Origin of the sequence: Bifidobacterium pullorum subsp. saeculare (assembly GCF_016899725.1) — a bacterium.
In the GTDB taxonomy this organism is placed as follows: domain Bacteria; phylum Actinomycetota; class Actinomycetes; order Actinomycetales; family Bifidobacteriaceae; genus Bifidobacterium; species Bifidobacterium pullorum_C.
Genome location: NZ_JACLYU010000003.1, coordinates 112,999 through 170,356 on the forward strand (window position 1 = coordinate 112,999; position 57,358 = coordinate 170,356).

General features: G+C 66.1%; 49 protein-coding genes (2 of these 49 running past the window's edge). 14 read left to right on the top strand and 35 right to left on the bottom strand.

Annotated elements, in window-relative coordinates:
- The 12 genes from H7U32_RS03090 to H7U32_RS03145 all read right to left on the bottom strand — a co-directional run.
- Positions 1-38, bottom strand: the 5' portion of a protein-coding gene (locus tag H7U32_RS03090) for an aminotransferase class I/II-fold pyridoxal phosphate-dependent enzyme (protein ID WP_239457449.1). 1,573 nt of this gene lie to the left of the window's left edge; only the first 38 of its 1,611 coding nucleotides appear in the window; the start codon lies at positions 36-38; its stop codon lies beyond the left edge, outside the window.
- A gap of 234 nt (positions 39-272) precedes the next feature.
- Entirely contained in the window at positions 273-1,118 is an 846-nt protein-coding gene (locus tag H7U32_RS03095; RefSeq protein WP_204467966.1) for an HAD family hydrolase, read from the bottom strand.
- Between the two features lie 158 nt (positions 1,119-1,276).
- Positions 1,277-1,525: a preprotein translocase subunit SecG gene (secG, locus tag H7U32_RS03100; protein ID WP_204467968.1), complete on the bottom strand. Its 249-nt coding sequence runs from the start codon at positions 1,523-1,525 to the stop codon at positions 1,277-1,279.
- Between the two features lie 56 nt (positions 1,526-1,581).
- Positions 1,582-2,385, bottom strand: a complete 804-nt coding sequence (tpiA, locus tag H7U32_RS03105) for a triose-phosphate isomerase (protein WP_204467970.1) — start codon at positions 2,383-2,385, stop codon at positions 1,582-1,584.
- 129 nt (positions 2,386-2,514) lie between these two features.
- Positions 2,515-3,720: a phosphoglycerate kinase gene (locus H7U32_RS03110; RefSeq protein WP_204467972.1), complete on the bottom strand. Its 1,206-nt coding sequence runs from the start codon at positions 3,718-3,720 to the stop codon at positions 2,515-2,517.
- Between the two features lie 177 nt (positions 3,721-3,897).
- The gene (gene whiA, locus H7U32_RS03115; protein ID WP_204467974.1) at positions 3,898-4,851 is read right to left on the bottom strand and encodes a DNA-binding protein WhiA; all 954 of its coding nucleotides are present in this window, start codon (positions 4,849-4,851) and stop codon (positions 3,898-3,900) included.
- Positions 4,852-5,018: 167 nt separating this feature from the next.
- A complete protein-coding gene (gene rapZ, locus H7U32_RS03120) occupies positions 5,019-5,957 on the bottom strand; it encodes an RNase adapter RapZ (RefSeq protein WP_239457466.1) in 939 nt (312 codons plus the stop codon).
- Positions 5,958-5,992: 35 nt separating this feature from the next.
- The gene (locus H7U32_RS03125; protein ID WP_204467977.1) at positions 5,993-6,943 is read right to left on the bottom strand and encodes a shikimate dehydrogenase family protein; all 951 of its coding nucleotides are present in this window, start codon (positions 6,941-6,943) and stop codon (positions 5,993-5,995) included.
- 27 nt (positions 6,944-6,970) lie between these two features.
- Positions 6,971-9,277 (bottom strand): excinuclease ABC subunit UvrC, encoded by a 2,307-nt coding sequence (gene uvrC, locus H7U32_RS03130; protein ID WP_204467979.1) that lies wholly within the window; start codon positions 9,275-9,277, stop codon positions 6,971-6,973.
- Between the two features lie 10 nt (positions 9,278-9,287).
- Positions 9,288-12,299, bottom strand: coding sequence for an excinuclease ABC subunit UvrA (uvrA, locus tag H7U32_RS03135; RefSeq protein WP_204467981.1), 3,012 nt, complete (start codon positions 12,297-12,299; stop codon positions 9,288-9,290).
- Positions 12,300-12,430: 131 nt separating this feature from the next.
- Complete coding sequence (locus H7U32_RS03140) at positions 12,431-14,071, bottom strand: protein kinase domain-containing protein (RefSeq protein ID WP_204467983.1); 1,641 nt, start codon at positions 14,069-14,071, stop codon at positions 12,431-12,433.
- Between the two features lie 36 nt (positions 14,072-14,107).
- Positions 14,108-14,635 carry a helix-turn-helix domain-containing protein gene (locus H7U32_RS03145; RefSeq protein ID WP_239457450.1) on the bottom strand — a complete coding sequence of 176 codons (528 nt, stop codon included), beginning with the start codon at positions 14,633-14,635 and terminating at the stop codon, positions 14,108-14,110.
- 259 nt (positions 14,636-14,894) lie between these two features.
- Between H7U32_RS03145 and H7U32_RS03150 the strand changes: the two genes are divergently transcribed.
- The 3 genes from H7U32_RS03150 to H7U32_RS03160 are packed head-to-tail and all read left to right on the top strand — an operon-like array spanning position 14,895 to position 17,276.
- Positions 14,895-15,647 carry an FxLYD domain-containing protein gene (locus tag H7U32_RS03150; protein WP_239457451.1) on the top strand — a complete coding sequence of 251 codons (753 nt, stop codon included), beginning with the start codon at positions 14,895-14,897 and terminating at the stop codon, positions 15,645-15,647.
- 58 nt (positions 15,648-15,705) lie between these two features.
- On the top strand, positions 15,706-16,092 hold the full coding sequence (locus H7U32_RS03155) for a hypothetical protein (protein ID WP_204467987.1): 387 nt from the start codon (positions 15,706-15,708) through the stop codon (positions 16,090-16,092).
- Between the two features lie 56 nt (positions 16,093-16,148).
- Complete coding sequence (locus H7U32_RS03160) at positions 16,149-17,276, top strand: DUF4839 domain-containing protein (protein WP_204467989.1); 1,128 nt, start codon at positions 16,149-16,151, stop codon at positions 17,274-17,276.
- A 490-nt stretch (positions 17,277-17,766) separates the two neighbouring features.
- Here H7U32_RS03160 and H7U32_RS03165 read toward each other — a convergent pair whose 3' ends face one another.
- On the bottom strand, positions 17,767-18,048 hold the full coding sequence (locus H7U32_RS03165) for a type II toxin-antitoxin system Phd/YefM family antitoxin (RefSeq protein ID WP_204467991.1): 282 nt from the start codon (positions 18,046-18,048) through the stop codon (positions 17,767-17,769).
- Between the two features lie 380 nt (positions 18,049-18,428).
- Between H7U32_RS03165 and H7U32_RS03170 the strand changes: the two genes are divergently transcribed.
- Positions 18,429-19,820, top strand: coding sequence for an MATE family efflux transporter (locus H7U32_RS03170; protein ID WP_204467993.1), 1,392 nt, complete (start codon positions 18,429-18,431; stop codon positions 19,818-19,820).
- A gap of 150 nt (positions 19,821-19,970) precedes the next feature.
- On the top strand, positions 19,971-20,762 hold the full coding sequence (locus tag H7U32_RS03175) for a hypothetical protein (protein ID WP_204467995.1): 792 nt from the start codon (positions 19,971-19,973) through the stop codon (positions 20,760-20,762).
- 75 nt (positions 20,763-20,837) lie between these two features.
- On the opposite strand, the gene H7U32_RS03180 is transcribed toward H7U32_RS03175, so the two are convergent.
- The 5 genes from H7U32_RS03180 to H7U32_RS03200 all read right to left on the bottom strand — a co-directional run bounded on the left by H7U32_RS03180 (position 20,838) and on the right by H7U32_RS03200 (position 26,494).
- Complete coding sequence (locus H7U32_RS03180) at positions 20,838-21,083, bottom strand: hypothetical protein (RefSeq protein ID WP_204467996.1); 246 nt, start codon at positions 21,081-21,083, stop codon at positions 20,838-20,840.
- 286 nt (positions 21,084-21,369) lie between these two features.
- The gene (locus H7U32_RS03185; protein WP_204467998.1) at positions 21,370-22,662 is read right to left on the bottom strand and encodes a hypothetical protein; all 1,293 of its coding nucleotides are present in this window, start codon (positions 22,660-22,662) and stop codon (positions 21,370-21,372) included.
- Between the two features lie 82 nt (positions 22,663-22,744).
- Positions 22,745-23,656, bottom strand: coding sequence for a cation transporter (locus H7U32_RS03190; protein WP_204468000.1), 912 nt, complete (start codon positions 23,654-23,656; stop codon positions 22,745-22,747).
- A 55-nt stretch (positions 23,657-23,711) separates the two neighbouring features.
- Complete coding sequence (locus H7U32_RS03195; RefSeq protein ID WP_204468001.1) at positions 23,712-25,313, bottom strand: ABC-F family ATP-binding cassette domain-containing protein; 1,602 nt, start codon at positions 25,311-25,313, stop codon at positions 23,712-23,714.
- A 131-nt stretch (positions 25,314-25,444) separates the two neighbouring features.
- Entirely contained in the window at positions 25,445-26,494 is a 1,050-nt protein-coding gene (locus H7U32_RS03200) for a zinc-binding dehydrogenase (protein ID WP_204468003.1), read from the bottom strand.
- Between the two features lie 192 nt (positions 26,495-26,686).
- On the opposite strand from H7U32_RS03200, the gene H7U32_RS03205 reads away from it, so the two are divergent.
- From H7U32_RS03205 to H7U32_RS03215, 3 genes are read left to right on the top strand one after another with little or no spacing between them, the layout of a single operon-like run.
- Positions 26,687-28,552: a bifunctional ADP-dependent NAD(P)H-hydrate dehydratase/NAD(P)H-hydrate epimerase gene (locus H7U32_RS03205; RefSeq protein WP_204468005.1), complete on the top strand. Its 1,866-nt coding sequence runs from the start codon at positions 26,687-26,689 to the stop codon at positions 28,550-28,552.
- Between the two features lie 47 nt (positions 28,553-28,599).
- Positions 28,600-29,280, top strand: a complete 681-nt coding sequence (locus H7U32_RS03210; protein ID WP_239457452.1) for an HAD family hydrolase — start codon at positions 28,600-28,602, stop codon at positions 29,278-29,280.
- Positions 29,281-29,332: 52 nt separating this feature from the next.
- Positions 29,333-30,256 carry a LysR family transcriptional regulator gene (locus H7U32_RS03215; RefSeq protein WP_204468007.1) on the top strand — a complete coding sequence of 308 codons (924 nt, stop codon included), beginning with the start codon at positions 29,333-29,335 and terminating at the stop codon, positions 30,254-30,256.
- Positions 30,257-30,328: 72 nt separating this feature from the next.
- Here H7U32_RS03215 and pyrE read toward each other — a convergent pair whose 3' ends face one another.
- The 7 genes from pyrE to pyrB are packed head-to-tail and all read right to left on the bottom strand — an operon-like array spanning position 30,329 to position 36,798.
- On the bottom strand, positions 30,329-31,030 hold the full coding sequence (gene pyrE, locus H7U32_RS03220) for an orotate phosphoribosyltransferase (RefSeq protein WP_204468008.1): 702 nt from the start codon (positions 31,028-31,030) through the stop codon (positions 30,329-30,331).
- A 45-nt stretch (positions 31,031-31,075) separates the two neighbouring features.
- Positions 31,076-32,038 carry a dihydroorotate dehydrogenase gene (locus H7U32_RS03225; protein ID WP_204468010.1) on the bottom strand — a complete coding sequence of 321 codons (963 nt, stop codon included), beginning with the start codon at positions 32,036-32,038 and terminating at the stop codon, positions 31,076-31,078.
- Position 32,039: 1 nt separating this feature from the next.
- A complete protein-coding gene (locus tag H7U32_RS03230; RefSeq protein ID WP_204468011.1) occupies positions 32,040-32,870 on the bottom strand; it encodes a dihydroorotate dehydrogenase electron transfer subunit in 831 nt (276 codons plus the stop codon).
- A 41-nt stretch (positions 32,871-32,911) separates the two neighbouring features.
- Complete coding sequence (gene pyrF / locus H7U32_RS03235) at positions 32,912-33,877, bottom strand: orotidine-5'-phosphate decarboxylase (RefSeq protein ID WP_204468013.1); 966 nt, start codon at positions 33,875-33,877, stop codon at positions 32,912-32,914.
- Positions 33,878-33,905: 28 nt separating this feature from the next.
- Entirely contained in the window at positions 33,906-35,339 is a 1,434-nt protein-coding gene (locus H7U32_RS03240; protein ID WP_204468015.1) for a dihydroorotase, read from the bottom strand.
- Positions 35,336-35,755 carry an aspartate carbamoyltransferase regulatory subunit gene (locus H7U32_RS03245; protein WP_204468017.1) on the bottom strand — a complete coding sequence of 140 codons (420 nt, stop codon included), beginning with the start codon at positions 35,753-35,755 and terminating at the stop codon, positions 35,336-35,338. Before H7U32_RS03245 ends, H7U32_RS03240 begins: the two co-directional genes overlap by 4 nt.
- Positions 35,755-36,798 carry an aspartate carbamoyltransferase gene (gene pyrB, locus H7U32_RS03250; RefSeq protein ID WP_239457468.1) on the bottom strand — a complete coding sequence of 348 codons (1,044 nt, stop codon included), beginning with the start codon at positions 36,796-36,798 and terminating at the stop codon, positions 35,755-35,757. The genes H7U32_RS03245 and pyrB overlap by 1 nt, the downstream gene beginning before the upstream one ends.
- Before the next feature lie 268 nt (positions 36,799-37,066).
- Here pyrB and H7U32_RS03255 point away from each other — a divergent pair, with 268 nt between their 5' ends.
- Positions 37,067-39,133: a cation:proton antiporter gene (locus H7U32_RS03255; protein WP_204468019.1), complete on the top strand. Its 2,067-nt coding sequence runs from the start codon at positions 37,067-37,069 to the stop codon at positions 39,131-39,133.
- A gap of 33 nt (positions 39,134-39,166) precedes the next feature.
- On the opposite strand, the gene H7U32_RS03260 is transcribed toward H7U32_RS03255, so the two are convergent.
- The 5 genes from H7U32_RS03260 to H7U32_RS03280 form a co-directional block, all read right to left on the bottom strand.
- Positions 39,167-42,277: a bifunctional [glutamine synthetase] adenylyltransferase/[glutamine synthetase]-adenylyl-L-tyrosine phosphorylase gene (locus H7U32_RS03260; RefSeq protein WP_440201429.1), complete on the bottom strand. Its 3,111-nt coding sequence runs from the start codon at positions 42,275-42,277 to the stop codon at positions 39,167-39,169.
- Positions 42,278-42,358: 81 nt separating this feature from the next.
- Positions 42,359-43,201 (bottom strand): methylenetetrahydrofolate reductase [NAD(P)H], encoded by an 843-nt coding sequence (gene metF, locus H7U32_RS03265; RefSeq protein ID WP_204468023.1) that lies wholly within the window; start codon positions 43,199-43,201, stop codon positions 42,359-42,361.
- A gap of 3 nt (positions 43,202-43,204) precedes the next feature.
- The gene (gene metE, locus H7U32_RS03270; RefSeq protein WP_204468025.1) at positions 43,205-45,520 is read right to left on the bottom strand and encodes a 5-methyltetrahydropteroyltriglutamate--homocysteine S-methyltransferase; all 2,316 of its coding nucleotides are present in this window, start codon (positions 45,518-45,520) and stop codon (positions 43,205-43,207) included.
- 144 nt (positions 45,521-45,664) lie between these two features.
- Positions 45,665-46,222, bottom strand: coding sequence for a SixA phosphatase family protein (locus H7U32_RS03275; RefSeq protein WP_204468027.1), 558 nt, complete (start codon positions 46,220-46,222; stop codon positions 45,665-45,667).
- 99 nt (positions 46,223-46,321) lie between these two features.
- On the bottom strand, positions 46,322-47,377 hold the full coding sequence (locus H7U32_RS03280; protein WP_204468029.1) for a tRNA (adenine-N1)-methyltransferase: 1,056 nt from the start codon (positions 47,375-47,377) through the stop codon (positions 46,322-46,324).
- A gap of 167 nt (positions 47,378-47,544) precedes the next feature.
- Here H7U32_RS03280 and H7U32_RS03285 point away from each other — a divergent pair, with 167 nt between their 5' ends.
- Positions 47,545-47,820, top strand: a complete 276-nt coding sequence (locus H7U32_RS03285; protein ID WP_204468031.1) for a type II toxin-antitoxin system TacA family antitoxin — start codon at positions 47,545-47,547, stop codon at positions 47,818-47,820.
- Positions 47,817-48,290, top strand: coding sequence for a GNAT family N-acetyltransferase (locus H7U32_RS03290; protein ID WP_204468033.1), 474 nt, complete (start codon positions 47,817-47,819; stop codon positions 48,288-48,290). Before H7U32_RS03285 ends, H7U32_RS03290 begins: the two co-directional genes overlap by 4 nt.
- Here H7U32_RS03290 and H7U32_RS03295 read toward each other — a convergent pair.
- The gene (locus tag H7U32_RS03295) at positions 48,236-49,084 is read right to left on the bottom strand and encodes a restriction endonuclease subunit S (RefSeq protein ID WP_204468035.1); all 849 of its coding nucleotides are present in this window, start codon (positions 49,082-49,084) and stop codon (positions 48,236-48,238) included. The two genes, H7U32_RS03290 and H7U32_RS03295, sit on opposite strands and share 55 nt — an antisense overlap.
- 72 nt (positions 49,085-49,156) lie before the next feature.
- Here H7U32_RS03295 and xerA point away from each other — a divergent pair, with 72 nt between their 5' ends.
- Both xerA and H7U32_RS03305 read left to right on the top strand, forming a co-directional pair.
- Positions 49,157-50,110 carry a site-specific tyrosine recombinase/integron integrase gene (gene xerA / locus H7U32_RS03300; RefSeq protein WP_204468175.1) on the top strand — a complete coding sequence of 318 codons (954 nt, stop codon included), beginning with the start codon at positions 49,157-49,159 and terminating at the stop codon, positions 50,108-50,110.
- A complete protein-coding gene (locus H7U32_RS03305; RefSeq protein ID WP_204468037.1) occupies positions 50,107-50,652 on the top strand; it encodes a restriction endonuclease subunit S in 546 nt (181 codons plus the stop codon). The genes xerA and H7U32_RS03305 overlap by 4 nt, the downstream gene beginning before the upstream one ends.
- Here the strand turns inward: H7U32_RS03305 and H7U32_RS03310 are convergent.
- The 4 genes from H7U32_RS03310 to H7U32_RS11775 form a co-directional block, all read right to left on the bottom strand.
- Positions 50,618-51,856 carry a restriction endonuclease subunit S gene (locus H7U32_RS03310; RefSeq protein WP_204468039.1) on the bottom strand — a complete coding sequence of 413 codons (1,239 nt, stop codon included), beginning with the start codon at positions 51,854-51,856 and terminating at the stop codon, positions 50,618-50,620. The two genes, H7U32_RS03305 and H7U32_RS03310, sit on opposite strands and share 35 nt — an antisense overlap.
- Positions 51,846-53,360 carry a type I restriction-modification system subunit M gene (locus H7U32_RS03315; RefSeq protein ID WP_204468041.1) on the bottom strand — a complete coding sequence of 505 codons (1,515 nt, stop codon included), beginning with the start codon at positions 53,358-53,360 and terminating at the stop codon, positions 51,846-51,848. Before H7U32_RS03315 ends, H7U32_RS03310 begins: the two co-directional genes overlap by 11 nt.
- 18 nt (positions 53,361-53,378) lie before the next feature.
- A complete protein-coding gene (locus H7U32_RS03320; RefSeq protein ID WP_204468177.1) occupies positions 53,379-56,426 on the bottom strand; it encodes a type I restriction endonuclease subunit R in 3,048 nt (1,015 codons plus the stop codon).
- Between the two features lie 270 nt (positions 56,427-56,696).
- Entirely contained in the window at positions 56,697-57,050 is a 354-nt protein-coding gene (locus tag H7U32_RS11775; protein WP_369122466.1) for a DUF6364 family protein, read from the bottom strand.
- Positions 57,051-57,184: 134 nt separating this feature from the next.
- Between H7U32_RS11775 and H7U32_RS03325 the strand changes: the two genes are divergently transcribed.
- Positions 57,185-57,358: the beginning of an ATP-binding protein gene (locus H7U32_RS03325; protein WP_204468043.1), read on the top strand. Its footprint extends 1,080 nt past the window's final position; the window shows 174 of its 1,254 coding nt (coding positions 1-174); it begins with the start codon at positions 57,185-57,187; its stop codon lies off the right edge, out of view.

Sequence of the window (57,358 nt, forward strand, 5' to 3'; positions counted from 1 at the left end):
GCGTTGCGCAGACGGTCGGCGAATGTGGTGACGGTCATGGTGCCTCCCCTGCCCCGGCTTCCGGGGTGTGGTTCAAGCCGGTTCAACGGACGGACCGGACACTGGTTCAAAGTGTACCACGCGCCACGAGGGGCACATGCATGTGCTTCCCTTGTGCCGCTCCCTTGTGCCGCCCCAAGGGTTCAATACTGGTTCAGTGCAAGTTTCAGAACTGCTTCCGCAGGTTCAAATTCAGTTCAACACCGGTTCAATCAGCAACCCCCGGTGTGCGCTCAATCCGTGGCGTGGAGCAGATGCCGTTCAATCCACTGGGCGACGCCGTCCTCGTTGTTCGCCGGGCACACCTCGTCGGCGGTGGCGAGCACCTTCGGATTGGCGTTGGCCACGGCGACGCCGAGTCCGGAGGTCTCGAGCATCGGGATGTCGATGAGGTCGTCGCCGAAGCTGGCGGTCTGCGCCAGCGGGATCTCCATGCGCGTGCACAGCGTCTCGAGGGAATGACGTTTGTCGGCGAGCGGGTTCATGAGCATCGCCATCGTGCCTTCGGACACGCCCATCGCGAAGTCGGGCGGCACGAGCTCGCGTAGCCTGGCCCACTGGTCGGGCTTGGGGAAGCAGATGATCTTGTCGGCGGTGCCCTCGGGCACGTCCTTGAAGTCGGTGTACCGCCACACCTGGGTCTTCCAATGTTCGGAGACGTCGAAGTTCGTGTAACGCACGTCGTCCATCACGATGCCCACTTCGAGTCCGGGTAGTTCCTCGAGCAGGAACAGACAGACCTCGCAGGCGCGGCGCGAGGAGAAGCCGACGCGCATGAGATGGCCCCACTGCGCCTGGGCGGCTCCTGAGACAAGCAGATCGTAGCTGGATTCGCCGGGGGCGAAGTCGATCAACGCGCCGTTGAGATAGACAACGGCGTCCACAGGCAGCCGCTCGGCGAAGCGGTAGCCGGTGGAGACGGGGCGTGCGGTGGAGACAGCGAAGCGGAAGCCGGCGTCGTGGAGCCGTTCGATGGTGTCGATCGTGCGCTGGGTGATGAAGCGTTCCTCGAAGGTGGGGGCGTCGTGCAGCAGTGTGCCGTCGAGGTCGGCGACGAGCAGACGGGGCGCGCCGTTCATGCGGCGGTCCTTCCGTCCCAGGCGCATGGGGCGCCGGCGATCATCGGGTGTGCTTCGGTCATGGGTGCCGTTCCTCCCGTCGAACGGAACGACCCACGGCGCGGTGGCGCCGTGGGTCGGTGCAGGTCATTGCGGCCGTCTGGTGCGCGCAGACGGGGTCAGATGAGGTCGAACTTCGTGAGCAGGCCAAGGGCGATGATGATGGCCACCCACAGCAGCGCGATGATGACGGTCCAACGGTTGAGGTTCTTCTCGGCGACGCCGGAGGTGCCGGCGTTCTGGGTGAGGCCGCCGCCGAACATATCGGACAGGCCGCCGCCCTTGCCCTTGTGCATGAGGATGAGCAGGGTGAGCAGGGCGCTGAGGATGACGACGATGACGTCCAGCACGATCTTAAGAGCAGTCACTTGGTGTTACCTCCGGTCAATGGCACTATGGGGCACTATAGCCCACGGTGGGGAAATCAGCGGTGGCGACGTCCGTTGGCGGCGACGAGCCGGCAGATGCGGGCCATCTCGTCCACGTCGAGCGAGGCGCCGCCGACGAGGAAGCCGTCCACGTCGGACATCGCGATGAGCTCGCCGGCGTTGCGCGAGGTGACGGAGCCGCCGTACAGGATGCGCACCCCGTCCGAGACCTTCGCGCCGAACTGGGCGGCGAGCCCCTCTCGGATTGCCTGCGCGGCGTCCTGGGCGGCCTCGGCGGTGGCGACCATGCCGGTGCCGATGGCCCACACGGGCTCGTAGGCGACGATGAGGCGCGCGGCCTCGGCCTCGTTGAGGTCGCGGGTGACGTCGCGCACCTGGCCGACGGCGAAGTCGAGTTCGATGCCCTGGCGGCGCTCCTCGAAGCTCTCCCCCACGCACAGGATCGGCGTCATGTCGGCGGCGAGCACGGCGCGCACCTGGTCGACGATGTTGGCGTCGTCCTCGGGATGGTATTTGCGGCGTTCGGAATGGCCGACGATCACGTACGAGCAGCCGAGGCGGGAGAGCATGTCGGCGGAGATGTCGCCGGTGAAGGCGCCCTGGTTGGTGACGGACACGTTCTGCGCACCGTAGCGGATCTTGAGGTCGTCCGCCTCGACGAGCACCTGCACGCTGCGGATGGACGTGAAGGAGGGGAAGAGCGCGACCTCGCAGTCACGGTAGTCGAAGCGGGCGTCGCGCAGCGTCCACGCGAGCTTCTGCACGAAGTACGTGGCCTCCAGATGGTCGAAGTTCATCTTCCAGTTGCCGGCCACCAACGGTTTGCGTCCCGTGGTCATCGCTGTTCCCTCCTCATGTCGTCGCCGTCCGGGGCGTTCCCATGCCCCGGACCGGGCGGAGGCCGCTCCCCCGGACCATCGGCTGGTCGGCGGGAGCGGCCTCCTGGATCATGGCCTTGCGGGCCTGGCTCAGTCGAGCACCTTCAGGCCCGGCAGCTCCTTGCCCTCGAGGAACTCGAGGGAGGCGCCGCCACCGGTGGAGATGTGCGAGAAGCCATCCTCCGGGAAGCCGAGGTTACGCACCGCGGAGGCGGAGTCGCCGCCGCCGACGATGGTGAAGGCGCCGGCCTTGGTCGCGTCGACGAGGCCCTGCGCCACGGCGCGGGTGCCGGCGGCGAACTCGGGGACCTCGAACACGCCCATCGGGCCGTTCCACACGACGGTCTTGGAGTCGACGATCTTGTCGTGGAACAGCTTCTGGGAGTCCGGGCCGATGTCCAGGCCCATCTTGTCGGCCGGGATGGCGTCGGCGGGGACGACCTCCGGGGCGACCGGGGTGTCGCCGGCCGGGAAGCCGGGGTTGACGACGATGTCGGTCGGCAGCACGAGCTCCACGCCGTTCTTCTTGGCGGTGTCGATGTAGCCCTTGACCTTGTCGAGCTGGTCCTCCTCGAGCAGGGAGGTGCCGACCTCGTAGCCCTTGGCCTTGAGGAAGGTGAAGACCATGCCGCCGCCGATGACGAGGCGGTCGGCCTTGCCCAGCAGGTTCTCGATGACGCCGAGCTTGTCGGAGACCTTGGAGCCGCCGAGCACCACGGTGAGCGGACGCTCCGGGTTCACGGTCGCCTTGGACAGGGCCGTGACCTCCTTCTCGACGAGCAGGCCAGCGGCAGCCGGCAGGTCGGCGGCCACGTCGTAGTTGGAGCCCTGGGCGCGGTGGACCACGCCGAAGCCGTCGGACACGAAGACGTCGCCGAGGGCGGCGATCTTCTTGGCGTAGGCGGCGCGCTCCGCCTCGTCCTTGCTGGTCTCCTCCGGGTTGAAGCGCACGTTCTGCAGGAGCACCACGTCACCGTCGCGCATCGCGGCGACCTTGGCCTGGGCGTCCTCGCCGTAGGTGTCGGCGGCCAGCGGCACGTCCACGCCGAGCAGCTCGCCGAGGCGGGCGGCGACCGGGGCCAGGGACAGCTCCGGGACGACCTTGCCCTTCGGGCGGCCGAGGTGGGCCATCAGGATGACCTTGGCGCCCTGCTCGCGCAGGGCCTTGATGGTCGGCAGGGCGGCCTTGATGCGGCCGTCGTCGGTGATGGTGGTGCCGTCCAGCGGGACGTTGAAATCGGCGCGGACCAGGACGCGCTTGCCCTTGAGGTCCCCGAGATCCTTGAGTGTCTTCATGGATGTCCTTTCATAACCGCTTCACGCGGAAAGTGGCGGATTTTTGCCACTCACAGCATACAACACAATCGGCGGCGCCCGCGGCGTTGCGCGCGCGGCGCGCATCCGCGCCCGATATGCGCCGGCGCCCCGGGCGCGGATCGCATCCACACCCGGGGCGCCGGAACCGTCGATCGGTCACTTGACGAGGTTCTTCTCGGTTTTCTCGGCGAGCTGGAGCAGGCGGCGGATGCGGCCGGCGATCGCGTCCTTGGAGATCGGCGGCTCGGCGAGACGGCCGAGCTCCTCGAGGCTGGCGTCGCCATGCTCCAGGCGCAGCTGGCCGGCGGCGCGGAGGTTGTCGGGCACCTGCACGCCCTCGGCCTCGAAGATCTCGAAGGCGTGGCGCACCTTGTCGCAGGCCTCGGCGGCGGCCTTGGCGGAACGGCGCATGTTCGCGTCGTCGAAGTTGGCCAGGCGGTTCGCCTTGCCGCGGGCCTCGCCGTCGGAACGCTTGCCGGTCCATTCGCGCGAGGCGCGCGTGGCGCCCATGAGGTTGAGCATGCGTTCGATGGCGTCCGGATCCTTGAGCGTCACGCGCTGCGAGGAGCGCAGCTGGCGCGGCTTGGCCTGGATGCCGAGGCGGTGGGCGATGCCGGAAAGCGCCATCGCGGCCTCGGGGCACGGGCAGATGACCTCCAGATAGCTGGCCTTGCCCGGGTCGGACAGCGAGCCGTGGGCGAGGAACGCGCCCCTCCAGGCGGCCTTGACCTGGGCGATGTTGCCGTTGACGACGTCGGCGGGCAGGCCGCGCACCATCTTCTTGCGGCGGTCGAGGATGCCGGTCTGCAGCGCCAAGGCGCCGGCCCCGCGCTCGACGAGCACGACGTAGTTCTGCACGGTGCCGTTAGGGGTAGCGTGGCTGGCGGTGAGGATGCGGGACTCATGGCCGAACAGCTCGCGGATGTTCGCCTGCATCCACTTGGCGGCATCGGCGTTGTCGAGCTGCACCTGCATGACGATCTGGCCCTGGGGCGACCGGCGCAGGCCGCCGCCGAATCGGATCATGGCCGAGACCTGGGCCTTCCTGGCAAGGGGAAGCTCACCCTCGATGGCGGTGAGTTCGCTTTTGACGTCATCCAGAAGAGCCAAGGCCGACCTCCTACTGTCCCGTTCTTCTCAATGGTTCGGACGTTGCTCCGAGCCCTGCCAGGCGTTCGCGCCGATGTTCCGTGATACCGAACATCATGGACAAATCCGGTGGCTCCGGCACCGCGCCCCATCATACATGCTGCCCGCTCCGTGCGAACGGGCGCCCGCTAGCGCCGGTGGGGCAGCTCGCGGGCGGAGACGGTGACCTCCAGGCCGTCGGCGCGCAGGCGCCGCGCGAGCTCCTCGCTCATGGCGACCGAACGGTGCTGCCCGCCGGTGCAGCCGATGGCGATGGTCACGAAATGCTTGTCCTCCTTGGCATAGCCGCGGATGGCCGTCAGCAGCGCCTTCTCGTAGGCGTCGAGGAACTCGGTGGCACCCTCGGAGGCGAGCACGTAGTCGCTCACCGGCTTGTCCTGGCCGGTCAGCTCGCGCAGGGCGGGCACCCAGAACGGGTTGGGCAGGAACCGCACGTCGGCCACGAAGTCGGCGTCGTTGGGGGCGCCGTATTTGAAGCCGAAGCTGAAGATGTGCACGGCGACGGTGGTCGGCCCCTCGCCGAGCATCGCCTCGTACAGCTTGGTGGACAGCTGGTGGATGTTCAGATGCGAGGTGTCGATGACCATGTCCGCCCGGTCCTTGAGGTTGCGCAGCAGGGCGCGTTCCTCGCGGATGCCGTCGATGAGGCTGTTGCCGTGCTGCAGCGGGTGGGGACGGCGGACGGATTCGTAGCGTTTGATGAGCACATCGTCGGAGGCGTCGAGGAACAGGATGCGGGTCCGGACGCCGAGGTCGTCCAGGTGGGTGAGCACGGCCGCCAGGTCGTCGAAGTAGGCGCGGGAGCGCACGTCTATGACGGCGGCGAGCCGGTGCACGCCGTCGTCGCCGCCGTGGCCCGCGGTCATCATGTCGACGAGGGGGACGAGCAGGCGGGGCGGCATGTTGTCCACGACGTACCAGCCCATGTCCTCCACCGCGTCGGCGGCGTGGGAACGGCCCGCTCCGGACATGCCGGTGATGAGCAGGACCTCGAAGCCGTCGGCGGGCTCCGGAGTGCCGAGGTCCGCGGCGGAGACGGCTTGCGTGGCGACGTCGGACGGTGTCATGTCGGACTCCTTGGTCTCTGGGTTCGTCGCGGCCATCACAGCGCCTCCTCGAGGGCGGCGCGCATGGCCTGCGCCATCGGGCCGGTTCCGGCGTCGGGGACGCCGCCGGCCGTTTCGCCGTCCCAGGCTCCGGTCATGAGCAGGACCTGTGGGATGGCCTGGCCGAGCAGCATCGTCTCCCCGCCGATGGCCTGGCCTCCGGCCGCGCGCCAGGCCTCCATGAGGCGGGTGGGGCGGGGGTCGTAGACGACGTCGAGCAGCAGTCCCCGGGGCCGGATGCGGGCAGTGTGCCCGTCCGCGCCGGCGAGGCGGTCGGCGACGGCGTCGCCGGCGTGGCCGGGGATGGTGGAGACGACGAAGGCGGCGTCGCCGAGGGCGGCGAGCAGCGCGTCGGTGTCGTCGAGACCGATCTCGGCGTAGGCGTCGGCGTGGCCGAAGCCACGCGCGGCGAGGCCGGCGAGGGCGGTGTTGCGGCCGGGGTGGCGCGCGGCGACGGTGATCCGGTCGATGCCGGGGATCGTGGTGCAGGCGGCGACGGCGCTGGTGGCGGTGTTGCCGTTGCCGATGACGACGGCTCCACGGCCGGCGCGCGTGGGGTCGTCGTGGCGCGTCGCCTCGCCGTAGGCCATGGCGATGCCGGCGACATCGGTGTTGTACAGCCTGATGCGGGGCAGGCCCTCGGCGGCGTCGGACGCGTCCCAGTCGAGGACGGCGGTGTTGGAGATGCCCAGCTCGCGCGACCAGCGGTCGCAGCGCTCGCCGTAGGGTTGGATTGTCCGCTTCAGCGGCATCGTCAGGCTCAGGCCGGCCCAGGTGGGGTCGAGGGAGCGCAGGAAGGGGGCGAGGTCCTCCTCCCCCACTTCGTGACGGCCGTAGGACCATCCTTCGAGACCGAGCGCGCGGTAGGCGGCGTTGTGCAGCACCGGGGAGAGCGAATGCGCGATGGGCTTGCCCAGCACCGCGCACCGGTGGTCGATCGTCGGCATGGCTTCTCCTTCGCTCGGGAACGCTCCCTACTGTACCGCCTGCCGCCGTCCCTCCGCGTCCTGGGAGCCGGCGTCCGTGCGGCGCAGCGCGTCGACGAGGGCCTGGGCGTGCGCGTGCCCGATGCCCTTGACCTGTTCGAAGTCCTCGACGCTGGCGGAACGCATCGCCTTGACTGAGCCGAAGTGCTTGAGCAGCTCCTTCTGACGGGCCGGGCCGATGCCGGGGATGCCGTCGAGGGCGGAACGCAGGGCGCCTTTGCGGCGCGTCTGGCGGTGGTATGCGATGGCGAAGCGGTGGGATTCGTCGCGCACGCGCTGCAGCAGGTACAGTCCCTCGGACTGGCGCGAGAGGATGATCGGATAGTCATCGTCGGGCAGCCACACTTCCTCGAGGCGCTTGGCCAGGCCACACACGGCCACGTCGGTCACACCGCAGTCCGCCAGGGCGCGGGCGGCGGCCTTAGCCTGGGGGCGGCCGCCGTCGACGACGACGAGGTTCGGCTTGTACGCGAAGTGGCGGCGGTTGGTGTTCTGCTGTACGAGCCCCTCGGCGTCGGCCGGGGCGTCCGGCGCCTTGGCGGCCTCGCGCTCCGCCTCGAGGCTGTCGCCGGAGTCGCCGGCGATGTTGCCGTGGCGGAAGCGGCGGGTCAGCGTCTCGTACAGGGCGGTCAGGTCGTCGGTCTCGCCGTGGCCGTCCTTGCCGCGGATCGCGAAGCGGCGGTATTCCGACTTCTTGGCCATGCCGTCCTCGAACACGACCATCGAGGCGACCTGGTAGGCGCCGCCGATGGTGTTCGAGATGTCGTAGCATTCGATGCGCAGCGGCGCCTCGTCCAGGCCGATCGCCTCGGCCACCTCGTTCATCGCGCGGGTGCGGGCGCCGATGTCGGCGATGCGGCTCATCTTGGCGCGTTGCAACGCCTGGTCGGCGTTCTCGGTGGCGCGGTCCATGAGCTGGCGTTTGTCGCCGCGGGCGGCGACGCGGATGCTCACGGCCCCGCCCCGCAGGCCGGCGAGCCACTGTTCGAGCTCCTCGCGGCGGGAGGGTTCGGTGGGCACGATGACCTCGCGCGGCACGGGCGCCACGGGCGCGAGCAGGTCGGCGCGTCCGGTCTGCTCGAGGCGGTTGTTGCGTTCGCGCGTGGCCTGGGCGCGGGCGGTGGCGTCCACGGCGGTCAGCGACTGGGTGGCGCCGATGGCGTCGCGGGTAGTCTCGATGCGCACCGGCTCGGCTGGCTCGCCGTCGGCGCTGGCCCCGGCCTCGCCGTACACCTGGACGATGAGGTCGGCCATGAGGTCGGCGTCGGAGACGTCCTCGACGCGTTCGACGCTCCAGTTGCGCTCGCCGCGGATCACGCCGGCGCGCACGGTGAAGGCGTGCACGGAGGCCTCGAGCTCGTCGGAGGCGAAGCCGAACACGTCGGCGTCGACCGATTCGTCGAGGACGACGGCGTTCTGCTGGACGACGGTGGAGAGCATGGCGATCTCGTCGCGCAGGCGCGCGGCCTTCTCGAACTCGAGGTCGGCGCTGGCTTCCTTCATCTCGCGCGTGAGCTGCGCGATGTACGACTTGCCGAGGCGGCCGGTCATCACGCCGACGAGCCGCTCGACCATGCGCCGGTGCTCGGCGGGGTCGATGCGTCCCACGCAGGGCGCGGAGCATTTGCCGATCGAGGCGAACAGGCAGGGGCGGCCCGTCATCCGCGCCTTGCGGTAGGTGCCGGCGGAGCAGGTGCGCACCGGGAAGGTCCTCAGCAGCTTGTCGAGCCCCTGGCGCAGGCCCCACACCTTGGCGTAGGGGCCGAAGTAGCGGGTGCCGCGGCGGCCGCGGTGCCGGGTCACCCACACGCGGGGCACCTCCTCGCCCACGGAGACGGCCAGGTAGGGGTAGGTCTTGTCGTCGCGGAACTGCACGTTGAACCGCGGGTCGAACTCCTTGATCCACGTGTATTCGAGCGTCAACGACTCGAGTTCGGTGGCGACGACGGTCCATTCGAGGCTGCGGGCCGTGAGCACCATCGCCTGCGTGCGCGGGTGGAGCAGGTACAGCGGCTGGAAATAGTTCGTCAGGCGGTTGCGCAGGTTCTTCGCCTTGCCCACGTAGATGACGCGTCCCTCGCCGTCGCGCCATTTGTACACGCCGGGGCTGGCGGGGATGTCGCCGGTCTTGGGGCGGAACAGGTCGCGGGTGTCACCGAGCAGCGGCGCCCCGTTGCGGTTGACGCGGGGGCCTTCCCCGTCCGCGCCCCCGTCCGCCGCGCCGTCGCGCAGCGCGTCGGCGGTTTTCCTCCAGACCTGCGGACTGTGGCGTTCGATCATGCCCGGTTGCGTCATCGTCCCTCGCTTATCCCAACATGGGCTTGAGGAAGCGCCCGGTCCAGCTCGCCTCGCAGGCGGCGACCTGCTCGGGCGTGCCCTGCGCCACGATGGTGCCGCCGCCGTCGCCGCCCTCGGGACCGAGGTCGATGATCCAGTCGGCCGTCTTGACGACGTCGAGGTTGTGCTCGATGACGATGACGGTGTTGCCCTTGTCCACGAGCCCCTGGAGCACGTTGAGTAGCTTGCGCACATCCTCGAAGTGCAGGCCGGTGGTCGGCTCGTCGAGGATGTACACGGTGCGGCCGTCGGAGCGCCGCTGCAGCTCAGCGGCGAGCTTGACGCGCTGCGATTCGCCGCCGGAAAGCGTGGGGGCGGGCTGCCCGAGGCGGATGTAGCCCAGGCCCACGTCCACAAGCGTGTCCAGGTAGCGGGAGATCGAGGGGTACGCCTTGAAGAAGCGGGCGGCCTCCTCGATGGGCATGTCGAGCACGTCGGAGACGGTTTTGCCGTTGTACCGGACCTCGAGCGTCTCGCGGTTGTAGCGCTTGCCGTGGCAGGTCTCGCATTCCACGTACACGTCGGGCAGGAAGTTCATCTCAATCTTGAGCGTGCCGTCGCCATGGCAGGCCTCGCAGCGGCCGCCCTTGACGTTGAACGAAAAGCGGCCGGGCCCGTAGCCGCGCACCTGCGCCTCGGGTGTTTTGGCGAAGAGCGCGCGGATCTTGTCCCACACGCCGGTGTAGGTGGCGGGGTTGGAGCGCGGGGTGCGTCCGATTGGGTTCTGGTCGACGTGGATGACCTTGCGCAGCTGGTCCACGCCTTCGACGCGCCGGTGCTTGCCGGGCACGATGCGCGCGCCGTTGAGTCTGTCCGCCAGCACTGGGTAGAGGATCGAGTTGACGAGCGTGGACTTGCCGGAGCCGGAGACGCCGGTAACGACGGTCATCACGCCCAGCGGGAAGCTCACGTCGAGGTCCTTGAGGTTGTGCTCGCGCGCGCCCACCACCTTGAGGCGGGGCGTGCGCGTGGTGACGCGGCGGCGATGCTCCGGCACCTCGATGGCGCGGCGGCCGGCGAGGTAGTCGCCGGTGACGGAGCGCTTCGCGTCCACCAGATGCTTCGCGGGGCCGGAGTAGATGACCTCGCCGCCGTGTTCGCCGGCGCCGGGGCCGATGTCCACCACCCAGTCGGCGCGGCGAATCGTGTCCTCGTCATGTTCGACGACGATCAGCGTGTTGCCCAGGTCGCGCAGGTGGTGGAGCGTTTCGATGAGGCGTTCGTTGTCGCGCTGGTGCAGGCCGATGCTCGGCTCGTCGAGCACGTACATGACGCCGACCAGGCCGGAGCCGATCTGCGTGGCCAGGCGGATGCGCTGCGCCTCGCCGCCGGAGAGGGTGGCGGCCGCGCGCGAAAGCGTGAGGTAGTCGAGGCCGACGTCATTGAGGAAGCCGAGCCGGGCGCGGATCTCCTTGAGGACCTCGCCGGCGATTTGCGCGGCCGCACCCTCCAGGCGCAGGCCGTTGACCCAGTCGAGTTCACGGCTCACGGGCATGTCGCACACGTCGAAGATGGACTTGCCATCCACCGTGACGGCGAGCACCTCGGGCTTGAGGCGCCGGCCCCGGCAGGCCTGGCAGGGCACCTCGCGCATATACGACTCGTAGTACTGCTTCATCGCCTCGGAGTCGGTCTCCTCGTGCCGGCGCATGAGGGTGCGGATCACCCCCTCGAAGCCGGTGGAGTACTCGCGCATGCGGCCCCAGCGGTTGCGGTACGAGACCTTCACCTCGAAGTCACGGCCGTAGAGGATCGCATGGCGCACCTCCTCGGGCAGATCCTTCCACGGGGTGCGCATGGAGAAGCCCATCTCCTCGGCGAGGCCCTCAAGCACATGCCCGTAGTACTGGCTGGTCATCTTCGTGTTCGACCACGGCTCGATCACGCCCTCGGCCAGCGACTTGTCCGGGTCGGCGATGACGAGCTCGGGGTCGATCTCCAGCTTGAAGCCGAGTCCGGTGCACACCGGGCAGGCGCCGTAGGGCGCGTTGAAGGAGAAGGTGCGCGGTTCGATCTCGTCGAGTTCCAGAGTGTGGCCGTTCGGGCAGCTGCGATGCTCGGAGAAGGGACGGCGGCGATCCGGGGCACCCTCGGGTTCGTCGACGAAGTCGACGACGATGGTGCCGTTCGCGAGCCGCAGCGCGGTCTCCACGGAGTCGGTGAGCCTTTGGCGCATGCCGTCCTTGACCACGAGACGGTCCACCACCACCTCGATGGTGTGCTTCTTCTGCTTGGCAAGCGTGATGTCCTCGGACAGCTGGCGCATCTGCCCATCGATGAGCGCGCGGGCGTAGCCGTCGGAGCGCAGCGTCTCGAGCAGCTCCACGAACTCCCCCTTGCGCCCCTTGGCCACCGGCGCGAGGATCTGGAAGCGGGTGCGCTCCGGGTAGGCCATGAGCGCGTCGACGATCTGCTGCGGGGTCTGCGAGGCGACCGGCTCGCCGCATTCGGGGCAGTGCGGCACGCCGGTGCGGGCGAACAGCAGGCGCAGGTAGTCGTACACCTCGGTGATGGTGCCGACCGTGGAGCGGGGGTTGCGGTTCGTGGTCTTCTGGTCGATGGACACGGCCGGGCTCAGGCCTTCGATGAAGTCGACGTCCGGCTTGTCCATCTGCCCGAGGAACTGGCGTGCGTAGGCGGACAGCGACTCCACGTAGCGGCGCTGGCCCTCGGCGAACAGCGTGTCGAAGGCAAGCGAAGACTTGCCTGAGCCGGACAGGCCGGTGAACACGACCATGCGGTTGCGCGGGATGGCCAGGTCCACGTTCCTGAGGTTGTGCTCGCGAGCGCCCTGCACCGTGACCTTGAGGTCGGCGGGGATGCGGGAGATGTCGGCGACCAGGCCGCCGGCCGGGGTCGTGCGCAGCGGCGCCTTGGCGATCTCGCGCGACAGGAATGTGTCGGCTCCCATGACGCGTTCGACCGTCACGGGTCCGTTCTGCCTGGCGCCGCCGGCCTTGCCGCCCGAACGCTGTACCATCCATTGCCTCCGTTCGTCCGCCTGTGCAGGGTTCTCCCGCCTAGGATAACGCACGGTGCCCCATGGGTCGAACAGTTGTTCGACCGCATGTCGGTCCCGGGGGGCCGGGAAGTGGCGGAAGGCGGGAGGTGTCACCACGGCTGGGCGTGGATCTCGTAGGTGGCGTAGTCGGGTGGGTCGTCCGCGGGGATCGAGAAAGCGACCATGCCGCCGTCGGACGGTCTGGTGACGAAGGTCGACTCGGCGTAGCGCAGTCTGCCGCCGGCGTCGCGCAGCAGGACGAACACGCGGAGCGCTTCTCCTCCTCCCATCACGTCGTCCGCGCCGGTCGCGCCGATCTCCCCGGTGAAGGTGACGCCGTAGTCGCCGGGCACCGCCGACAAGTTCCGTGTCGTGACGCGGAACGGCTCGCCGGCGTCGTCGACAGCGTACGGCTGCGGAGGCACCGCCTCGAAGTCCACCGTCGCGGGTCGCTTCCCGTCCCCCGCCTGGCCGCCGCAGTACATGACCGTGCCGGGGTCCACCAGGGAGTAGACGTCCTCCGTGGTGAAGAGCACGGTGCCGTCCTTGGCACGTCCGGTGACGCGCACGGCGGGCAGCTCCACGCGCTTCGTGCCCGTGTTCCTCACGCCGACCGCGTAGTGGACGTATCCCTGGTCGTCCACGGACCAGCCGGACTCCACGATTTTCAGCGGCGAGGCGGAGGCTTCGTCCGAACCTCCGGCGCTGCCGTCCCCGTCTCCGGCGCCGGCGTCCGCGCCGAAGGACGGCGTCTTGTCCGCGGGGGTCGGAGCGGCCGTTCCCGTCGTGGCGGAGCCAGCCGCGACGGGCTCCGCGCGCCGCGCCAGCACGCCCGCCGCCGTGACGCCCGCCGCCGTCAGGATGACGATGAGGGCCGCCGCGACGGCGGCGATGACGATGGTGCGGCGGGGAACGTTCCGCCACCGCCGGCGGACGCGCCGCAGCGCGGCGGGACCGGACGCCCCCTGCTGTGGTGTCTGCGGCCCGTCGCCGTCCCTCTCCAGGTCGGCGAGGAAGGCGTCGACGTCCTGCTGTCGGCTGCTGGGTTCGAAGGCGCAGGCCCGGCCGATGGCGGCGGACAGCCTCGCCGGCACGACGGACGGGTCGGCGAGCAGGCGGTCGTAGGCGGAGTCGTCGGGATATGCGCCGGTGAGCATGGTGCCGAGCAGGCGGCCGAGGGAATAGATGTCGGAGCGGAAGTCGGTGCGGGCGAAGCCATACTGCTCCGGCGAGGCGAAGCCGAAGGTGCCGAGCGCGACGGTGTCCCGGCCTTTGTCCGGGCGGCTTTTCATCGTGCCGGCGATGCCGAGGTCGATGAGGTGGGCCCCGTCGTCCGCCAGGATGACGTTGGCCGGCGTAATGTCGCGGTGCACGATGCCGAGGCGGTGCAGCTCGCGCACGGCTTGGCCCACCTGCCGGATGACGGCGAGCGCCTCGCCTTCCGGCAGGCGCCCGCGGTCGGCCAGGACCTGCGCCAGCGTCCTGCCCGGCACATAGTCGGTCACGACGACGAACAGGTCCGGAAGCTCGTAGGTGGCCTGGACGTGGGGCAGGCGCGGGCAGGCGCTGTCGTTGAGCTTCGCCCACACGTCGCGGCGTGCGAGCTGCAGGGGGATCCTTTTGCGGACGAAAGGGCCGGCGTCGCCGAGCGTGACGAGTTCGGTGACGCCCCGGGCGCCGCGGGCCAGGGTGGTTTCGACGTGGTAGGCGTCGTCAAGCGTCATCGCATGCAGGACCTGCGTATCGTCCATGCCGCCCCTCCCTTCCGTGCGAGGGGCGGGCGCCCGTCATCCCCGGGGCAGCAGCGCCCGCTCGCCGAAGCGGGCGAGTTCCTGATCCACATACGTCCGATCGTACCCCCGGTCGACGCACCAGATGATGATGGCGTCGCGCCGCTGTTTGCACCACAGTTCGGAGACGCCGGCGAGGCGCAGCAGCCGCTGGGTCTCGCGCAGGTCGCAGTCGAGGCCGAGGGACAGGGCGATGGCGTGGTCGCGGCCGGGGCGGCTTTTGCCGGAGAAGATGTCATAGACGACGGTGGGGTTGAGTCCGGAGGAGCGCACCACCTCGGCGCGGGTGAGGCCATGGCTTTCGAGCAGGCTGTGCAGGTAGTCGGCCAGGCGAGCGTCCGCGACGTGCTCCGTGTCGAGGAAGGAGCTGACGTCGTCGCTGGACAGCAGGCGGTCGAGCAGTTCCTCGGTGAGTCTGGTGTCGAGCGCGAATTCGGCCGAGGACGTGATGGGATCCGGATTGCGTCGCATGCGCCGATGCTTCGTGCCCTTCTTCTCGGAGTCCATCCCTTCGGTCACTGTCATGCCGTCGCTTTCCTTCGTTATGCGTTTCGGCGGGCTTTCCGCGCAGCATACAGCACTCCAACATACCGAAGGCGTAAGGGAAAGCATTCAGTCGGCTACTGAATCGCAGGCCAGTTCCGTCCCCGACAATGGAAATCCAGCGCAGCCGGAGAAGGCTGGGAAGGACTCACGCAAGGCCCTGGACGAGCCGGGGCGGGAAGGATGCACGACCATGCGCAAGGGAATGACAAGGATTTGTTCGCTGGCAGCATGCGTCGCCATGGCCCTGTCCCTGTCGGCATGCGGCGACAAGGCCACAGATGAGCCTGAGTATGCGGACGAGACGGCGATGTCCGTCATCGCCGAAGGCTTCGAGAAACGTTCGGACAAGATCGACGAACTTGTCGCAAAGAACGAGGACACCTCGACGACCAAGAATCGCAGATTGTATGTCCAGACCGAGCTGGACAACGACAAGCCGCTCAAGGACGCCCGATTCAAGGACTCCCAGATGCAGGAGGACGTCATCTCCTACATCAACAAGCTCGAGGACACGATGACTCTGTTGAAGACCAGTTCTCCGAACAGCGACGATTTCGCTAGCCAGTGGAGTTCCATCTACGACGAGCGCTCCAAGCTGCTTAAGAAGTTCGTGGATGACTACGGTCTGACGGTGGGCGAGCAATACCAGGATTCCTTGGACGAATTGCTCGTCAACGGCGCCGACGTCGCCGAGAACGACGCGATCGACGAGGCCATCAGGGGTCTTGTGTCAGGGGTCACGTTCGAGAAGACGGACGATGGCTACGGCAGCTTCACTTATTCGGCGGTCATCCAAAACACCACGAACTATGACTTCTCGGACGTCGGCATCCTGCTGGCTCTGTACGACGCCCAGGGAGTCAAGGTCGAAGAAACCTATGCCAATACCAGCAGCTGGCGTAGAGGGGAAAGCGTGCGTTTCGAGGCCTTCTCCTCCACGGATGCCGCGACCATGAAGCCCTCCGTCGACTACTACGACGTCGCCGACTGACTGCATTGATTCTTCCGAGTAAAGAAATAGCCATATCACAGAATTGGAAGGCGCAACGATGAAGGGCTACGAGCGGCCGGCGGAACCAGCGTCAGATGATGACTGCAATGAGATAGAAAGTAACGAAACGCAGGATTCCTCGGATGCGGAAGAAGCGGCCTTCGCAACAACAGGAACGGCACGAAAAGAACTAAGCGTGTCTGGAACGAGAGGACGAAGCATCCTCATGACGCATGGTCCAACAGTGGTTGTTGGGGGTGCAATCATCATGCTGGCGATGCTGAGCCTAAGCCAGAAACGGCAACTGGAGACTCAGGGGAAATTACTTACCGACTGGGAAGACGTCATCGATAGCCAGAATTCACTAATCAAGCAACTGGCATCCGACGGATTGCGGCATGGAAGTTCTCTCGCGGGGAGATGCATGGCAGGCCTGCGTGAATAATCAGCAGTGCCGATGAGGCACGCCCCGTCAACCAGTAAGGAAGAAGGTCTCGCATCATGGGCGATTTCCTCAAAGGGTTGGATGAGCTTCGCAAGCAGGCGCAGCAATCGGCCCAGGAGTTTGTCAAGTCTGACGCTGTCCAGAACATGACGGCCCAGGCAAAGGAGAGCGCATCCCATCTCGCGCATCAGGCGACGGACACGTCCAGGAAAGCCATGGGCATCGCAGCATCGACAATGCAGCAGGCCGTGGATTCCGCCAGGGAAAAGACCGAGCAGAAGAACGCCGCTCCTATTCCACTGAAACAGCCTCAGAAGGCAATGTCCCGCACTGAACGGAAAGGCGATCGGCGGAACGCCATCATTGCCGTTGCTGTGAGTTTCGGAGCTCTTGTTGCAATCATCGTCTTCTGCCTCATCATGTCCATGGTGAGTGGAGAGGATGAGAGCGTGTCCAACGATGCCCGGCAGACAACGCAATCGCAGACCGACGTGAATCATCGCGAAGACAACGACAAGTCTTCCGACATGGGCGACGCCAAGAATGACGGGAGCAAAACAGGGAAACAACCGGCTGAGAACAACGAGCAGCAAAGTAAGACCGCGGAGGTGGATGTCAACGCGCTGACAGGCCGCGACGCAAAGCAAGTCGTCGCCGAGCTAGAGGGCAGTGGAATCAAAACGATAGTTCATATCAGCGGCGGTACAGACGACCAGACCTCCACAGTGTCTGGAGCGGCGCCCGGCTCGTACACCGTGGAATCCGCGACAAAGCAAGACGACATGGTGGAGCTCACCGTGAAACTCAACGTCATCAACGCCCAGAATAACCCGGAATTCGCGGCACTGCTCTCTGGTCCTGAGACCGGAGACGCGGTCGCCTCGTTTGCGAGCGCCTACTCAGGTAGGACCATCGAGTTCGATGGATATACCGCTGCTGTGCAACGCCATGAGAATTACAAGACCCGATTCGATTACCTGATTCTCAGCGGCGACGCAGGTTCCGTCAGCGGTGGCCCTAATTTCCATTTCAGCGACGTCAATTACTACGACCTGCATCTGTCCGCTAACGCGCCTGAGACTTTCGGTACGGGGCTGAATATCCATGTCATAGCGACTGTCGAAGGATACAGTTCTGCCACGGGATTGTTTGAGTTGAAGCCGGTGACTATCTCCATGCGGTGATCGTCTGGAATAAATCGGGGATCTCCACGGGGTTCCCTATTCATGTCGTCCAGCCCGTTCAGGAAGGAAAACAATGGCGAACAAGAAACGCGGATTCTTCGGATTGCTGCTGGACTTCATACTGGTGTTGTTGACCAGCGGCCTCTGGTTGATTTGGATCATCATACGCTATCTGCGTAACAACAGCTGACGTCTCGTTCACTGTTCCAGCATCAAGCAAGGATGTGACTAGCGAATGACTGCTGTGCGAAAGGTCCGGTTCCCGAACTGGAGCCAATATCCGGGGAGCGCAGAGGAACAGGCACATCAGCCATGCCGCCAAAGTCTCGACGTGAATAAGCGCCCGACGAATCACCTGCCAGGGAACGATTCTCAATAGCGGCATGGGAGGGAGTGATGTCCGAACCGCCCCGGCGAACAGGCGTTATCGAAGGATGCTGTCGATGTCCCGACGCGCATAGACGACACGCGCCACGACGACGGTGAGGGCTCACTCATCGACGCCTTCCAGCGCATGCCGCATTTCACGCAGAGCGTCCTGCGGGGAGAACCGTACGTCGGTGGATTCGGCCTCGTGCTCGGCTTCCAGCAGCGCTGCATAGATCTGGCCATCAAGCCGCAGCCGCTCATAGGCCTCCATACTGAGCACCACCATGTCCCCGTAGCCATCCTTGGTGAGGAACACCGGCCGGCCTGTTTCATGCACCGTATTCGAGACGTCGGCGAAATCATCACGCAACGCCGACACCGGCCTGATCATCTCCCTGGCCATGGCGCCCACCTCCGCTGGCAGCCTATCGCACGAAAGCGCCGCGTGTCCTCTGTTCCTCCGGTCGTCTGCGTGCCCCACAAGGATACCGCATCCCGCCCCGCGACTCGAACACTTGTTCGACTCGGTGTCGCGGACGTCTGGTCGCGGAAAGGAGTCCGAACCTCGCTCCTGGCAATGGCCCGTTCTCCATGGCACCATGCCGCTACCGCAGGGTTTGAGCCGCCACCAAGGCCGCCAGCGAATGAACCAGCCACCCATGGGAAGCAAATCCGCATGCCAGCAAGCCATCAGCGTATGAAACCGCCATCTGCCCAGCCGTGGCGATACGATGACCCGTCGGCGGCCGCGGGTCGCGCATGACACGGCAGGAAGGCATCACCATGGTCGGCACAGACAACGACGTCGCCACGACGGCAGGCAACGCCCCCGCACGGCAGGACCCGCTGGGCACGAAGCCGGTCGGCCGTCTCGCCGTGTCGCTGGCGGTGCCGGCCATCATCGCCCAGGCCTGCAACGCGCTGTACACCATCGTCGACCGGCTTTTCCTGGCGCATATCCCCCAGGTCGGGGATCTGGCGATGACCGGCGTGGGCGTCTGCTTCCCGATCCTGCTGGCCGTCTCCTCCTTCGCCTCCTTGGTCGGTATGGGCGGCGCTCCCCTCGCCTCCATCGAACTGGGGCGCGGCGACCGGGCGAAGGCCGAGCGCATCCTCGGCGCGAGCGTCGCCGCGCTGCTGGTCGTCGCGATCGTCCTGCCGACGCTGCTGCAGGTCTTCAAGGCGCCGATCCTGATGGCCTTCGGCGCCAGCGAGGCGACGCTCCCCTACGCCATGGACTTCCTGACCATCTACCTGTCCGGCACGGTGTTCGTGCAGTTCGCGCTCGGACTCAACCCGTTCATCACCGCGCAGGGCAGGGCGCGCGTGGCCATGACCTCCACGCTGATCGGCGCCTTGAGCTCCGTGGCCCTGGACCCGCTGTTCATCTTCACGTTCGGCATGGGCGTGCGCGGCGCGGCGTTGGCGAACGTCATCGCGCAGGCGCTCTCCGCCCTGTGGGTGCTCGCCTTCCTCGGCTCGCCTCGCAGCGCCGTGCGGCTGCGGCCTCGGCGCATCCGCCTGAGCCCGGTGCTGCTGCCCGTGCTGGCGCTCGGCGTCTCGCCGTTCATCATGCAGTTCACCGAATGCGTGATCCAGGTGGTGTTCAACTCCAGTCTGCAGCGTTACGGCGGCGACGACTACGTGGGCGCCATGACGATCATCACCAGCCTCATGCAGCTCATCACCGTGTTCTCCAACGGCATGACCCAGGGCGTGCAGCCGATCATCGGCTACAACTTCGGCGCCAGGCGCTTCGACCGGGTGCGCCGCGCCTACCGGGGCATGTTCGTGGTGCAGATCGCGCTCAACTCGGCGATGACCGCCGCGTTCATCCTCGCCCCCGCCCCGTTCGCCGCCCTGTTCACCTCGGACCCCTCGATCGCCTCGATCGTGGTGGCGATGCTGCCGGTCTTCTGCTGCGGCATGGGCATCTTCGGCATCCAGAACGTGGTGCAATGCGTCTTCGTGGGCATGGGCCAGGCCAAGCCGTCGCTGTTCCTCGCCATCTTCCGCAAGATCATCCTGCTCGTGCCATTGGCGCTCGTCCTGCCGCATGTGGCGGGGCTCGGCACGCTCGGCGTCTTCCTGGCCGAGCCGATCTCCGACATCACTTCGGCACTGGTCGCCGGCCTCCTGTTCCGGGGACTGACGCCGGCATTGCTCTCCGAGTGACGTCCCGGCGGCAACGGGACGACGTCATTCAGCCGCGGACTGAATCCGCACCCGGACCCGTTCCCGATAATGGGTGAAGGCACGGCCAACGGTGGCCGCGTCTTCACACCACGTTGTCTGCCCCGTCCGGGCCGACGAAGGGAGGATCCCATGACCACGCCGAGAAGAAGGGCCGCAGCCGCGATTGTGGCGATTGCAGCATGCGCGATGACAGCGACGCTGGCCGGCTGCGGCCAGGATGGCGGAGCCCCGGGCGGCGCCACGACGCAGTCGTCGCAGAAGACGGAAACGGGAAAGCCTGTCCAGAACCGCAAGCTGCCCACTCTGGACGAGCTCAAGACGCAGGTCGATCAGGAGACGAAGCAGGGCATCGACTCGCTCGACCAGGAATTTCAGGCGCTCAAGCAGAAGGTCTCCACCTATGACCAGTTCGTCGCCGCGACCGGGGACGTGCAGGCCTTCTACGCCAAGGTGACGTCCACGACGGACGAACTCGGCGTGACGATGCGTGAGCGCGCCCTCGACTATGCGAACGTCGTGCTTTCCTCCGGCAAGCCCTGGGCGGACAAGTATGACAACATCGACGAGATGTACGACCGCATCTACGACGACGCCGGCAGCGAGATCTTCGACGGCATCTACGACGGCGTCCTCAAGACCGCCTTCAACGAGCTGTACGACGGCGTGGTCAAGTCCGGGTTCGACATGGCTGGCGACTACCAGCAGTGGTCGGACGTGAGCTCGGAGGAGTACGAGCGCTGGTCCGAGGCAAGCTCGGACGTGTATCAGTCGATCTCCGATTTCCGCTCCGACGTCTACAAGTTCTATTCGGACATCAAGGGACGCATCCTCGCCAAGGACAAGGAGCGAGTCCAGGAGAAGATCGACGATTTCACGGAGAAAGTGGACAAGGTCAGGCAGGACGTGCAATCGCAACAGTGAGAGACGCAGCGAAGAGTCGAGTTCGCCCAGGGGTTCTCCGTCCAGTGCGGATGGAGAACCCCTGGGCGAGTTCGGTCAGGCCTTTCCGGCCTTCACCCGATGCTTGGCGACGATGAGCCAGATCGCTCCGGCGAAGCCGGCCACGACGCCCACGAAGGCGAGATAGTATCCAGCGCCCCAGGCGTAGGTGTCCGAGGGGACCACGCCGCGCAGGGAGAAGTCGTAGTTCTGCAGCAGGAACGCCCCCAGCGCCATGACGGCCGGACCGATCGAGGCCACCAGCCGGGGGACGAGCACCGTCCTGTCATGTGGGTCCTTCATAGGGGATACCTCCTTGCATCTCCGACCGTCCCGCGAAAAGGGACGGCATGGGACATCACCATCCATGATGCCGGGGCGACGGCCGCGCGGATTCAGTCGGCAGCTGAGTGACGGTGACGCATGGCGCCAGACGCGTGACCCTCTTCGGCTCCCGGGCGCGTGGCGACGATCCGCCCGCCAGTGACATCGATCTGACGAACGCAGGAGAAGGGGGCCGAGGGAACGCTACGGGACCATGCTCGAACAGTAGGCACGAGCGGGACGGAGACCACGGAACGGCGGCATGTCAGCCGGCGCTGGGGCCGTCCTTGGGATGTTCCTCGAACAGGCGGTGCAGCTCCGCGTCCCGGTTCCGGGAGATGGCGCGGGTCGCGGAGCCGACGCCGTCGCGCACCCTTGCCGCGCCCTCGGCCGCCGCCTTCGCCGTCATGCTCCCGAACTCACCGAGGGCGTCGCCCGCCTGCTCGGCGGCGTCGGCGATCAGACGGCCCGCGACGTTCCTCCACGGCAGGGCCCTGTCGATCTCGGTCTGCCCGAGGTCGATGTCCAGGGACTGCGCGAAGTCACGCAGATGGCCGGCTATGGCCTCCATGTTCGTCTGGGCGTGGGAGACGGCAAGGGGATGCAGCAGTTTCTGTCCGCTCAGCCGGCGCGACGAGTCCTCCAGGCCGTCGGCGAGCGCCTCCAGCACGCCGCGGATGCGTTCCATCCGGTTTCGCCGTTCGACGACGATGCCTTCCCGATGCCGTTCGACGGTCTGCGGCTCCACCTCCATCACCCTGTCGAGCTCCAGGACATGCAGCTCGTCCCGCAGCCGGACGGCATAGGCGAGGATGGAGGTCCACTGACGCACGTCGTTCCGGGCCCGGTCGGTGAGCTGCTCCATCCGGGAAGCGTCCGGGGTGTCCGCCAGTTTCGTCGACAGCGTCATGAGCTTATTCAGCGCGTATCCCTGGGCCGTGTTGATGCTCTGCGCGCAGGGCGCAACCTGGGACCAGGAGGCCTCTCCGATCGTACCGACCTGGTCGCGCACGGCTATGGCCTCGTCCAGGGTGCCGGCGGCTCCGGCCAGCTCCCCCAGCTTCTGGTCCTGCTGGTCCTGGAGCAGATCGTCGAGCTTGGCGTCCATCCGTTCCAGGTAGTCCTTGACCTCGGCGATGGCCTGTTCGAGCGCGAACTGGGTCATCATGCCGCCGATGCCGGCCAGCGCCGTGGGGTTGGCCAGCGCCCTGGCCCCCTTGAGGTCCTTGAATGTGAGGTGGTAGGCGATCCGGCCGTTCTCCCGCCGCAGCACGCCCGTCCCCCGGAAGCCGAACTCCTGGATCTTGTCCATGGATTCCTCGGTGAGCTTGAGCCATCGCCCGCTGTCCGCGGCCGCCTGGCCCGCGACCTGGAAGAGGCGCCCGGTGACGCCCATGAGCTGGCTTGCGGGGATCGGCGAGCCGCGGAGCCCCAGCGCGGACAGTTCCGCGTCGATGACGTCCGCATCCCCCAGGAACAGGATGCCGGCCCCGTCGCGGATGATGCGGACGCCGTCCCGCTCGGCGACCTCGAGCTCCGTGTCCCCTGTCTGTGCCATGTGTCTCCTTCGTCACGTCCCATGTCCGAGAGCGTCGCGTTCCCGTCCTGGTCTCAGGATACCGCCGTCCGCCACGCCGGCGTCAGTCAAAGACGAGGTTCACGTCGACGATCGGGAGCCGTTCGGCCAGCACACGTTCCATCGCCTGCTTGCTCGAGACGAGATGCGTGACGCTGACCATGTCGTCCCGGCAGGCCAGGTAGACGTCGACGGTGTGGCTCATGCCTTTCTTGAACACGTGGATGTGGTCGAGTGTGGTGCCGCCCGGCAGATGCCGCCGCACGACCATGGCGATGCGGTCGTTCGTCGCCTCGTCGATGACGCGTCCGCCGACGAGTTCGACGAGCGCGTCGCGCAGCACGCCCACTGGCTCGCGCAGGGAGATCGCCACGAGGGCGACGGTGATGAAGAAGTCGCCGGTGTAGTTGAGCCAGCCGACAGGCGAGTCGAGCGGCACGAAGGTCAGGGCGAGTGCGGCGATGCCGATGCCGCCGGAGACCACGCCGTCGACGAGTGTGGTGCGTGCCTCCGCCGCCAGCATGGTGCTCGCCCGGTGGATGCGCGCGTTCTCGTGATGGTAGAACCATACGAGGCCCACGCAGATCGCCACCATCGCCAGCTCGTACCAGACCACCGGGCCGAATTCCAGCGGCTCCCCGGTGCCGTGCCGCCAGTACTCCCAGGCGGAGCGGGTCGCGCCGATCGCGGAGAACAGCAGCAGGGCGAGCGTGAACACGGCCTTGACGAGCGCGTACAGCGGCTCGAGCGCGAAGAAGCCGTTGGGGAACCGGTCGGTGGTGCGGGCGGAGCGCCGTGACACGGCGAGGGCCACGACGCCGGACACCAGGGCGATGACGGTGAACACGCCGTCGAGGAAAATGGCCCGCAGCCCGGTGACGAAGTACACGGCCATGCCGGCCGCGCCCATGACCGCGTTGCATACGATCCCCACCGTCAGGGCCCGCTGTTCCAACCGTTTCTGCAGCACTGCCATTGTTCCACTCTAACGGATGGACGGCGCGCGGCGGGCGTCCGGCGGGGCGTCCGGGCTACTCCTCGGCGACGAGCTCCAGGTAGGAGTCATTCCACAGGTCCTCGTCGCCGTCGGGCATGAGCAGCACGCGCTCCGGGTTCAGGGCCTCGACGGCGCCTTCGTCGTGGGTGACGAGCACGATCGCGCCCTCGTATTTGGCGATGGCCTTGAGGATTTCGTCGCGCGAGGCCGGGTCGAGGTTGTTGGTCGGCTCGTCGAGCAGCAGCACGTTGGCGCGGGAGGTGACGAGCGTGGCCAGGGCCAGGCGCGTCTTCTCGCCGCCGGAGAGCACGCGCGCCGGCTTGAACGCGTCGTCGCCGGAGAACAGGAACGAGCCGAGGATGGACCGCGCCTGCGTGTTGTCGAGCTCGGGGGCCACATGCGTGAGGTTCTCGAGCACCGTGGCGTCCAGGTCAAGCGTGTCATGCTCCTGGGCGAAGTAGCCGATCTTGCAGCCGTGCCCATACTCCACCGAGCCGGTGTCCGGCTCCTCCAGGTGGGCGAGCAGGCGCAGCGTGGTGGTTTTGCCGGCGCCGTTGTAGCCCAGGATCACCACGCGCGAGCCCTTGTCGATGGCCAGGTTCACGCCGGCGAACACGATGTTCGAGCCGTAGGCCTTGGAGATGTCCTTGGCCATGATCGGCGTGCGCCCGCAGGGGGCCGGCTCCGGGAAGCGGATGTCCGCCACCTTCTCCGCCTTCTGCGCCTCGCTGGTCTCCGACAGGAGCCGCTCGGCACGGCGCATCATGTTCTGCGCGGCCACGGCCTTCGTGGCCTTGGCGTGCAGGCGGATGCCCTGCTTCATGAGCCGCTCGGCCTTCTTCTCGGCCACCTCGCGCTCGCGGCGGCGACGCTCCTCGTCCACCACGCGCTGGTGCAGGTACGCCTTCCAGCCGAGCGAGTACATGTCGATCTGCCCGCGCTGGGCGTCCAGGTGCCACACCTTGTTGACGACCTCGTCGAGCAGCTCCGTGGAATGGGAGATGACCAGGAACCCGCCCTCGTAGCGCTTGAGGTAGCCGCGCAGCCATTCGATCGAGTCGGCGTCCAGGTGGTTCGTGGGCTCGTCGAGGATCAGCGTGTCCGCGTCGGAGAACAGGATGCGTGCCAGTTCGATGCGCCGGCGCTGGCCGCCGGAGAGGGTGCCCAGCTGCTGTTGCATCGTCTCCTGGGGCAGGCCCAGGCTCGCGGCCATGGTGATGGCCTCGGACTGGGCCGCGTAGCCGCCGGCTTTGTCGAAGTCCTGCATGGCTTTGTCGTAGCGGTTCATCGCCCGGGTCATCACATCCGGGTCCGGGTCGGTCATCTCCTTCTCCGCCTTGCGCAGGCGGGCGATGATGGAGGCGATGTCGCGCGCGCTCATCATGCGGTCCAGCGCGGTCTGCTCCGGGTCGGCGGCATGCGTGTCCTGCGGCAGGTAGCCGAGCTTGCCGGAGACGCGCACCGTGCCCGCGGTGGGCAGCATGTCGCCGGTGATGACGCGCGTGAGCGTGGTCTTGCCGGCGCCGTTGCGCCCGACCAGGCCGATCTTGTCGCCTTTGGAGACGTGGAAGTCGGTGGGGTTGAGCAGCGTGCGCGCGCCGATCTGGATCTCCAGTCCCTTCGCCTCGATGGCCATGCCTGTCCCGTCTCCTTCTGTCCGTTGCGCTGCCCGTTGCCGGGAAAATCCAATCGGCCAGTGTAGCAACAACGCCGGCCCGCCCCTGTGGGGACGGGCCGGCGTCGCGCGACGCCACCGGGCAGGGCGGCTCAGACCTCGCTCACGCGCAGCAGCGACTTGATGGTCCGCCGCTGGTCCATCGCGTCGTAGGCGGCCTGGATGTCGTCGAGCGTGAACTCGGCGGTGAACACGCGGCCGGGGTGGATCTCGCCGTTCAGCACCAGGTTCAGCAGGTCGGCGGTGGTGTCGTAATGGCGCACCGGGGCCGGGCCGCCGCGCAGGCCCACGTTGCGGTAGAACAGGCCGGGGATGTCCGCCTCGACGCCGTGCGGCAGGCCGACGCGGCCGACGATGGCACCGGCGCGGGCGACCTTCATCGCCGTGTCGTTGGACTGGGCGCTGCCCACGCATTCGAGCACCGCGTCCGCCCCGTAGCCACCGGTCATGTCCAGCACCTTGGCCACCGCCTCGTCGCCGCGCTCGGGGACTATGTCGGTGGCGCCGAACTCGCGGGCCAGGGCGGCGCGGTCCTCATGCCGGCTCATCGCGATGATGCGCCCGGCGCCGCGCAGCTTCGCGGACAGCACCGCGCACAGGCCCACCGCGCCGTCGCCGAACACGACGGCCGTGTCCCCCGGCTTCACCTCGGCGGAGGCCGCGGCATGGTAGCCGGTGGGCATCACGTCGGACAGGGTGAGCAGGTCGGCGAGCAGCGCGTCGGAGAACGTCGTGGCGTCGCCGGGCACCAGCACCAGCGTGCCGTCGGCGTGCGGCACGCGCAGATGCTCGGCCTGGCAGCCCATGCCGTCGCCGTCGCCGAAGTAGCCGCCGTGCGGGCAGCTCGACTCGAAACCGGCCCGGCACACCGGGCACCGCCCGCAGGAGTACGGGAACGGCACGATGACGAAGTCACCGGGCTTGGCGACGGTCACGTCCGCCCCCACCTGCTCGACCACGCCGATCGCCTCGTGGCCGGTCTGCGTGTCCGCCTCGCGTCCGTCGCGGAAGAACCACAGGTCGGACCCGCACACGCAGGCGCGCACCACGCGCACGATCGCGTCGTCCGCCTCCGTGACAGCCGGCGCGGGCCGCTCCTCGCAGGCCATGGTCTTGATCCCCTTGTAGATGGCAGCCTTCATCGGCACATCCTTTCACTCGTCGCGGCCCCATGGCCGGCCCAACCTCCACGGTACGGCGCCGCCAGGCCCCGTGCAAATGCCCGGCCAGCCACGCCCGCCATACCCGCCACGCATGGCGCAGGCCGGCCCGGCGGCGCACCCCGGACGCGAGTAGAGTGGAGGCCGGTACAAGCAAAGCCGAAAGGGGCTGCCATGGACGCCAATGACCGCGGATCGCGCGAGACCCGCACGCGCACGCTGCTGCACGCCGCCTACCGAGCACAGGACGTGCGCGCGATGGAACGTCCCCTGCTCGACCGCGGCGTGCCGCTCATGCGCATGGCCGCGGGCGCCGTGGCCCGCACGGCCGCCCGCATGCTCGACGAGGAGGACATCGACCTGGAAGAGTCCGACGTCGTGCTGCTGGCCGGAGCGGACGACAACGGCGGCGACGGACTGTTCGCGGCGGCGGCGCTCGCCGACCAAGGGGCGGCCGTCACCTGCGTGGCGGTGGGCCAGACCTTGCACGAGGCCGGGTTCGCGGCGTTCGTGCGCGCCGGCGGCACGGTGCTGGCGCTGGATCCCGCCTCGCGCATCCCCGGATGCCCGTCGGGCTTCACGCCCGGCGAGGCCGGGGAACGGCTGCGCACGGCAGTGGAGCTGGCGCAGGGCGCGCATCTGGTCATCGACGCGATGACCGGCATCGGCGCGCGCGGCGCGTTGCACGGTCTGGCGGGCACGATGGCCGCGCTGCTGGGCGTGCGCCCGGACGCGCGGGGGCATGTGGCGCCGCCGGAGCGCCCCGCCCTGCCGAACCGCGAGCCGGCCGGCGGACTGCCGCTGGTGCTCGCGGTGGACACGCCCTCCGGCGTGGGGGTAGACGACGGCACGCTGCCCGGCCCGGTCATCCCAGCCGACGTGACGGTGATGATGGGCGCGATGAAGCCGTGCGCGGTGCTGCCGCCGGCGACGTTCGCCTGCGGCCGCACGGTGCTGGTGGACTTCGACTTCGACCTGGCCGGCTTCGCCCCGGTAGCGGTGGCAGTGGACGGCGACATGGCCGCCGACGCCATCCGGCTGCCCCGGGTGACCGATGCCAAGTATTCGCGCGGCGTGGTGGGCCTGGTCACCGGATCGGCACGCTACCCGGGCGCCGCGGTGCTCACGGCGACGGCGGCGGCGCGCGCGAACGTCGGCATGGTGCGTTACCTAGGCCCGCAGCGGGCGCAGGACATGGTGCTCGCCTCGCTGCCGGAGGCGGTGATGGGCAAGGGGCATGTGCAGGCGTGGGCCGTGGGCTCCGGCGTGCCGGACGCCGACGCCGACCCGCAGGACGCCGACCCGCAGCGCCAGACCATCGCCCGGCTGCTCGCCCATTACGCGCTGACGGAGGCACAGGACGGCGCGGAAGGCGCGGACAGCAGCCAGGAGGCGTATGACATGCCGCCGATCGTCGTGGACGCCGGCGCGTTGGACCTGCTGCCGGCGCTGATGCCGCCGCAGGTGGTGCTCACGCCGCATGCGGGCGAGCTGGCGCGGCTGGTGAACCTGCTGGAGGCCGACGCCGCGGACGCGCACGGCGCCCATGCGGCGGCGGAACGCGTGCCGGTCGACGCGGCCGACGTGGCGGACGAGCCGCTGCGCTACGCGCAGTATGTGGCGGCCGCCACCGGCGCGACGGTGCTGCTCAAGGGCGCGGCCACGCTAGTCGTCTCCCCCGAGGGCGCGGACGGCTACGACGACGCCCAGCCGGCGCTGGTGTGCGGCGCGGCCCCGGCCTGGCTGGGCACGGCCGGCGCCGGCGACGTACTGGCCGGCACAATCGGCGCGCTGCTCGCGCAGAACGCGGACGATATGGAGGAGTTCGACGGCGCGTCCATCGCGCGCCTCGCCGCGGCCGGAGCCTACCTGCATGGCGAGGCCGCCGCCATCGCCGCCGAGTCGGAGCAGCGCGGCTGGCAGGAGCCGGAGTTGTTCGGCGCCAAGCAGGGCCCGGCCTTCTCCGCACTCGGACACCCGATCGTCGCCTCCGACGTGGCCCGGGCCCTGCCCGAGGCCATCGCCGACCTCATCTCCTGACCGGCCCCGCGCCGAATGCCCGACCCACCGAAAAGAAAGGCCAGACCATGACCGACGCCGCCCCGACCACGCCCTCCCCCGCCGCGCAGGCCGCCGTGCCGGACGCTCCGCGCATCACCGACGTCATCCTCGACTTCTGCGGGGTGGTACTCGACTGGCAGGTGCGCGCCTGTCTCGAAGGTCGTTTCCCTGACCAGATGGTGGACCGGATCTGCGCCGACGACGACCCCTGCGGTTTCTTCCGCTACGAGGACCGGATGGACGCCGGCGAGGAACTCAGGGACATCCTTCCGGACGTGCGGCGCGAGCAGGGCGACCAGATCGCCTCGGTGTTCGTCTACTACATCGCGCATTACGGCGATGCGCTGCCCCGCATGATGCCTGGCATGGAGGCGCTGATGCGTGACGTGAAGGAGGCCGGCTACGGCCTGTGGGGGCTGACGAACTGGTCGCATGAGACGATCCACATCGCCTTCGACAAGTTCCCCGCGCTGGGCGAGCTGCTCGACGGCACCGTCGTCTCCGGCGTGGAGAAGCTGCACAAGCCCGACGCGGCCATCTACGAGCTTGCGCTCGGGCGATTCGGCCTCGACGCGGCCTCCTGCGTGTTCCTCGACGACACGGCCAGGAACGTGGCGGGCGCCGAGGCGGTGGGCATCCACGGCATCCGCTTCACCGACGCGAGGGACGCGCGCCGGGGACTGCGGGCCCTCGGCGTCGCCGTGTGAGATGGCTCACGCGTAGCCCCGCGCCGCCTTTGCGGCCGGTATGCTGGGGCGTATGACGCTTCTCCAACTCAAGTACATCGTCAAGATCGTCGAATGCGGGTCGATGAACGAGGCCTCGCACGAGCTGTACATCTCGCAGCCGGCGCTGAGCTCGTCGGTCAAGGAGCTGGAGAAGGAGCTGGGCATCGAGATCTTCACCCGCTCCTCGCAGGGCATCGCGCTGACGGTGGACGGGGCGGAGTTCCTCACCTACGCGCGCCAGGTGCTCGACCAGGTCTCCCTGCTCGAGGAGCGCTACAAGAACGCGAAGCCGCGCAAGCAGCTGTGCACCGTGTCCACGCAGCACTACATGTTCGCGGTGGAGGCCTTCGTGGAGATGATCGGCTCCATCCGCTCCGACGAGTACGAGTTCTCGCTGCGCGAGACCCGCACGCGCGACATCGTGGACTCGGTGGCGAACATGCGCTCCGACCTGGGCATCCTCTACCTGTCGGATTTCAACAAGGATGTGGTGGGCAAGCTGCTGCGCAACCGGCACCTCGAGTTCCATCCGCTGTTCCGCGCCTCGCTGCAGGTGTTCATCTCCCGGAACAATCCGCTCGCCGCGAAGAAGGTCGTCACGATGCACGACCTGGAGCCGTACCCGTTCCTCCAGTACGAGCAGGGCGAGGACGGCAGCTTCTACTTCGCGGAGGAAGCGGTGTGGCCGGACTACTCCCCCAAGCAGATCACGGTGACGGACCGGGCCACGATGCTCAACTTCATCATCGGCCTCAACGGCTACACGGTGTGCACCGGCATCGACAACGGCGACCTCAACAACGAGAAGATCGTGACGGTGCCACTCGATTCGGACGAGACGATGCTCGTCGGCTGGATCGGCAACGAGCGCGCCCGCCTGTCCTCGGCGGCCGAGACGTACCTCGCCAGGCTGCGCGAGGTGGTCGCCGCCCACGGCTACACGCTGATCGACTGACGGCCCGCCCCGGCGGATGCGCGACGGCGCCCGGTCCCCTGGCGTGGGGGCCGGGCGCCGTCGCGCATCCGGTCAGGCGCCGTACCGAGCCAGGTAGGCGTCGGCCGCGGCGGCGATCTCGTCGGTGACGTACGGGGTGCCGTCGGCGGTGGCGATGGCGCGGCCGGCTTCGAAGATCTCGCGCACATTGGCGATGGCGAGCACGGGGAAGCCGAACTCCTCCTCGACGGCCTTGACGGCGGACAGGTCGGAGTCCTTGGTCTTCTCCATGCGGTCGACGGAGAGCACGAGGCCGACGATCTGCACATCCGCCTCGGCCTTGAGCTTGGGGACGACCTCGCGCACGGCGGTGCCGGCGGTCATCACGTCGTCCACGAGCAGCACCTTCATGCCGTCCTTCAGCTGGGTGCCGACCATCATGCCGCCGTCGCCGTGGTCCTTGCGCTCCTTGCGGTCGAAGGTGTAGCCGATCTGCACGCCGTGGCCGCCGGTCAGCGCGATCGCGGTGCTCACGGCCAGCGGGATGCCTTTGTAGGCCGGGCCGAACACGGTGCCGATGTCCGCGGGCAGCGTGCCGGTGGCCGTCTCGGCGGCGATCTTCTCGGCGTAGAAGCGGCCGAGCTCGGCGATCTTGCGGCCGTCGTCGAAGGCGCCGGCGTTGATGAAGTACGGCGAACGGCGCCCGGATTTCAAGGTGAACTCGCCGAACTTGAGCGCCTGCGATTCGAGCAGGAAGCGGGTGAAGCGGATGTCGAGCGGTTCGTTGGCGGTCATGGCGGTCCTCGTCCTTTCTTGGCCTTGTGTTGGGGGGAAAACGGCTCAGCGCCAGGTGCGTCCCGCGGCGAGCCTGGCGGCCAGCTCCGGACGCTCGTCGAGCAGGTCGTCGAGCTCGCGGGCCACGCGCAGCGGGGCCACCGGGTCGAACAGCGCGGCGGCGCCCACCTCGACGGCGTTGGCGCCGGCGTACAGGTATTCGAGCGCCTTCTCGCCGGAGTCGATGCCGCCGATGCCGATGATCGGGATGTCAGGCAGCGCGGTACGCACCTGCCACACGCGGGCCAGGCCGATGGGCAGCACGGCGGGGCCGGAGACGCCGCCGGTCACGTTGGCGATGACCGGCTTGCCGGTGCGCACGTCGATGCGCATGCCGACGATGGTGTTGATCAGGCTGAGCGCGTCGGCGCCGGCCTCGACGGCGGCGCGCGCCGGCACGGTGATGTCGGTGACGTTCGGCGTGAGCTTGACGATCATCGGCTTGTCGGTCATCGGGCGCAGCCGTTCGATGAGCTTGGCGAGGGCGACCGGGTCGGTGCCCACGCTCATGCCGCCGTGCGTGACGTTCGGGCAGCTCACGTTGATCTCGAGCATGTCGGCCGCGCAATCGGCGAGCTTGGCGACGACCTGGGCGTAGTCGTCGTCGCTGTGGCCGGCCACGTTGGCGATGACGGTGGCGCCGATGGCCTTGAGCTTGGGCAGGTCGTCCTCCAGGTAGTGGTCGACGCCGGGGTTCTGCAGGCCGACGGCGTTGATGTTGGAGGCGGGACCCTCCGCGGTGCGCGGGGACGGGTTGCCTTCCCATGGCACGGGCGAGACGCCCTTGGTGCAGACCGCACCCAGCTGAGAGACGTCGTAGAACCAGCGGACGGCGGCGTACTGGAAGGTGCCGGAGGCGGTGCCGACCGGATTCTTCCAGGGGACGCCGGCGACGACGGTGGGATGCTTCCAGACGTGGTCCTCGTACAGGTCGATGTGCGCGCCGGTGGCGTTCTCGGTCATCGTCATCTCACTCCCATCCAAGCTGCTCGCGGGTGAACACGGGGCCGTCGGAGCACACCTTGAGACGGCCTTCGACGGTGTCGATGGTGCACAACACGCAGGTGCCGTAGCCGCAGCCCATGCGCTGCTCCATGCTGAGCTGGCATTCCAGGCCGCGCTCGGCGCTCCAGGAGGCGACGGCCTTCATCATCGGCAGCGGGCCGCATGCCAGGACGACGGGTTCCAGTCCGCCGTTGGCCTGCGCGTCGAGCCGGCCTTCCGCCTCCAGGCGGTCGAGGAGTGTGACGACGTTGCCGTGCGCGTTGTCGATCGAGACGATCGCGTCGGCGTAGCGGGCCACGATGGCGTCCGCGAAGCGTTCGTCGCGATAGCCGAACACGGCGGTCGCGCGGGAGGCGTCCCCGCCGGCCAGCCGCTGCGCGGCGGCGACGAGCGGGGGCACGCCAAGGCCACCGCCGACCAGCAGGTAATGGGCCGGCCGCTTCAGGGCGAAGGGCCGGCCGAGCGGGCCGAGCACCTGGATCTCGTCGCCGGCGGCCAGATGCGAGAACTCCTCGGTGCCCTCGCCCACGACGGCGAAGATGACGGAGACGACGTCGCCCTCCACCTCGCACACGCCGAAGGGCCGCGGCATCGGCATCAGCGGGTCGGCGCTGTACAGGTTGACGAACTGCGCGGGGCGCGCGTGGGCGGCGATGTACGGGTCGCGGAAGGCGAGGCGCACCACGCCGGGGGCGAGCTGCGCGACATCGGTGACCTCGGCCGGGTGGCGGGGCGGGAAGTAGCCCGCGGCCACGGCCTCGTCCACGACGGCGGCGGTGGGTCGGTAGGTCGGCATGAACATCCTTTCCTGGTGGTGGCGGTGGCTGGGCGCCGGGCTCACATGACGGCGCGCAGGTCGTCGCGCATCGCGATGGCGGCGTCCCTGGCGGCGTCGGCGACGAGGCCGAGGGCCTCCTCGCCGCTCATGCGCTCGCTGTAGCGGCCGGTGCGCTTCCACGCGCCGATGATGCCGCGCGAGGAGTTGACGATGGCGCCGGAGCCGTCGCGGTCGAACATGCGACGCACGTCGGCGGCGGTGCCGCCCTGGGCGCCGTAGCCGGGCACGAGGAAGAAGGTGCGGGGCATGCGCTCGCGCAGGGCGGCGCCCTCCTCGGGATGGGTGGCGCCGACGACGGCGCCGACGCGCGAGTAGCCGTGGCGGCCCACGGTGCCCTCGCCCCAGCCTTCGACGAGGTCGGCGACATGCTCGTACACCTTCGCGCCGTCCGCCAGGTCGAGCATCTGCAGCTCGCTCGAGGAGGGGTTGGAGGTGCGCACGAGCACGAAGAGATCCTTGTCCGCCTCGCTGGCGGCGTCCACGAAGGGGGTGATGCCGTCGGTGCCGAGATAGGGGTTGACGGTGACGGCGTCCACATGCCACGGATCGTATGCCGCGCCGCCGGCCGGTGCGGGCGCGCCGGTGAGCATATGCGCGTAGGCGGCGGCGGTGGAGCCGATGTCGCCGCGCTTGACGTCCGCCAGCACGTACATGCCCTGCTGGCGCGCGTATTCGCAGGTCATCGCGTACACGTCCACGCCGGCGGGGCCGAGCGCCTCGTACATCGCGCTCTGCGGCTTGACGGCGGGCACGAGGTCGGCGATCGCGTCGATGATCGCACGGTTGAACTCGAAGTAGGCGACGGCCAGCTGGGCGGCGGGCAGCTCCTCCTCGGATTCGACGGAGTCGCGCACCTCCTCCTCGAAGGAGGCGACCACCTGCGGCGGCACCAGCGCCTCGGTGGGGTCGAGACCGACGACGCTGGGGTTCTGCGTCGCCTCGATGGCTTCGATGAGACGGTCCATGAAAGTCCTTTCCTCGGGACGGCCGGTCCTAGAGCCGGCTGAACGCGACCTTGCCACCGATGACGGTGGCCAGGGGCATGCCGGTGACCTGCCAGCCGCCGAACGGGGTGTTGCGCGCCTTGGAGTGGAAGCGCTCCGGGTCGACGGTCCAGGCGCGGGCGGTGTCGAGCACCACGAGGTCCACGCCGTCCACGTCGCCCGCACGAGTCAGGTCGAGCATGCGGTTGCGGCCGGGCTCGCGGGTCCCGTCGGCGCCGGTGGGCGCGGGCTCGGACCAGGCTTCGACGAGCGCGGCCACGTCAGTGGGCTCGTGGCCCATGAGGCGCGCCGGCTCGACGGCCATGAGCTCGATGAGCCTGCGGTCGGAGATATGGCCGCCGTCGACGAGCACCTTGTGGCACACGCCGTAGGCGCATTCCAGGCCGATGATACCGTTGGGCGCCTCGAGGAAGCCGAGGGCCTTCTCCTCGAGCGTGTGCGGAGCGTGGTCGGTGGCCAACAGGTCGACGGTGCCGTCGGCGATGGCCGCGATCGTGGCCTGGCGGTCCGCCTCGCTGCGCAGCGGCGGGTTCATCTTGGCGAGGGTGCCGTATTCGAGCAGCGCCTCGTCGCTCAGCGCCAGGTAGTGCGGCGCGGTCTCGCAAGTAATCGGCAGGCCCTCGGCCTTGGCCTGGCGGATCGCCTCGAAGGAGATGGCGGTGCTCACGTGCTGGAAATGGATGTGCACGCCGGTCTCGCGGGCCTTGGCGATGTCGCGCGCCACGATCTTGAGCTCGGTGTCCTCGGGGATGCCGGGCACGCCGAGCTTGCGGGAGACGGGGCCCTCGTTGACCGCGCCGGTGTCGTGGTGCTCGCAGTGCTCGATGAGGTACAGCCCGGTGGCCTTGAGGTTGGCGAGCACTTGGTCGAGGATCGCCTCGGGCACGGCGGCGCCGTCGTCGGACATGGCGGTGACGGGATGCGCCCGCATCGCGTCCGTCCAAGTCGACTCGTCGCCGACGCCGGGCACGTAGCGGCCCCAGTCGGCCGGGTCGGAGGCCTCGTGGCCCTCGCGTCCCTTGGAGGCGGCGACGCACAGGTCGTAGCGCACCGGCAGGTCCACGCCGTGCGCCTCGCCGTAATGCTGCAGATAGTCGATGACGTTGTCGTAGCCGGCGTCCAGCACCTCGCTGGCGCCGGGGGCGGACGGGTCGGCCAGGGTGGCGCCGTCCATCGCGGGCACGGTGTTCGGCATCACGAGCACATGCGTGTAGCCGCCGGACGCGGCCGCGGCGCACCCGGAGGCCATGGACTCCTTGTAGGTCTGGCCGGGGTCGCGGAAGTGGACGTGCGGATCCTCCAGGCCGGGGGCCAGGATCAGGCCGGTGGCATCGATCTCGCGGTCGGCCCCGTCGGCGGGCAGGCGCAGGTCGATGACCTCGTCGGTGTCCCACACCTTGATGTTGCGCAATGTGATCATCACAGCTTCGCTTCCTCGTCGCAGTAGTCGCAGCGGTATTCCTGGCGTTCGGAATGCGCCAGGTGGAAGCGCTGGCGGATGCCGCGCTCCACGGTGGTCACGCACCTGGGGTTGCGGCAGGTGATGACGTCCACCACATGCTCGGGCAGGCGCGGCGAGCGCTTCTCCACGATCACGCCGTCGCGCACGATGCCGACGGTGGCCGTGCGGGCCACGAAGCCGAGCACGTCGAGGTCGACGTCGACGGTGCCCTCGATCTTGATGATGTCCTTCGTGCCGTAGGTGCGGCTGTCGGTGTTCATGATCAGGGCGAGCTTGGTGCGCGCCGGGTCGATCTTGAGGTATTCGAGCACCTTGAGCGCGGTGCCGGCGGGCACGTGGTCGATGATGATGCCGTTCTGGACGCTGGTGACCTCCATCAGGCCTGCACCTCCTTGCTGGCGGGGTCGGTGTCGATGAGCGTGTCGACGGCGCCGAGCGGCTCGTAGCCGGGCAGGCGGTCGCCGATCACGGAGCTTTCGAGCGCCATGCGCATGAGCATGCCGCGCTTGACCTGCTCGAAGTAGGCGGCGCGCGGGTCGTCGTCCACTTCGACGGCGATCTCGTTGACGCGCGGCAGCGGGTGGAGCACGGCCATGTCGCGCTTGGCGGCGGCGAGCTTGGACTCGTCGAGGATGTAGGTGTCCCTCAGGCGCAGATAGTCGTCCTCGTTGAAGAAGCGTTCCTTCTGCACGCGGGTCATGTACAACACGTCGAGGTCGCCGATCACGGAGGCCAGGTCGCGGCATTCCACGTAGGAGCAGGAGGGGGTGGCCTCGATGCGGTCGATCACGTACTGCGGACATTTGAGCTCGTCTGGGCTGACGAGCACGAAGCGCACGTCGCCGAAGCGGCACAGCGTTTCGATGAGCGAGTGGACGGTGCGGCCGAAGGTGAGGTCGCCGCACAGGCCGACGGTCAGCCCGGTGACGCGGCCGAAGCGGGCCTGGATCGTGGACAGGTCGGCGAGCGTCTGCGTGGGGTGCATGTGGCCGCCGTCGCCGGCGTTGATGACCGGCACCGAGGAGGCCTCGGCCGCGACGAGCGCGGCGCCTTCCTTCGGATGGCGGATGGCCACCACGTCCACGTAGTTGGAGACGGTCTTGAGGGTGTCGGCGATGGACTCGCCCTTGGTCACGGAGGCCAGCTGGGAGCCGGCGAAGCCGATGACCTGGCCGCCGAGGCGCAGCATGGCGGTTTCGAAGCTCAGGCGGGTGCGGGTGCTCGGCTCGTAGAACAGCGTGGCGATGACGCGCCCGTCGCAGGCGTGCGCCACCTCGCGGCGGTGGGCGTCGATGTACTCGGCCTTGTGGAGCAGTTCGCGGATCTGGCCCGTGGACAGGTCGTCGAGCGTCACGACGCTTCTGCCGACGACGGGAATCTCCTGATGATTGTCTGAAGAGGACAACGGCTCACCTTTCAGCTCGTCGAAGGGTGGCCACGTTTGTGACCTAATCGAATATACGTTATTTTCCAGACAGCTGGCGCCGTGGCGTGGCATCCTGGCCGCCCTGCGGGCGGGGCCGGGCCCGGTCGGGGCGAGGGACGGGGGCAGCGATGGGGACCCGCGAATCGCGGCGAGCATATCGACGGCACGCAACATGCGCTCCGCTATATTGGGCGGTGGAAGGACCCCTCGGGGCCGTGGCTCGCGTCGCCCGTCGGTGGGGCGGGGAAAAGGAAGGCTGCGCATGGGCGGGATGGACATCCTGGTGCTGGCGTTGTTGGTGTTGATCGCCGTGTTGATCTCCTCCGTGCTCAGTCAGTTCCTGCCCAAGATCTCCACCCCCCTGGTGCAGATCGCGCTGGGAGTGGCCTGGTATTTCACGCCGTTCCTGCCGAACATCCAGCTCAACCCCGACCTGTTCATGGCGCTGTTCATCGCGCCGCTGTTCTACATGGAGTCGCGCAACATGAACCGCGCGGTGCTGGCGCGCGACGTCAAGCTCTCGCTGTCCCTGGCGGTGGGCCTGGTCATGGTCTCCATGTTCACGGCCGGCTTCGCTCTGCACGCGCTGTGGCCGGCGGTCACGCTGGTCATCGCCTTCGCTGTGGGCGCCATCCTCTCGCCCACGGACGCGGTGTCGGTGGCGCAGCTGGGCGAGCAGGTGGAGCTCACGGAACGCCAGCGCTCCATCCTGCAGTCGGAGAGCCTGCTCAACGACCCGGTGTCCATCGTCGGCTTCTCCACCGCCATGCTGGCGCTCGGGTCGGGCGAGTTCTCCCCCGTCGACTTCACGGCGGGCGTCATCTTCAACTTCGTGATGGGCACGCTCATCGGCGCCGTCGTCGGCCTGCTGTTCGACTGGCTGGTGATGGCGATGCGCCGGCGTGGGCTGGAGAACACCACCAACCGCATCATGATGGAGATCTTCCTGCCGTTCGGCGCCTACGTGATCGCCGAGCACTGCGGCGTCTCCGGCCTGCTGGCCGTCGTGGCCGCCGGCCTGGTCATCACCTTCCCGAACCGCGGCGTGGGCGGCGACATCGCGCGCACGAACCTCGTGTCGAACTCGGTGTGGGAGTTCCTCGACTTCACGCTCAACGGCTCCGTGTTCGTGCTGCTCGGCGTGGAGCTGCCGATCGCGATGCGCGCCAGCTACGAGCACCATCAGGTGAGCATGTGGCTGCTCGTGGGCGCGGTGGCGATGCTCACCGCGATCATGCTGGCGCTGCGCTTCGTGTGGTGCTACATCATGCTCAAGTTCACGCGCGACGAGAAGACGCATCTGCGCCGGGCGATGACCCGCGCCCGCTGGCATTCGGTGTGGGTGATGACCTTCGGAGGCCCGAAGGGCGCGATCTCGCTGGCCATGGCGCTGACCATCCCCTATTCGGTGGACGACGCCAGCGGCCTGCCCATCCGCAGCTCGCTGCTGTTCATCGTCTCCGGGTTCATCATCGTCTCGCTGCTTATGACGAACATCGCGCTGCCGCTGCTCTCCCCCAAGTCGCAGGCCTCCACCGGCGCCGAGTTCGCCAAGAAGAACACGGAGATGCTCAGGCGCACCATCGCCCGGATCGCGGAGATGGACAGTCCGCAGAACCATTCGGCCGTGAGCATGGTGATGCGCTCGTACAACGACCGCATCGAACGCCAGCGGCGCGCGGTGCCGGACGAGGAGCTCCGGGAGCGCCACCATCTGCGCATCACGACGTTGGAATGGGAGAGCGAATGGCTCCGCGCGCATCTGGGCGAGCTGCACGAGCGGCTGGAGCATGGCGCGGACATCGCCGAGGAGGAGGATGCCACGCATTGGATGCTCGACCATGTGGAGGAGGCGTTGCAGAAGCTCGACGTGGAGGAGAGCGCCGGACGCGGTCTGGGCTTCCGTCTGGCCGGGATGCGCCGCCACTTCATGCCGACGCTGCGGCGCGTGTGGTCGGGCATCGCCCGGCGCGCGCCGCTGCTGGAGGCCACGCGTTCGGAGGCGCTGCAGCAAGTGCAGGTGCCGCTGTACACGGAGATGATCGCCCGGCTGCATCAGGAGATGCAGCGCGGCCGGTACAACGCGGAGACCATCAGCGGGCTCATGGTCGAATACCGCCGCGCGCTGCGCATGATGCGCGCCCGGATGGACACCATCGTCACCTCCAGCGACCATGCGAGCCAGACCGTCGGCGAGGTGCGCATGGAGGCGTTGCGCATCGAGCTGGCGACGATCCGCGAGATGGCCGACGCGAACGAGATCTCGAAGGATGACGCGCGCATCATGCGCTCGAACGTGTATGTGATCCAGGCGGACGCCGTCATGTAGGGCCGGCCCCGCGGCCCGGGGCCGGCCGCGGGCTCACTCACCCCGTCCGTAGAAGAGGCACTCCACCACCTCGCGGCAGCGGCGCATGGCCGACAGCAGCTCGTTCTCGAAGCGCTGGCCGCGGTGCGCCTCGTAGCCGAGGTACACGGCCACGCCGCCGAGCGAGTAGATGTCGTCGGGGATGATGTCGGCCTGGGCCGCGCGCCCGTTCCACAGGTAGTTGCCGTTGCGCGCGGCGGTGCAGATGCGCCACGCGGCCTCGAGCACGTCCGCGTCCGCCGGGGCGATGTGGCCGAGACGCTTGAGCTCGAGCAGGGCGGGGATAGTGGAACCGACGCGCAGGGACGGCTCGGCGCCGGCATGCTCGAGCTGGAGCAGCTGCACGGTCCATTCCACGTCCGACAATCCGCCCTTGCCGAGTTTGAGATGTCGGTCCCGGCGCACGCCGCGCGGCAGACGCTCGGCCTCCATGCGGGCTTTGAGCTTGCGGATTTCGCCGAGCTCGGCGTCGGTGAGCGTGGTGAGCGGGTAGCGCAGCGGGTCGGCGACCTGCCCGAGGAAGTCGCCGGCCAGCTCGGCGTCGCCGGCCGCATGCCGCGCGCGCAGCAGCGCCTGGTGCTCCCAGGTGGAGCACCAGGAGCCGTAGTAGCTCACGCAAGAGTCGTAGGAGCGCACCAGCGGGCCGTTCTTGCCCTCGGGGCGCAGGTCGAGGTCGAGCTCGATCTTCGGTTCCAGGCTCACCGGCCCCTGCAGGATCTGGCGCAGGTCGCCGACGACGGCCTTGGCGAAGCGGGCGGCGGTCCCCTCGTCGGCGCCGTCCGTGGCGCGTTGGATGAGGATGGCGTCGGCGTCGGAGCTGAAGTTCACCTCGCGGCCGCCGTAGCGGCCCATGCCGATGACGGTGATGGCGGCGGGCGCCTCGTCCAGTCCCATCGCCTCCCGCTGGTTGCGCACGGCCCAGGCCAGGGAGGCGTCGATGACCGCGTCGTACACGTCGGTCATCGCGGCGAGGGCCGTGTGGTCGTCCATCACGCCGGAGAGGCGGGCCAGGCCGATGCGTTCGATCTCGTGGCGGCGCAAGGCGCGCACGCCGTTCGCGAAGTCGTGCACATTGCCGTCGGTGCGGGCGAGCGTTGCCTGGCATTGGCGGTCGAGGCTGTCGCGGCCGCGGGCGGCGAGCTGGTCGTCGTCGCCGAGCCACCTGACGGATTCGACGGATTTGGCCAGCGCGTCGGACAGGAACCGGGAGTTGGAGAGCACGTGGCACAGGCGCTGGGCCGCGGAGGGCGAGTCCCTGAGGAAGCCGAGGTAGTTGCTTTCGGCGCCGAACTCCTCCTCCAGGCGCCGCCAGCCGAGCAGGCCCATGTCCGGGTTCTGCCCCTCCCCCAGCCATTGGAGCACGGCGGGCAGGATGATGCGGTTGATCTTCGCGGCGCGGGAGACGCCGTTGGTCAGCGCCTGGACGTGGCGCATCGCGGCGTCGGGATCCTCGAATCCGATGGAGGCGAAGCGGTCGTAGGCGGCCGCGGGGCTCAGCGACACCTCGTCCGCGTCGAGGCCGGCGGAGATCGGCAGCATCGGCCGGTAGTAGATGTCGAGGTGGAGGCGGCGCACCTCGCGGCGGGTGGCGTCGTAGCGCTCCACGAGCTCCTCGGGGTGCAGGCCGAAAGCGCGGGCGAGGCGGCGCAGCTCCTGGTTGCGGCTCAGCTCGTCCACGTCGATGTCACGTTTGCGGTCGAGGCCGCCGCTGTTGGCCTCGGCGCCCAAGTCGGGGAACAGGTGGGTGCGTTTGAGCGCCCACATCTGCTGGCGGTGCTCGAGCACGCGTTCGAAACGGTAGTCGGCGGCAAGCCGGTCCGCCTGGGGGCGGGAGACGTAGCCGCCGTCGCGCAGGCGGGTCAGGGCGTCGAGCGTGCCCGCCACGCGCAGCGACGTGTCGGTGCGCCCGTGGACGAGCTGGAGCATCTGCACGGTGAACTCCACGTCACGCAGGCCGCCGCGGCCGAGTTTGATCTCCCGGTCCTTCAACGCGGCGGGGATGAGGTCCTCGACGCGCCGGCGCATGCGCTGGCAGTCGTAGACGAAGTTGTCGCGGGCGGCGGCGCTCCAGACGAAGGGCCGGGTCATGGCCATGTAGTCGGCGCCCAGGGCGGGGTCGCCGGCCACGGGGCGGGCCTTGAGCAGGGCCTGGAACTCCCAGTTCTCGGCCCACTGCTCGTAGTAGCCGCGGTGCGAGTCGAGGCGGCGCACCAGGGGGCCGTCCTTGCCTTCGGGCCGCAGTCCCCCGTCGATCTGCCAGAGCGCGGGCTCGGCGCAGCCCATGATCACCGACTGGCAGACGCGTTGGAGCGTGACCGCCATCTTGGTGCCCACGCGGGTGAGCGTGTCGGTGCCGGTCGCCTCGTCCGCGGGTTCGACCACGTAGATGAGGTCGACGTCGGAGACGTAGTTGAGCTCGCGGGCGCCGAGCTTGCCCATGCCGATGACGGCGAAGCGCACATGCTCGCTGCCGGCCACCTCGTGCCGGGCGATGGCGAGGGCGCCTTCGAGCGCGGCGTCGGCCAGGTCGGAGAGCGCGAGGCTGATCTGCGGCTGGATCGCGCAGGGGTCGTCGGCCACGGCGTCGACGGCCATGATGGCGGCGAGCTGGCGGCGGTAGGTGCCGCGCAGCGCCGTGGTGGCCTCGGCCAGCGGCTTGGTCGCCACGGGGGCGGCGGCGTCGTCCGGGTCGGCGCCGACGGCGCGCAGCACATGGGCGCGGCGCTCGCCGTGGTCGTAGCGGTGGCTGGCGCAGGCGTCGACGGCGGCGGCCTCCGCCAGGTCGGGGCGGAAACGCATGAGCTTGCCGAGCGTGTCGGAGACGCCGAGCACGGTGACCAGCCGCGCCAACGCCCCGTCGTCGGGCAATGTCTCGGCCAGGCTGCGCCCCTGGGAACGGAAAGTGCGCACGATGTCGACCAGGTTGGCCAGCGCCGCGTCCGGATCGCAGGCCTTGGCCAGGTCGGTCAGCAGCAGCCGCAGGAAGCCCTGGTCCATGCCGTCGTCGGCGAGGGCGGCGAACGCGGTCCCGGCCGCGTCGAGGTCCTGCAGGCCGGCGCGGATCAGGTCCATGGCGGAGGGGGCGAAGCGTGTGGTGGGATCCATCATGCTTATCCAATCTAGCGCACCGCACGCCGCCTGCGCCGCCCCCGCGCCGGATCGCGGATGCCGGCGCGGGCGGGGCGCTCAGTTGAACAACGGGGCCACGTTGCGCCAGATGTCCCGCGCGACGGCGGGGTGGTTCATCGTGTACAGGTGGATCCCGTCGACGCCCTGGGCGACCAGGTCGGCGATCTGCTGGGAGGCGTAGATGACGCCGGCCTCGCGCAGCGACGCCGCGTCGTCGCCCCATCGTTCCAGCATCGCCTGGACGGGCGCCGGGATGCGCGAGCCGCACCGCGCGCTCATGGTGCGCACGGATTTGGCGTTGACCACGGGCATGATGCCGGCCTCGATGGGCACGTCGATGCCGGCGGCGCGCGCCTGGCCGAGGAAGGCCATGAAGTCGGCGTCGTCGTAGAAGAGCTGGGAGATGAGGTGGCTGACGCCGGCGTCCACCTTGCGCCGGAGGTTGCCGATGTCCTCGGCCAGGTCCGCGGCCTCGGGATGCTTCTCCGGGTAGCAGGCGCCGTAGAGCTTGAGGTCGGGGCGGCGGGCGCGGATGTAGGCGGCGAGGTCGCTGGCGTGCTCGAAGTCGCCGGCGGGCTCCTGGCCTTCGATGGCGTCGCCGCGCAGGGCGAGCACACCGGCCACCTTGGCCTGTTCGAACAGGTCGAGGGCCTCGTCCACGGCGGCCCGGTCGAGGTACCGGGCCGTCAGGTGGGCGACGGCGGGAATGCCGTATTCGGCGCGGATGGTGTGCGCGATGCGCGCGGTGGCGGTGCGGTCCTTGGACCTGCCGGTGCCGTAGGTGACGGAGATGAACGCGGGGCGCAGACCCCGCAGCCCGTCCAGCGTGTCGTAGATGGTGCCCACCGGCGCGTTGCGGCGCGGCGGGAACACCTCCAGCGAGAAGATCGGCGTGGCCATGGGTCACTTCCGCAGGCGGGCGCGCACGGCCTTGGCGGCGGCGACCATATGCTCGAGGCTTGGCCAGGTCTCGGCCGGGCCGCGGGTCTTCAGGCCGCAGTCGGGGTTGATCCACACCTTGGCGGGGTCCATCTTGGCGAGGATCTCGTCGATGCGGGCCTCGATCTCGGCCTCGGAGGGGATGCGCGGCGAGTGGATGTCGTACACGCCGGGGCCGGCCTCGGTCTCGAAGTCGGCGTCATGGATCGCGTCGAGCACCACGAGGTCGCCGCGGGAGGCCTCGAAGGAGATCACGTCCGCGTCCATCGCGTCGATGTCGCAGATGATGTCGTTGAACTCCGAGTAACACATGTGCGTGTGGATCTGCGTGGTCGGCTTGACGGCCGAGTGCACGAGGCGGAACGCGGGGATGGCCCAGTCGAGGTACTTGCTGTGCCAGTCGGACTTGCGCAACGGCAGCTTCTCGCGCAGCGCGGCCTCGTCGATTTGGATGACGCGGATGCCGGCCTGCTCCAGGTCGAGCACCTCGTCGCGGATGGCGAGGGCGAGCTGCTGGGTCTGCACCTCGTGGCTGACGTCCTCGCGCGGCCACGACCAGTTGAGGATCGTCACCGGGCCGGTGAGCATACCCTTCATCACATGGTCGGTGCGGCTCTGCGCGTACGAGGACCAGGCGACGGTGATCGGCTTGGCGCGGGAGACGTCGCCCCAGACGATCGGAGGCTTGACGCAGCGCGTGCCGTAGGACTGCACCCAGGCGTTGCGGGTGAACAGGAAGCCGTTGAGGTTCTGGCCGAAGTACTCGACCATGTCGTTGCGCTCGAACTCGCCGTGCACGAGCACGTCCAGGCCGATGCGCTCCTGGTGTTTGATGCACTCGTCGATCTGCGCCTTGATGAAGGCGTCGTACTCGGCCTGGCCGATCTCGCCCTTGCGTAGCTTGGCGCGTTCGGCGCGCACCTCGCGGGTCTGGGGGAAGGAGCCGATCGTGGTGGTGGGCAGCAGCGGCAGGCCGAGCGCCTCGCGCTGCAGCCGCTGGCGTTCGGCGCGGGCGGGCTGGCGGGTGAAATCGGCGTCCGTGAGGGCGGCGAGGCGGGCGGCGACGGCGGGGTCGGCGGCCACGCGGGTGCCGTCGAACAGGGCATGGTTGGCCTTGAGCGCCGCGGAGACCTTCTTCTCGTCCTCGGTGGCGTCGGCGAGGGCGGCGATGTCCGTCAGCTCGCCGAGCTTCTCGACAGCGAAGGCGAAATGCCGCACGACCTCGGGCTCGAGCCCATCCTCGCCCTCGGTGCTGAACGGCACGTGGAGCAGGGAGCAGGCGGTGGAGACGGCCACACTGCCGGCGACCTGGCGCACCGCGTCCACCAGGCCGAGGCTGGCGGCGTAGTCGTTGCGCCAGATGTTGCGGCCGCCGACCACGCCGGCGAACACCGTGGTGCCGGCGGGCACGCCATGCTCGGAGAGGGCGGCGAGGTTGCCCTCACGGCCCTCCACCAGGTCGAGGCCGATGCCGTCGAAGCCGAGGAGGGCCACGGTCTCGTAGACGTCGCCGATATGGCCGAAGTAGGTGTTGAGCAGCACCTTGACCGTGCCGGCCTCGGTGGCGCGGGCGGACAGGATCTTGGAGTACAGGCTCTTGAAGAGCTGCACGTCGCCCGGCTCCTTGTCCAGCACGAGGTACGGCTCGTCGAGCTGCACCCAGGCGGCGCCGAGGGCGGCGAAGCGCCTGAGCACCTCCGCGTACACGGCGGCGACGGCGTTGACCAGGCCCTTGTCGTAGGCGAGCTCCTGGGCCTCGGGGTCGCGGGCGAGCTTGAGGAAGGTGTAGGGGCCGATGAGCACCGGCTTGGTCTCGATGCCCAGCGCCTTGGCCTCCTGGTACTCGTCGAAGGGCTTGGTGCCGTTGAGGCGGATGTCGGCTGCGGCGTCGATCTCCGGCACCAGATAGTGGTAGTTGGTGGTGAACCACTTCTTCATCGGCAGGGCGGTGACGTCGCCCTTGTCCCCCTGGTAGCCGCGGGCCATCGCGAAGAGCGTCTCCTCGGGCTCGGCGAAGGCGAGGCGCTGGTAGCGCACCGGCACGGCGTTGAGCAGGATGGCCGTGTCGAGCATCTGGTCGTAGAGGCTGAAGTCGTTGCTCGGGATGAGGTCGATGCCGGCGGCCTGCTGGAGCTTCCAGTGGCGTTCGCGCAGCGCCTTGGCGGTGGCGCGCACGTCATCGAGCGTGGCGGCGCCCTTCCAATGGGCTTCGATGGTCTTCTTGAGCTCGCGGTCCCGGCCGATGCGCGGGAAACCGGAGACGGACGTGATGGCGGACATGGCCCCTCCCGGTGGATGGTTGCTTGGAATCGTGGCGTTCCCGCGGCCAGCCTATCAAAGGAGCACGTTATAACCCCCATCCATTCGGTCTGGGTGTCGCCATAAACGCGGCTTATACCCTGCCGGGTGGCTGTGGCCGCGGCGTCAGTCGAAGTCCTTGGCCCGCATCACGGCGATGAGGTCGGCGTCGCGCACCTGCCAGGAGGCGAAGGGCTTGTCCGAGCCGAACACGACGACGCCCGCCGTGCCGAGCCCCAGGTTGAGCAGGTCCAGCATCGCCGGATTGGAGTCCGGGGAGGCGAGCCACTGGCTGGCGATCGAGACGGTGGGCTCGTGGCCGAGCACCAGCATCACGCGCGTCTTCTCCTTGGCGTGGGCGAGCTCGTCGAACACGGCCTGCACGCCCGCGTCGTACAGGCTCTGGTGGTAGTCGACGGTGGGTTTGTCGCCGAAGGTCTTAAGCATCTTGGCGCAGGTCTGCTGGGCGCGCGTGGCGGCGGAGCAGACGATGGCGTCCGGCACGAGCTTCATCGCCTTGAGTCCCTTGGCCACGGTCTTCGCCTGCTTGAGGCCCTTGTCCGTCAGCTCGCGGGCGCGGTCGCCGCCGGCGTTCGACGCCTCCGCCTTCGCATGGCGCATGACGAGCAGGATGTGCTTGTACGCCTTCGTCCGCTTGGTGATCTTGCCGGGGTTCACGTCCATGCCGCACGCTCCGTGTCCGCGGGGCACCCGCCGTGGGGCGCCCCGCCGTCCGTTTCCATAGGGTTCCGTATCGCCTCGATTATAGGCCCGCGGCGCGCGTCAGCCGGCGAGCGCGGCCACCTGCCGGTCGAGGTCGCGCAGCACCTTCCTGAGCTTGCGGTCGGAGATGTCGCGTAGTTCGAGGTCCTCGAGCTGGGCTTCGCGTTCCTCGGCGGTCAGCTCGTCGACGTCGGTGACGGTGTCCTTGGTGGCACGGTCGCGTTTCTTGAGGGCGTCGAATCCTTCGGCCATGGCGCGGGAGACGACGAGGAAGCCGGTGTGGCCGATCATCTGGTGGTCGGGGCGCACGGCCAGTCCCTGTGCCTTCCAGCTGCGTTCGAGGGTCTCCTGGATCTGTGGTTCCGTCCAGCGGCCGGCCGCGCGCAGCGCCTCGGCGAGGCGGGAAAGCTGCGTGGTGGTGGTCACGTAGCAGATGAGCACGCCGCCGGGGGCGATCACGCGGTGCGCCTGTTCGAGCCGGTTCCAGGGGTCGAGCATGTCGAGCACGATGCGGTCGTAGGAGTCGGCGGGCAGCGTGGCGGCCACCGAGTCGAAGTCTCCGGTCCTCAGGTCCCACCAGGTGGGGCGTTCGCCGTACCATAGGGTGGCGTTGGCTTCGGCCACGCGGGCGAAGTCGGGGCGCAGCTCGATGGTGGTCAGGGCGCCGTCGGGGCCGACCGCGTCGAGCAGGTTGAGGCTCATGGCGCCGGAGCCGGCGCCGGATTCGAGCACGCGGGCGCCACAGCGGATGTCGCCCAGTTGGATGACCTGGGCGATGTCCTTGGGGTACATGATCTGGGCGCCGCGGGGCATGGAGAGCACGTAGTCGGCCATGCGTGGGCGCATGACGGCGAACTGCCAGCCGCCGATGGCGCGCGCCGCCTTCCAGGGCTTGGCTTGGTCGCGTTCAGGGTGGGTTTGGTTGACCTGGTCCTCGCGTTTGGCGGTGACGGTGGTGACGACGATGCCCTCGGTGCGACCGATCACCTCGTCGTGCAGGATGAGGCCGTGCTCGGTCTGGGTGGTGCCGCCGGCCACGAGCTGGTCGGTGATCTTCTTGCCCTTGCGGTCGGTGAACTGCACCTTCTCGCCGGCTTGCAATGGTCCTCGCCTCATGCGTCTGCTCCTTACCGGCATAACCTGTATCAGCTTGCCGTCCGCCATTGTGACATATCCGCCGCCCGAATACACGCAGATGACAGACAACTCATCGCCAGACGCAGCTCACCCGGTGTGAGTCCACGCCCATACAGACGTCCGTACATTTGCCGTACAATATGGCTATGGCAAACACCACGAAGACCAGCCGGTTTGAGATGAGACTCACCGAACAGCAACGTGCCACCATCGAGCGGGCAGCCGCCACCCGAGGGCTCACACTGTCCCACTGGGCCATCAACAATCTCATGGATGACGCCCACCGCGATATCAGGGAAGGCAACACCATCTACCTGAGCGACGAAGCCTATGACGACTTCGTGAAGGCATTGGATGAGCCCATGTCACCACAGACAGCACAGCTGCTCAATACGCCGGCAGTCTGGGATGAGCGGGCATGAGCGAGTACACGAAGCCGCGGCAGATCACCGAAGCCGACAATCTCAAAGGCTTCACCTGCGGCGTGCCCGTCGTGGACGACTGGCTGACGCACCATTTCCAGACGGCGTTACGCCAGCATACCGCCGTCCCCTACGGCGTATTCCAAAACGGTGCCCTCGCCGGCTTCTACACCCTGAGCGCCTATGCGGTGGACCGTGAATCATCACGGGGATGGCTGGCAAGAAACTCCCCGGACCCGGTGCCAGCCATACTCCTCGGCATGCTGGGCGTGGACATCCGCCACCAGACGCAACATCTGGGCCGCTCACTGCTCAAGGACGCCATCCTGAGGTCGATGGCTGCCGCTGAGATCATCGGTGCACGCGCACTGATCACGGAACCCGCCAACGGCAACGCGGCGGGATTCTATGAACGCTACGGGTTCCGCCACATCCGAAACTCAACGATGATGTTCACGCCGCTGCGATGAAAACGGAACTCCGTACTTCTGAGCTCAAGCATGCCCAAAACTGAGTCGCAGCCACAGCAACGCGTCGACAGCACAACAGCCAGCCAATCAGTCAACATCGCAGCAGTTTTCAGAATGTTCCATGTCATCAAGAGCGATAAATGATTATTTGGCGGCATAAACGACTCGACCTTCGAGACGTCGATCTCGCCCGACATAAGCTTAGGGAGCAGGGCGTTGCGGAGGGAGCTTAGGCGCTGCGACTCAATCTCTTTGGTTTGAATCTGTTGGTAAATTGGATTTGCGAAGTCACAGAAGGCTTCAATCTCTGCTTGGTCAGGGTTCGGCATCGGAAAATCGAGAGTTGCTTTTGGCTGAGTTCTTTGACGACTGCCCGTTGAACCTGTTACGTGTTCTAGAAGGTAAGAAGTGAACTTTTTAGAATTAATAACAGCGCAATAGAAGCTCTTATATTGGGGTTCCAGCGGCTTGTAGACAATGAATTCCGTCGAGCAGACAGCTTTATCGGTCAAGCACGTGGGTACCCACACTCGCTTTATCGAGGGGTTCAGTTTTGACACGAGGATGGAGTTTCGGTCGACAATGTATTTATTACTCTTGATTTCGTTTGCCGACTCAAATACAGGCCAGTGCGACTCATCAAAAGCAGGGATACTGTAATGTTCCCAAATCTCGCTCATATGCTGCTGGGGATTAAGTGACTTGGTGGAAATGGCTAAAACGTTTTTCAGCGGAGTTGTCGTAGTTGAGGAGGCAAAACGCTCGGAAAACTCCAAGTCAACGACTGTCTCCAAATAATCATTTGTATGTTCGCCGGCAGCTCACAGCACAATGGTTTCATCACCCCAGTCAGAAAGGACTTCACGATGGAGCCAGCCATCAACAGCATCCTCGCCAGAATGCAGCCTCTGCTCAGCTATTCCCAGCTCAAAGCGCTCAAGCAGGTCCTTGCAAGCGAACTTGCCCCGAGCGCGCCGGAAGAACCCGACCTATTGTCGCTCTTTCTCACTGCCAAAGAGGTGGAAGGCTGTTCGCCCCGTACCATCACCTACTACGAGAGCACCATCCAGCACATGGCATCATCGCTGGCCAAACCCTTCACCCAGATTGAGAGCGGCGACCTCCGCCGCTACCTCGCCGACTATGAAGAAAGCCATGCAGCCGGCAAAGTCACCATCGACAACATCCGCCGCATTCTGTCGAGTTTCTTCGCGTGGCTTGAGAATGAGGATTACATCGTCAAAAGCCCCGTGCGCCGCATTCGGCGCGTGAAAACCGCTGTCACCACGAAGGAGGTACTCAGCGATGAGGACCTGGAAACCTTGCGCGACAGCTGCTCCACACCCCGAGATCTCGCACTCATCGATCTGCTTGCCTCCACAGGCATGCGTGTTGGCGAGCTCGTTCGCCTCAACCGTGATGACATCAATATGCACGAACGCGAATGCATCGTCACCGGAAAGGGCAACAAGCAACGCCCCGTCTACTTCGACGCCCGCGCCAAGCTTCATCTGCAGACCTACCTTGCAGACCGCGCTGACACCTCGCCTGCACTCTTCGTCTCCTTCGGCAAAGCAGCCACCCGCCTCTCCATCGGAAGCGTGGAGACACGGCTGCGTAACCTCGGACGCTCCTGTGGCGTGCCCAACGTGCACCCGCACAAGTTCCGCCGCACGCTCGCCACGCATGCCATCGACAAAGGTATGCCGGTAGAGCAGGTGCAGAAACTCCTCGGGCATGCAAGAATAGACACGACCATGCACTACGCCATGGTCGATCAGAACAACGTGAAGGCCTCGCATAGGAAGTACTTGGAATGAGCAAAAGAGCCCTGTTGGAGGATATTGCTGACATTCAGACCGGACCTTTCGGCAGTCAATTGCACAGCAGTGATTATGCCGATACTGGCACTCCCATAGTCACCGTTGAGCATCTGGGGACACGGCGCTTTACGAACCAAAATCTTCCTTTACTAAATGGCAAAGATGCAGCGCGTTTGAAGAAATACTCCATGCTTGAAGGTGATACTATCTTCAGCCGTGTAGGCGCCGTTGACAGATGCTCGTATGTCAGCAAGAAAGAGAAGGGCTGGTTGTTTTCTGGTCGATGCCTGAGAGTACGTCCTAAACCTTGTACTAACGGTCTGTTCCTCTATTACTATCTCTCATCGCAATATGTAAAACGCTTTATCCGAGGCATCGCCGTCGGTGCAACGATGCCTTCGATCAACACATCTTTGCTTGGAGAAGTACCTGTAGTCCTTCCATCGCTTGAACAGCAAGCAAAGATTGCCTCATTGCTGGCATCGATAGACGATAAGATCGAGGTCAATCAACGTACAAATGATTATTTGGCAGCGTAGGCAGCTCGACCTTTGAGACGTCAATCTCGCCCGACATAAGTTTGGGGAGCAGAGCGTCACGAAGAGAGGATAGACGTCTGTTCTCAAGAGAGTGATTCAGAATCTCCTCCATTGCAGGCTGCGCAAAGATTGCAAAGCGAACCGCTTGGTCAGAAGAGGGTACTCTCAATCGATATGTCTCTATATCTCCTGCAGAAACACGTTGACGACCGCTCGACCCGTTCATATGATTTGTGGCATAGCTAACGAATGCTCGGCTGCGCGCAAGGAAATAAAAGAATTCTGCCGGAAGCAATCCCTCACTCGCCAATACGATGTACTCTGTAGATCCAAAAGCAACTTCCCCCTCGTCAAGGAAATTGATGTAGGCAGTCTTGCCGTTCTCAAGACATGGAGTAATCCTTGCCAGAATAGTATCGCCATTCATAAACTTCATTCCGCCGTTATATGCTTTTCTGCACCAATCGTTTGGGAATGCTCCCCTGGTCGACAGGTTGGACATCTCCACACAACGAGCTAAAGAGCCTTTAGACAGGCGTCGCTTGGGATTCACCGCTGCCACATCGGATAGCTGTATCACTTCGTTTGTGTGATCATTCTGAATGTCATCAAAGAGAGCTTGGCAGCATCTCTCCAAATAATCATTTGTACGCTGGTTGAGGGCCATTTTGCGCTGTATCGGCTGAAGGGTTTCCAAGACTTGTGCTTGGTAGGAAACTGGCGGCAGCTCAATACTGAGCTTTTTGAACGTTGAGGTAGGACGACTAAGGGCCGGGACTCCCGTTTGCGTCGTGTTGCTGAGCAGCTTCCACTGACCAAGTGGTGTGTGGAAGTAATAGACTAGGTATTCAGGAAGAATCTTATTCTGATTGCACTTAACGCGAAATTGACTTTGCGAGATGATGTAGTTCGCGTACTGAGAATCGTTCGGAATGTAGGCAATCTGACCGAGAGTCCCTCGATGAGTAACAACGACATCCCCACGTGACGCCAGGGCATTCCCCAGACTCTTGGCCTTTTCTGGCGTGACGTAGCGAAGCGCCTTATCGTTGGTGCTAAAACCAGTCAAATTAGAACCGTTGAAAACCGGTATACCCTCAGACACAAAGCAGTTCGTTTTGATGTTTGAGCCAAACGGACCCATCGCAATGTCGGTTATGACATCCTCGACTGCTGTTTCAACGAATCGGACCTCACATCCCATACCCGATTGCCTCCAGATTTTTCTTGATCTGCTCCTGCAGACGGTTGGACTCCTCGAAGCATTTCTCGAGCTCGCCGGTCAGACGCTTCATCTTCTCCGCGAATGGCTCGCCATCGTCCTCGACCTCGGCGAAGCCCACGTAGCGCCCAGGCGTCAGGATGTAGTCTTGCTTGGCAATGTCCTCTGTGGAGACAGCGGCGCTGAAACCTTTCTCCTCCTCGAGGTCGCCCTTGCGGAACGCGTCGAACGCGCCTGCGACCTTGGCGATATCCTCCTCAGTGAACTCACGCAGCTTGCGACTCACCATGGTGCCCATCTCGCGCGCATCGATGAACAACGTGTGCCCCGGCCGTGCCTTCCTGCGGTTCAGAATCCAGAGGCACGCTGGAATCTGCGTGCTGTAGAACAGCTGCCCAGGCATGGCGACAATGCCCTCCACCAAGTCGTCGTCCACGATGGCGCGGCGGATGTCGCCCTCGCCGCTTGGCTGGCTGGAAAGTGATCCGTTGGCGAGCACCAGCCCGATTCGTCCGTTGGCGTTGAGATGCCAGATCATGTGCTGCATCCATGCGAAGTTCGCGTTGCCAGTGGGCGGAATGCCGTACTTCCATCGCACGTCGTCCTTCAGCTTGTCGCCACCCCAGTCCTTGAGGTTGAACGGCGGGTTCGCCAGGATGAAGTCGAACTTCTCGGTCTTGTGCAGATCGTTAAAGAAAGTATCGGCGTTGCTGGCACCCAGATCAGCATCGATGCCGCGAATGGCGAGGTTCATGGTCGCCATCTTCCACGTTGTCGGATTGCTTTCCTGCCCATACACCGACAGATCGGAGATGTTTCCCTGATGACGCTCCACGAACTTCGCCGACTGAACAAACATGCCGCCGGAACCGCAGCATGGGTCGTAGACACGTCCATGGTAAGGTTCGATGATTTCCACCAGCGTCTTCACGACGCATGCCGGCGTGTAGAACTCTCCGGCGTTCCTGCCTTCGGCTTCGGCGAACTTCTGCAGGCAGTATTCGTAAGTCCGGCCCAGGATGTCACGGCTATCGCCTTTGTCGGCCATCTTCACATTCGTGAACAGGTCCACCACTTCACCCAAGCGACGCTTATCAAGCTCCTGCCGTGCAAAGTTCTTGGGCAGGATGTTCTTGAGCTTGTCGTTCTCCGCTTCGATCAGACGCATGGCCTCGTCGATGACTTTGCCGATTTCGGGTGTATGGGCTGCGGCGGCAATGGTGCTCCATCGTGCGCCCTCCGGGACGAAGAAGATATTCTTATAGGCGTACTCGTCACGGTCTTCCTCAAAGCCTTCTCCTTCGTCCACAAGCTCCTGATGGCGCTGCTCGAACTTGTCGGAAAGGTATTTGAGAAAGATCAGGCCGAGTACCACATTCTTGTATTCAGAAGCGTCGATGCTACCGCGAAGCTTGTCCGCGGCTTTCCAGATCTGTTCCTCGAAGCCGATTTCAGCGGTGTTGTCGGCAGCTTTCTTCCTTGCCACTGCACAATCTCCTCTTCATCATCCCTGAATCTTGGTGTCAGCCCACAGCTCGCACTGCTTCATAACAGTATCCATGGCATCCTCGACGCCTTCGGGTGGATACTTGTATTTGCGTAGCAATCGTTTGATAGCCCGCCGCATGCCGGCACGGGCGCTTTCCTTCTTCTGCCAGTCAATTGTCGCGTTCCGCTGCATGGCATCGGTCAGCTCCCTGGCAATGGCCACAAGCTGGTCATTCGTGTAGAAGTCCTTCACTGCCTGCGGTCTGGTGATGGCGTCATAGAAGGCCATCTCCTCATCATTCAGGCCAAGTTCGCGGGCATCGGCACGATCCTTCATGATGTCGTTGGCCATGGCGATGAGTTCTTCGATGACCTGCGCATTGGTCAGCATGCCATTGAGATACGCGTTCAGCGTACTTTGCAGCAGCTCACTGAACTTCTTCGCCTTGACTACGCTCGTACGCTGGTAGGCTCGCACCTGCTCCTTGATAAGCCGCTTGAGCGCCTCGACGGCGATGTTCTTCTCCTTCATGCCGGCGATTTCCTTCAGAAAGGCATCGTTGAAGAGGGAGATCTCCATGCTGTCTTTCTCGAACAGGTTGATGACGCCATCCGCATGCACGGTCTGCTCAAGAATGTCGCTGACGCGCTTGTTGAATTCCGCGTAGGTCATGCTTTTGCCACCACTGGGCTGACGTCCGGTGAGACGAAGCACCTGCACGCGCAGTACGGACAGATAGGCAGCCTCGTGCTGGTCAGACTCCGAAACCAGACTCTTGCACAGGCTCAATGCCTGATTCATCAGCTGGCATTGCTTGAGGAAGTTTTCGGTATCCTCGCGGCGCTCCGGAGCGAGCAGCCAGTCTGTACCGGAGGCAATGGCGTCGGCGAGTGTCTCCCGCTTGCCGGTGAAGATGAGTTTGCGGTAATCGAAACCGTACATGAGATCACGGCAAACGCTGAGCTTTTCCAGGAACTTGGGATAGGCCGTAGCGGCGATATCCATATTCCCGTAGTTGTGCCGGTCGCGGTTCGTGTAATCCTTCATCGCTCGCTTGAGTGCGTTGGCAATGCCGATGTAGTCGACGACCAAGCCGCCTTCCTTGCCTCTGCACACGCGATTAACACGGGCGATGGCCTGCATGAGGTTGTGCCCCTTCATTGGCTTGAACACATACATGGTAGCAAGGCTGGGCACGTCAAACCCGGTAAGCCACATATCCACGACGATGGCAATCTTGAGCGGATTATTGTTGTCCTTGAACTTGCGCTCCATCTCCTTCTTGTGCTTGGTACCGCCGCAGACCTTAAACCAGTCCTCGGGATCCTGATTCGACAGAGTCATCACCACGCCGATCTTCTCCGTCCAGCCGGGTCGGAGTTCGAGGATCCTGTGGTATATCTTTATGGCCATAGAGCGGCTGTACGCCACAACGAGCGCTTTGCCGGCGAGGACATCGGCGCGATTGTTCTCATAATGCTCCACAATGTCACGGCACAGCGCATCGATGGTTTCAGGCGTATCGAAAATGGCGTCAAGACTGCCCAGGTCGTGCTTGGACTTCTCCACACTCGCCTCGTCGGCTTGGTCGGCGAACTCCTTATAGGCCTCGTCGATGCGGCCAAGGGCATTCTCGTCCAGATGAAGAGCGACCACACGACTCTCGTAATAGACCGGCTTGGTCGACTCGTCCTCGACGGATTGCGTCATGTCGTATACATCGATGTAGTCACCGAAGATCTCACGGGTGTTGCGGTCATCCGTGGAGATGGGCGTGCCGGTGAATCCGATATACGAGGCGTGCGGCAAAGCGTCGCGGACCATACGAGCAGCGCCGACAGACACCTTGCCTTGTGCATCAATCGTCTCAGTAAGGCCATACTGGCCACGGTGCGCCTCATCGACCATCACGATGACATTGCTTCGATCGCACAATGGCTCATCGCCTTCGGAGAATTTCTGCATCGTGGTGAAGATGATGCCGTTTGCTTCACGCCCTTCCAGCAACTCACGCAGATGCTGACGGCTCTCTGCCTGGACCGCCTTCTGGCGGAGGAATCCCGCACATCGGCTGAATTGGCCGAACAGCTGGTCATCAAGGTCGTTGCGATCGGTGATGACCACGATGGTGGGGTTGGTCAGCGTCTGCTGCAGCAGATGGGCGAAGAACACCATGGACAGAGACTTCCCGCTGCCCTGCGTATGCCAGAAGACGCCGATCTTGCCATCTCCTGCGACAGCCTCTTCCGTACGGACGATGGCCTTTCGTACGGCAAAGTACTGATGATATGCGGCGACGATCTTCACGATTCTCTCGGACGTGTCATTGAAGCAGACAAAGTTCTCGATGATATCGAGCAGCCGTGCTTTCGGCAGCATGCCATCGAGCATGGTACGCCATGTGGCGTTCTCCGTCTCCGAATAGTCACCGTCCGTCGATTTCCACGCGGTGTATCGATCCTCATCCGCGGTGATGGTGCCCACCCGCGTCTCAGCCATGTCGCTCATCACACAGAACACATTCGGCACAAACATGCTCGGAATCTGCTTCATGTACTGACGCAACTGCTTGTAGGCGTCGGAAGCATCCGTCTCCTCACGCGATGGAGACTTTAGTTCGAAAATCACCAACGGCATGCCATTGACGAAAATGACCAGATCCGGCCGTTTCTCGGAATATTCCACGAAGGTCCACTGATTGACAACATGGAAAACGTTGTTCTCAGGATTCTTGAAGTCAAGCAATCGAACGATATCGTCACGCTCCTGCCTGCCATCAAAGAAACGCACCTCGACACCCGACTGTAGGTACTCATTGAATATCTCATTGCGCTGTGCAAGGCTACCGCCTTCCACGTTTTTAATCCTGAGGATCGCTTCATCGATTGCAGCAGCCGGCAGTACCGGATTGATACGCGCCAATGCTTCAGGCAACACATCTGGAAGAAAGACATCTCGGTATTCGGTAGATGTACGACGAACATCCGGCCCATATAGATGTTCGTATCCCAAAGCGGTTTCCAGATGCTCGATGATGGTCTGTTCGTACCAGTCTTCGTTCATGGACATCAGCGAAGCTGTGAAGGATTCAACCCCAAACTTGGTCATCATGCATTCCTCGCATTCCATTCAATGATTAACAGCGTACCGTATCCGCACTGCTCACCGTTCATATGAGGGACATCCCGGCAGGCATATGACCTATTCCGAATCGACATCCGCAGCAATCGACCAAAGTACGTGTTCAGAACCGCCAACTTCATCGAAGAAGAGACGCTGTCATCCGCACGGCACCGCATTGCCGACGTCCTTTTCTCCGACGAGCGGCGAGCCTCATGCGTACTTGCCCTCCAGATGATGCCTGCAATCGCGTTCGCCATACGGCCCCTTCGCAATGCCCATAAGCGCCTCAACAGCCGAGATGTGCTCGGACGGTTCGGCTGACCTCTCCAATGAGGATAGAAAGGAATCGACCAGTGAGGACAGACTTGTGCCATTGCTTTCGGCATACCGTTTGCCACAAGCGACGGCTCTTTCACTGACACTCAGCGTCAGTTTCCTGAGACCCGGCATGACAACCTTCCCTAACGTATGACTTATCGATAATGATACGTATCTCGCGCGGTCGTCTCGCCTCTGTACGACGCCCGCTCCACGTGAACGTGTCGCGGATGGGAGCGGTAGCATCACCGTGCGCCCCGACTAGATCACTTCCGAAGTTTTCCGATTATAACCCGATAAACTGCTCTCTCTAGCAAAGTTTATCGGGTTATAATCGGAATTGTCGCCTCTCGGGCTGTCGCACGGAAGGAGCCAAAGCCATGTCCTCGCCGACCATCGTCCCCAGACCGGATGTAGTCGACCACATCCTGCCGTATATCGACGCCCCGCTGGTCAAGGTCCTCACCGGCGTGCGACGTTGCGGCAAGTCCACGGTGCTGGCGATGGTCATGGACGAGCTCCGCAGCCGCGGCGTGCCCAATGACCACATCATT

Bases quoted from the DNA above. Each gene is read 5' to 3' on its own strand.
- H7U32_RS03310 (WP_204468039.1), bottom strand. From the start codon at position 51,856: ATGGGATGTGAGGTCCGATTCGTTGAAACAGCAGTCGAGGATGTCATA.
- H7U32_RS03140 (WP_204467983.1), bottom strand. From the start codon at position 14,071: ATGGACGATACGCAGGTCCTGCATGCGATGACGCTTGACGACGCCTAC.
- H7U32_RS03190 (WP_204468000.1), bottom strand. From the start codon at position 23,656: ATGGCAGTGCTGCAGAAACGGTTGGAACAGCGGGCCCTGACGGTGGGG.
- H7U32_RS03290 (WP_204468033.1), top strand. From the start codon at position 47,817: ATGAGCGAGTACACGAAGCCGCGGCAGATCACCGAAGCCGACAATCTC.
- H7U32_RS03170 (WP_204467993.1), top strand. From the start codon at position 18,429: ATGGTCGGCACAGACAACGACGTCGCCACGACGGCAGGCAACGCCCCC.
- H7U32_RS03180 (WP_204467996.1), bottom strand. From the start codon at position 21,083: ATGAAGGACCCACATGACAGGACGGTGCTCGTCCCCCGGCTGGTGGCC.
- H7U32_RS03095 (WP_204467966.1), bottom strand. From the start codon at position 1,118: ATGAACGGCGCGCCCCGTCTGCTCGTCGCCGACCTCGACGGCACACTG.
- H7U32_RS03155 (WP_204467987.1), top strand. From the start codon at position 15,706: ATGAAGGGCTACGAGCGGCCGGCGGAACCAGCGTCAGATGATGACTGC.
- H7U32_RS03230 (WP_204468011.1), bottom strand. From the start codon at position 32,870: ATGCCGACCTACCGACCCACCGCCGCCGTCGTGGACGAGGCCGTGGCC.
- H7U32_RS03320 (WP_204468177.1), bottom strand. From the start codon at position 56,426: ATGAACGAAGACTGGTACGAACAGACCATCATCGAGCATCTGGAAACC.
- H7U32_RS03285 (WP_204468031.1), top strand. From the start codon at position 47,545: ATGGCAAACACCACGAAGACCAGCCGGTTTGAGATGAGACTCACCGAA.
- H7U32_RS03165 (WP_204467991.1), bottom strand. From the start codon at position 18,048: ATGGCCAGGGAGATGATCAGGCCGGTGTCGGCGTTGCGTGATGATTTC.
- H7U32_RS03215 (WP_204468007.1), top strand. From the start codon at position 29,333: ATGACGCTTCTCCAACTCAAGTACATCGTCAAGATCGTCGAATGCGGG.
- H7U32_RS03260 (WP_440201429.1), bottom strand. From the start codon at position 42,277: ATGGATCCCACCACACGCTTCGCCCCCTCCGCCATGGACCTGATCCGC.
- uvrC (WP_204467979.1), bottom strand. From the start codon at position 9,277: ATGACGCAACCGGGCATGATCGAACGCCACAGTCCGCAGGTCTGGAGG.
- H7U32_RS03185 (WP_204467998.1), bottom strand. From the start codon at position 22,662: ATGGCACAGACAGGGGACACGGAGCTCGAGGTCGCCGAGCGGGACGGC.
- tpiA (WP_204467970.1), bottom strand. From the start codon at position 2,385: ATGACCACGGGACGCAAACCGTTGGTGGCCGGCAACTGGAAGATGAAC.
- H7U32_RS03150 (WP_239457451.1), top strand. From the start codon at position 14,895: ATGGCCCTGTCCCTGTCGGCATGCGGCGACAAGGCCACAGATGAGCCT.
- pyrF (WP_204468013.1), bottom strand. From the start codon at position 33,877: ATGGACCGTCTCATCGAAGCCATCGAGGCGACGCAGAACCCCAGCGTC.
- H7U32_RS03175 (WP_204467995.1), top strand. From the start codon at position 19,971: ATGACCACGCCGAGAAGAAGGGCCGCAGCCGCGATTGTGGCGATTGCA.
- rapZ (WP_239457466.1), bottom strand. From the start codon at position 5,957: ATGACACCGTCCGACGTCGCCACGCAAGCCGTCTCCGCCGCGGACCTC.
- H7U32_RS03110 (WP_204467972.1), bottom strand. From the start codon at position 3,720: ATGAAGACACTCAAGGATCTCGGGGACCTCAAGGGCAAGCGCGTCCTG.
- H7U32_RS03275 (WP_204468027.1), bottom strand. From the start codon at position 46,222: ATGGACGTGAACCCCGGCAAGATCACCAAGCGGACGAAGGCGTACAAG.
- pyrE (WP_204468008.1), bottom strand. From the start codon at position 31,030: ATGACCGCCAACGAACCGCTCGACATCCGCTTCACCCGCTTCCTGCTC.
- H7U32_RS03245 (WP_204468017.1), bottom strand. From the start codon at position 35,755: ATGGAGGTCACCAGCGTCCAGAACGGCATCATCATCGACCACGTGCCC.
- H7U32_RS03125 (WP_204467977.1), bottom strand. From the start codon at position 6,943: ATGCCGACGATCGACCACCGGTGCGCGGTGCTGGGCAAGCCCATCGCG.
- H7U32_RS03145 (WP_239457450.1), bottom strand. From the start codon at position 14,635: ATGACAGTGACCGAAGGGATGGACTCCGAGAAGAAGGGCACGAAGCAT.
- H7U32_RS03205 (WP_204468005.1), top strand. From the start codon at position 26,687: ATGGACGCCAATGACCGCGGATCGCGCGAGACCCGCACGCGCACGCTG.
- xerA (WP_204468175.1), top strand. From the start codon at position 49,157: ATGGAGCCAGCCATCAACAGCATCCTCGCCAGAATGCAGCCTCTGCTC.
- H7U32_RS03305 (WP_204468037.1), top strand. From the start codon at position 50,107: ATGAGCAAAAGAGCCCTGTTGGAGGATATTGCTGACATTCAGACCGGA.
- H7U32_RS03255 (WP_204468019.1), top strand. From the start codon at position 37,067: ATGGGCGGGATGGACATCCTGGTGCTGGCGTTGTTGGTGTTGATCGCC.
- H7U32_RS03225 (WP_204468010.1), bottom strand. From the start codon at position 32,038: ATGACGATGACCGAGAACGCCACCGGCGCGCACATCGACCTGTACGAG.
- H7U32_RS03195 (WP_204468001.1), bottom strand. From the start codon at position 25,313: ATGGCCATCGAGGCGAAGGGACTGGAGATCCAGATCGGCGCGCGCACG.
- H7U32_RS03280 (WP_204468029.1), bottom strand. From the start codon at position 47,377: ATGAGGCGAGGACCATTGCAAGCCGGCGAGAAGGTGCAGTTCACCGAC.
- H7U32_RS11775 (WP_369122466.1), bottom strand. From the start codon at position 57,050: ATGCTACCGCTCCCATCCGCGACACGTTCACGTGGAGCGGGCGTCGTA.
- H7U32_RS03200 (WP_204468003.1), bottom strand. From the start codon at position 26,494: ATGAAGGCTGCCATCTACAAGGGGATCAAGACCATGGCCTGCGAGGAG.
- metE (WP_204468025.1), bottom strand. From the start codon at position 45,520: ATGTCCGCCATCACGTCCGTCTCCGGTTTCCCGCGCATCGGCCGGGAC.
- uvrA (WP_204467981.1), bottom strand. From the start codon at position 12,299: ATGGTACAGCGTTCGGGCGGCAAGGCCGGCGGCGCCAGGCAGAACGGA.
- metF (WP_204468023.1), bottom strand. From the start codon at position 43,201: ATGGCCACGCCGATCTTCTCGCTGGAGGTGTTCCCGCCGCGCCGCAAC.
- H7U32_RS03160 (WP_204467989.1), top strand. From the start codon at position 16,149: ATGGGCGATTTCCTCAAAGGGTTGGATGAGCTTCGCAAGCAGGCGCAG.
- H7U32_RS03210 (WP_239457452.1), top strand. From the start codon at position 28,600: ATGACCGACGCCGCCCCGACCACGCCCTCCCCCGCCGCGCAGGCCGCC.